54 protein-coding genes, 2 tRNA genes and 1 pseudogene (1 of these 57 cut by a window edge) are annotated in these 55,882 nt (G+C 71.1%); 17 read left to right on the plus strand and 40 right to left on the minus strand.

The annotated features are described in order from the left end of the window. Positions 1-634: 634 nt before the first annotated feature. Positions 635-1,327: a DUF6882 domain-containing protein gene (locus J4573_RS00005; protein ID WP_208253093.1), complete on the minus strand. Its 693-nt coding sequence runs from the start codon at positions 1,325-1,327 to the stop codon at positions 635-637. Positions 1,328-1,445: 118 nt separating this feature from the next. On the opposite strand from J4573_RS00005, the gene J4573_RS00010 reads away from it, so the two are divergent. Then, on the plus strand, positions 1,446-2,426 hold the full coding sequence (locus J4573_RS00010; RefSeq protein ID WP_208253094.1) for an ATP-binding cassette domain-containing protein: 981 nt from the start codon (positions 1,446-1,448) through the stop codon (positions 2,424-2,426). Beyond that, positions 2,423-3,250, plus strand: a complete 828-nt coding sequence (locus tag J4573_RS00015; RefSeq protein WP_243772261.1) for an ABC transporter permease — start codon at positions 2,423-2,425, stop codon at positions 3,248-3,250. Before J4573_RS00010 ends, J4573_RS00015 begins: the two co-directional genes overlap by 4 nt. An 81-nt stretch (positions 3,251-3,331) precedes the next feature. On the opposite strand, the gene J4573_RS00020 is transcribed toward J4573_RS00015, so the two are convergent. Both J4573_RS00020 and J4573_RS00025 read right to left on the minus strand, forming a co-directional pair. Next, the gene (locus J4573_RS00020; RefSeq protein ID WP_279575315.1) at positions 3,332-3,550 is read right to left on the minus strand and encodes a GntR family transcriptional regulator; all 219 of its coding nucleotides are present in this window, start codon (positions 3,548-3,550) and stop codon (positions 3,332-3,334) included. 110 nt (positions 3,551-3,660) lie between these two features. Further along, complete coding sequence (locus tag J4573_RS00025) at positions 3,661-6,918, minus strand: AfsR/SARP family transcriptional regulator (RefSeq protein WP_208253096.1); 3,258 nt, start codon at positions 6,916-6,918, stop codon at positions 3,661-3,663. Between the two features lie 67 nt (positions 6,919-6,985). Here J4573_RS00025 and J4573_RS00030 point away from each other — a divergent pair, with 67 nt between their 5' ends. Continuing rightward, complete coding sequence (locus J4573_RS00030) at positions 6,986-7,798, plus strand: MBL fold metallo-hydrolase (protein WP_243772263.1); 813 nt, start codon at positions 6,986-6,988, stop codon at positions 7,796-7,798. Positions 7,799-7,866: 68 nt separating this feature from the next. On the opposite strand, the gene J4573_RS53475 is transcribed toward J4573_RS00030, so the two are convergent. Next, a complete protein-coding gene (locus J4573_RS53475; RefSeq protein ID WP_243772264.1) occupies positions 7,867-8,277 on the minus strand; it encodes a hypothetical protein in 411 nt (136 codons plus the stop codon). On the opposite strand from J4573_RS53475, the pseudogene J4573_RS56555 reads away from it, so the two are divergent. Together J4573_RS56555 and J4573_RS53480 are read left to right on the plus strand one after the other, a co-directional pair. Beyond that, positions 8,209-8,475: pseudogene (locus J4573_RS56555) on the plus strand (baeRF2 domain-containing protein); the annotation flags it as partial. The gene J4573_RS53475 and the pseudogene J4573_RS56555 overlap by 69 nt on opposite strands. 272 nt (positions 8,476-8,747) lie before the next feature. Beyond that, complete coding sequence (locus J4573_RS53480; protein WP_243772265.1) at positions 8,748-8,894, plus strand: hypothetical protein; 147 nt, start codon at positions 8,748-8,750, stop codon at positions 8,892-8,894. Here J4573_RS53480 and J4573_RS53485 read toward each other — a convergent pair. Continuing rightward, positions 8,891-10,210, minus strand: a complete 1,320-nt coding sequence (locus tag J4573_RS53485) for a hypothetical protein (RefSeq protein ID WP_243772266.1) — start codon at positions 10,208-10,210, stop codon at positions 8,891-8,893. The genes J4573_RS53480 and J4573_RS53485 overlap by 4 nt on opposite strands. 47 nt (positions 10,211-10,257) lie before the next feature. Between J4573_RS53485 and J4573_RS00040 the strand changes: the two genes are divergently transcribed. Together J4573_RS00040 and J4573_RS00045 are read left to right on the plus strand one after the other, a co-directional pair. Further along, positions 10,258-10,629, plus strand: a complete 372-nt coding sequence (locus tag J4573_RS00040; protein WP_208253098.1) for a VOC family protein — start codon at positions 10,258-10,260, stop codon at positions 10,627-10,629. A 5-nt stretch (positions 10,630-10,634) separates the two neighbouring features. After that, positions 10,635-11,507, plus strand: coding sequence for an alpha/beta hydrolase (locus tag J4573_RS00045; protein WP_208253099.1), 873 nt, complete (start codon positions 10,635-10,637; stop codon positions 11,505-11,507). Here the strand turns inward: J4573_RS00045 and J4573_RS00050 are convergent. The 4 genes from J4573_RS00050 to J4573_RS00065 form a co-directional block, all read right to left on the minus strand. Next, on the minus strand, positions 11,453-12,055 hold the full coding sequence (locus J4573_RS00050; protein ID WP_208253779.1) for a formylglycine-generating enzyme family protein: 603 nt from the start codon (positions 12,053-12,055) through the stop codon (positions 11,453-11,455). The two genes, J4573_RS00045 and J4573_RS00050, sit on opposite strands and share 55 nt — an antisense overlap. A gap of 163 nt (positions 12,056-12,218) precedes the next feature. Beyond that, positions 12,219-12,291 (minus strand) — tRNA-Ala (locus J4573_RS00055). 47 nt (positions 12,292-12,338) lie between these two features. Further along, complete coding sequence (locus tag J4573_RS00060; protein WP_208253100.1) at positions 12,339-12,530, minus strand: hypothetical protein; 192 nt, start codon at positions 12,528-12,530, stop codon at positions 12,339-12,341. Between the two features lie 113 nt (positions 12,531-12,643). After that, the gene (locus tag J4573_RS00065; RefSeq protein WP_307796423.1) at positions 12,644-13,123 is read right to left on the minus strand and encodes a metallophosphoesterase family protein; all 480 of its coding nucleotides are present in this window, start codon (positions 13,121-13,123) and stop codon (positions 12,644-12,646) included. Positions 13,124-13,152: 29 nt separating this feature from the next. Here J4573_RS00065 and J4573_RS00070 point away from each other — a divergent pair, with 29 nt between their 5' ends. The 3 genes from J4573_RS00070 to J4573_RS00080 all read left to right on the plus strand — a co-directional run bounded on the left by J4573_RS00070 (position 13,153) and on the right by J4573_RS00080 (position 15,908). Beyond that, positions 13,153-13,839 (plus strand): M15 family metallopeptidase, encoded by a 687-nt coding sequence (locus J4573_RS00070; RefSeq protein WP_208253102.1) that lies wholly within the window; start codon positions 13,153-13,155, stop codon positions 13,837-13,839. A gap of 150 nt (positions 13,840-13,989) precedes the next feature. Continuing rightward, on the plus strand, positions 13,990-14,880 hold the full coding sequence (locus J4573_RS00075) for a DUF3455 domain-containing protein (RefSeq protein ID WP_208253103.1): 891 nt from the start codon (positions 13,990-13,992) through the stop codon (positions 14,878-14,880). 161 nt (positions 14,881-15,041) lie between these two features. After that, positions 15,042-15,908 (plus strand): LLM class flavin-dependent oxidoreductase, encoded by an 867-nt coding sequence (locus J4573_RS00080; RefSeq protein WP_208253104.1) that lies wholly within the window; start codon positions 15,042-15,044, stop codon positions 15,906-15,908. Here the strand turns inward: J4573_RS00080 and J4573_RS00085 are convergent. The 7 genes from J4573_RS00085 to J4573_RS00115 all read right to left on the minus strand — a co-directional run bounded on the left by J4573_RS00085 (position 15,905) and on the right by J4573_RS00115 (position 20,455). Further along, positions 15,905-16,477 carry a TetR/AcrR family transcriptional regulator gene (locus J4573_RS00085; RefSeq protein WP_208253105.1) on the minus strand — a complete coding sequence of 191 codons (573 nt, stop codon included), beginning with the start codon at positions 16,475-16,477 and terminating at the stop codon, positions 15,905-15,907. The genes J4573_RS00080 and J4573_RS00085 overlap by 4 nt on opposite strands. Beyond that, entirely contained in the window at positions 16,474-16,833 is a 360-nt protein-coding gene (locus J4573_RS00090) for a hypothetical protein (RefSeq protein ID WP_208253106.1), read from the minus strand. The genes J4573_RS00085 and J4573_RS00090 overlap by 4 nt, the downstream gene beginning before the upstream one ends. 144 nt (positions 16,834-16,977) lie before the next feature. Further along, a tRNA-Ala gene (locus tag J4573_RS00095) sits at positions 16,978-17,050 on the minus strand. Between the two features lie 177 nt (positions 17,051-17,227). Beyond that, positions 17,228-17,869, minus strand: coding sequence for a histidine phosphatase family protein (locus tag J4573_RS00100; RefSeq protein ID WP_208253107.1), 642 nt, complete (start codon positions 17,867-17,869; stop codon positions 17,228-17,230). Next, positions 17,862-18,275, minus strand: coding sequence for a ribosome silencing factor (rsfS, locus tag J4573_RS00105; RefSeq protein ID WP_208253108.1), 414 nt, complete (start codon positions 18,273-18,275; stop codon positions 17,862-17,864). The genes J4573_RS00100 and rsfS overlap by 8 nt, the downstream gene beginning before the upstream one ends. Before the next feature lie 176 nt (positions 18,276-18,451). Then, positions 18,452-19,054: a nicotinate-nucleotide adenylyltransferase gene (gene nadD, locus J4573_RS00110; RefSeq protein ID WP_208253109.1), complete on the minus strand. Its 603-nt coding sequence runs from the start codon at positions 19,052-19,054 to the stop codon at positions 18,452-18,454. Between the two features lie 96 nt (positions 19,055-19,150). Beyond that, positions 19,151-20,455 (minus strand): phenylacetate--CoA ligase family protein, encoded by a 1,305-nt coding sequence (locus J4573_RS00115; protein WP_208253110.1) that lies wholly within the window; start codon positions 20,453-20,455, stop codon positions 19,151-19,153. A gap of 395 nt (positions 20,456-20,850) precedes the next feature. Between J4573_RS00115 and J4573_RS00120 the strand changes: the two genes are divergently transcribed. Then, positions 20,851-21,930 (plus strand): M48 family metallopeptidase, encoded by a 1,080-nt coding sequence (locus tag J4573_RS00120; RefSeq protein WP_208253111.1) that lies wholly within the window; start codon positions 20,851-20,853, stop codon positions 21,928-21,930. A 90-nt stretch (positions 21,931-22,020) separates the two neighbouring features. Here J4573_RS00120 and J4573_RS00125 read toward each other — a convergent pair whose 3' ends face one another. From J4573_RS00125 to J4573_RS00165, 9 genes are all read right to left on the minus strand, one after another. Beyond that, complete coding sequence (locus tag J4573_RS00125) at positions 22,021-23,772, minus strand: TIGR03767 family metallophosphoesterase (RefSeq protein WP_208253112.1); 1,752 nt, start codon at positions 23,770-23,772, stop codon at positions 22,021-22,023. A gap of 74 nt (positions 23,773-23,846) precedes the next feature. After that, the gene (locus tag J4573_RS00130) at positions 23,847-25,157 is read right to left on the minus strand and encodes a glutamate-5-semialdehyde dehydrogenase (protein WP_208253113.1); all 1,311 of its coding nucleotides are present in this window, start codon (positions 25,155-25,157) and stop codon (positions 23,847-23,849) included. Continuing rightward, on the minus strand, positions 25,150-26,292 hold the full coding sequence (proB, locus tag J4573_RS00135) for a glutamate 5-kinase (RefSeq protein ID WP_208253114.1): 1,143 nt from the start codon (positions 26,290-26,292) through the stop codon (positions 25,150-25,152). The genes J4573_RS00130 and proB overlap by 8 nt, the downstream gene beginning before the upstream one ends. 27 nt (positions 26,293-26,319) lie before the next feature. Continuing rightward, positions 26,320-27,702 carry a GTPase ObgE gene (gene obgE, locus J4573_RS00140; protein WP_208253115.1) on the minus strand — a complete coding sequence of 461 codons (1,383 nt, stop codon included), beginning with the start codon at positions 27,700-27,702 and terminating at the stop codon, positions 26,320-26,322. Positions 27,703-27,779: 77 nt separating this feature from the next. Next, positions 27,780-28,037 (minus strand): 50S ribosomal protein L27, encoded by a 258-nt coding sequence (rpmA, locus tag J4573_RS00145; protein ID WP_208253116.1) that lies wholly within the window; start codon positions 28,035-28,037, stop codon positions 27,780-27,782. 15 nt (positions 28,038-28,052) lie between these two features. Continuing rightward, a complete protein-coding gene (rplU, locus tag J4573_RS00150) occupies positions 28,053-28,367 on the minus strand; it encodes a 50S ribosomal protein L21 (RefSeq protein WP_208253117.1) in 315 nt (104 codons plus the stop codon). Positions 28,368-28,615: 248 nt separating this feature from the next. Beyond that, positions 28,616-29,158 carry a chorismate mutase gene (locus J4573_RS00155; protein WP_208253118.1) on the minus strand — a complete coding sequence of 181 codons (543 nt, stop codon included), beginning with the start codon at positions 29,156-29,158 and terminating at the stop codon, positions 28,616-28,618. Between the two features lie 7 nt (positions 29,159-29,165). After that, entirely contained in the window at positions 29,166-29,990 is an 825-nt protein-coding gene (locus J4573_RS00160) for a class I SAM-dependent methyltransferase (protein WP_208253119.1), read from the minus strand. Between the two features lie 88 nt (positions 29,991-30,078). Next, complete coding sequence (locus tag J4573_RS00165) at positions 30,079-30,678, minus strand: TetR/AcrR family transcriptional regulator (RefSeq protein WP_208253120.1); 600 nt, start codon at positions 30,676-30,678, stop codon at positions 30,079-30,081. 75 nt (positions 30,679-30,753) lie between these two features. On the opposite strand from J4573_RS00165, the gene J4573_RS00170 reads away from it, so the two are divergent. The 3 genes from J4573_RS00170 to J4573_RS00180 are packed head-to-tail and all read left to right on the plus strand — an operon-like array spanning position 30,754 to position 33,200. Further along, positions 30,754-31,617, plus strand: a complete 864-nt coding sequence (locus tag J4573_RS00170) for an alpha/beta fold hydrolase (protein WP_208253121.1) — start codon at positions 30,754-30,756, stop codon at positions 31,615-31,617. Next, positions 31,614-32,585 (plus strand): alpha/beta fold hydrolase, encoded by a 972-nt coding sequence (locus J4573_RS00175; protein WP_208253122.1) that lies wholly within the window; start codon positions 31,614-31,616, stop codon positions 32,583-32,585. Before J4573_RS00170 ends, J4573_RS00175 begins: the two co-directional genes overlap by 4 nt. Positions 32,586-32,609: 24 nt before the next feature. After that, positions 32,610-33,200: a hypothetical protein gene (locus tag J4573_RS00180; protein ID WP_208253123.1), complete on the plus strand. Its 591-nt coding sequence runs from the start codon at positions 32,610-32,612 to the stop codon at positions 33,198-33,200. Positions 33,201-33,296: 96 nt separating this feature from the next. Here J4573_RS00180 and J4573_RS00185 read toward each other — a convergent pair whose 3' ends face one another. After that, entirely contained in the window at positions 33,297-34,109 is an 813-nt protein-coding gene (locus tag J4573_RS00185; RefSeq protein WP_208253124.1) for a thioesterase family protein, read from the minus strand. A 61-nt stretch (positions 34,110-34,170) separates the two neighbouring features. Continuing rightward, a complete protein-coding gene (locus J4573_RS00190; RefSeq protein WP_208253125.1) occupies positions 34,171-34,776 on the minus strand; it encodes a hypothetical protein in 606 nt (201 codons plus the stop codon). A gap of 64 nt (positions 34,777-34,840) precedes the next feature. Between J4573_RS00190 and J4573_RS00195 the strand changes: the two genes are divergently transcribed. After that, positions 34,841-35,419 carry a TetR/AcrR family transcriptional regulator gene (locus J4573_RS00195; protein ID WP_208253126.1) on the plus strand — a complete coding sequence of 193 codons (579 nt, stop codon included), beginning with the start codon at positions 34,841-34,843 and terminating at the stop codon, positions 35,417-35,419. A 47-nt stretch (positions 35,420-35,466) separates the two neighbouring features. On the opposite strand, the gene J4573_RS00200 is transcribed toward J4573_RS00195, so the two are convergent. Together J4573_RS00200 and J4573_RS00205 are read right to left on the minus strand one after the other, a co-directional pair. Next, positions 35,467-38,445, minus strand: coding sequence for an Rne/Rng family ribonuclease (locus J4573_RS00200; protein WP_208253127.1), 2,979 nt, complete (start codon positions 38,443-38,445; stop codon positions 35,467-35,469). 206 nt (positions 38,446-38,651) lie between these two features. Next, positions 38,652-39,530 carry a TIGR03936 family radical SAM-associated protein gene (locus J4573_RS00205; protein WP_208253128.1) on the minus strand — a complete coding sequence of 293 codons (879 nt, stop codon included), beginning with the start codon at positions 39,528-39,530 and terminating at the stop codon, positions 38,652-38,654. 451 nt (positions 39,531-39,981) lie between these two features. On the opposite strand from J4573_RS00205, the gene J4573_RS00210 reads away from it, so the two are divergent. Continuing rightward, positions 39,982-40,959, plus strand: coding sequence for a class I SAM-dependent methyltransferase (locus tag J4573_RS00210; protein ID WP_307796424.1), 978 nt, complete (start codon positions 39,982-39,984; stop codon positions 40,957-40,959). Between the two features lie 72 nt (positions 40,960-41,031). Here the strand turns inward: J4573_RS00210 and J4573_RS00215 are convergent, their stop codons facing one another. From J4573_RS00215 to J4573_RS00260, 10 genes are all read right to left on the minus strand, one after another. Next, positions 41,032-42,954 (minus strand): TIGR03960 family B12-binding radical SAM protein, encoded by a 1,923-nt coding sequence (locus J4573_RS00215; RefSeq protein WP_208253129.1) that lies wholly within the window; start codon positions 42,952-42,954, stop codon positions 41,032-41,034. A gap of 57 nt (positions 42,955-43,011) precedes the next feature. After that, the gene (gene rodA, locus J4573_RS00220; protein WP_208253130.1) at positions 43,012-44,202 is read right to left on the minus strand and encodes a rod shape-determining protein RodA; all 1,191 of its coding nucleotides are present in this window, start codon (positions 44,200-44,202) and stop codon (positions 43,012-43,014) included. Further along, positions 44,199-46,310 (minus strand): penicillin-binding protein 2, encoded by a 2,112-nt coding sequence (gene mrdA, locus J4573_RS00225; RefSeq protein WP_208253131.1) that lies wholly within the window; start codon positions 46,308-46,310, stop codon positions 44,199-44,201. Before mrdA ends, rodA begins: the two co-directional genes overlap by 4 nt. Continuing rightward, on the minus strand, positions 46,307-46,912 hold the full coding sequence (gene mreD, locus J4573_RS00230) for a rod shape-determining protein MreD (RefSeq protein WP_208253132.1): 606 nt from the start codon (positions 46,910-46,912) through the stop codon (positions 46,307-46,309). The genes mrdA and mreD overlap by 4 nt, the downstream gene beginning before the upstream one ends. A gap of 1 nt (position 46,913) precedes the next feature. Beyond that, positions 46,914-47,894 carry a rod shape-determining protein MreC gene (mreC, locus tag J4573_RS00235; RefSeq protein WP_208253133.1) on the minus strand — a complete coding sequence of 327 codons (981 nt, stop codon included), beginning with the start codon at positions 47,892-47,894 and terminating at the stop codon, positions 46,914-46,916. Between the two features lie 36 nt (positions 47,895-47,930). Further along, the gene (locus J4573_RS00240; protein ID WP_208253134.1) at positions 47,931-48,965 is read right to left on the minus strand and encodes a rod shape-determining protein; all 1,035 of its coding nucleotides are present in this window, start codon (positions 48,963-48,965) and stop codon (positions 47,931-47,933) included. Positions 48,966-49,161: 196 nt separating this feature from the next. After that, a complete protein-coding gene (gene ndk / locus J4573_RS00245; RefSeq protein ID WP_208253135.1) occupies positions 49,162-49,572 on the minus strand; it encodes a nucleoside-diphosphate kinase in 411 nt (136 codons plus the stop codon). 239 nt (positions 49,573-49,811) lie between these two features. Beyond that, a complete protein-coding gene (locus J4573_RS00250) occupies positions 49,812-51,398 on the minus strand; it encodes a hypothetical protein (protein ID WP_208253136.1) in 1,587 nt (528 codons plus the stop codon). Positions 51,399-51,527: 129 nt separating this feature from the next. Then, positions 51,528-51,836, minus strand: a complete 309-nt coding sequence (locus J4573_RS00255; RefSeq protein WP_208253781.1) for a DUF4233 domain-containing protein — start codon at positions 51,834-51,836, stop codon at positions 51,528-51,530. A 173-nt stretch (positions 51,837-52,009) separates the two neighbouring features. Further along, a complete protein-coding gene (locus J4573_RS00260) occupies positions 52,010-53,389 on the minus strand; it encodes a bifunctional folylpolyglutamate synthase/dihydrofolate synthase (RefSeq protein ID WP_243772334.1) in 1,380 nt (459 codons plus the stop codon). Positions 53,390-53,532: 143 nt separating this feature from the next. Between J4573_RS00260 and J4573_RS00265 the strand changes: the two genes are divergently transcribed. Further along, complete coding sequence (locus J4573_RS00265; RefSeq protein WP_372442751.1) at positions 53,533-54,705, plus strand: folylpolyglutamate synthase/dihydrofolate synthase family protein; 1,173 nt, start codon at positions 53,533-53,535, stop codon at positions 54,703-54,705. Here J4573_RS00265 and J4573_RS00270 read toward each other — a convergent pair. Next, on the minus strand, positions 54,671-55,882 hold the 3' portion of the coding sequence (locus J4573_RS00270) for an MFS transporter (RefSeq protein WP_208253138.1). It continues 153 nt past the right edge of the window; the window shows 1,212 of its 1,365 coding nt (coding positions 154-1,365); its start codon lies beyond the right edge, outside the window; its stop codon occupies positions 54,671-54,673. The genes J4573_RS00265 and J4573_RS00270 overlap by 35 nt on opposite strands.

Genomic DNA, 55,882 nt, shown 5'->3' on the forward strand with positions numbered 1-55,882 from the left:
ACCCTGATCCGAAGAACAGAGCCACGGGGAGACCAGGCACCATGGCCTGGCCTATAAAGGCACTGGCTTTTAACACGCTGTTGAGTTCTCAAGAAACGGACACCCACCGCGCCGAACTCCCACTTTCGCGAGACCCGGCTCCGGGGCAACCCTTCTAACTTACCAGGATCTTCGGCCCTGTCAAGTGATTCGGTCGAATCAATTGATCGGAACGCAGCCCAGCCCGCCGTACGGAATCGCAGGCGACGAAGATCGCCTGTGAAGGATCGTTCGGAGGTGTCCCTCGGGCCGGCCACCTTGCGGCGTCCTGCATCCCGTCTGGGCTGACCACTCCAGAGTACATTGGCTCGGAGCAAGCTTCGAACCGTTTTTTCCGGGTGGCTTCCCCTCGGGCCGTCCCGCCTCTCGGCGTCCCGCATCCCTTGGGGCATTGAGAAGATTAGGCAATCCAGCAGTGCTCGTCAAACCGAACGAGCAACCTGGCGTACGTCCTCAGGAAACCTGCTGGTCAGTCGCATGCGCCCACCCGTACACCGGAGTGTCGCGGGCGACGCTGAGCAAGCCTTGCCGCTTACACACTCTCCAACGAGGCGGCACCCGGGCTTGTTCCCGGCGCCCGGAAAGTCCGGAAAACTCATCGGGCCGTCGTGGAGATCCGGTCGAGCAGACCGTGTCCGGTGAAGCCGACGACCACCTGGGCGCCGCCGTCGGGGCCGCCCATGATGACGTCCTCGTCCTCCTTGTACGGCAGGTCGAGCCGCTCGAAGTACCCGCGTACCACCCGGCGATGGTCGGCCGGGAACACCTCGACCGCCGTCATCAGCAACCGGGGCGCCGCCAACGGCTCGAAACCGGCGACCGGCAGTCGCGGATCGTCCAGGTGCACGTACGTCGAGCCCTTGCCGTCGTTGATGCGGCATGACCAGACGCCGTTACCGCCCAGCACGTACGAGGCGGCGATGGCCATCGTCGACGCGGCCTGGTGCGGATCGGGGAAGTCGGCGAGGTCGATGTGCCCGGTCGTCAGCTCCGGGATGTCGTGGCGTTCACCGAACTTGACGATCGTCCGCAACGGCCGCACGGCCGGGTGGTCCCAGCCGAGATGTGGGTTATCCCACGACCACAGCCATGTCTGGCTGCAATGGGAGAAGCTCCCCAGACTTGTCAGTCCCCCGTAGACGCTCCCCTGGCCCGCGAGCGTGCGCGCGTTCAGGTCGATGGTGTGCGGCGCCGCGCCCAGGTGGTCGTTCAAGACGTCCTGCCGCTGGATCGCGGCGGCCGAACAGTCCGCCGCGAACGCCTGGAATACGGGGCTGAATGCTGACATGGGCCGAGAGGGTAGCCCGTGACCGTGTCAGCGGTACGTCAGTCGCCCGATCCTCGTATCGGCGCCGCGTCAGCGCCCTCCCCCACCGTGGTGAGCGAACCACTACGGGAGGAACGACATGAGCCATGTGATCCAGGCCGAGGGCCTGCGCAAGAGGTTCGGTGACACACAGGCGCTGGACGGCGTCGACATCGAGGTCGAGCGGGGCAGGGTCCTCGGGGTGCTCGGGCCGAACGGCGCGGGCAAGACGACGGCCGTACGGGTGCTGGCGACCTTGCTGAAGGCCGACGCGGGGCGCGCCGAGGTCTGCGGCTACGACGTGGTGAAGGACTCCGTCAAGGTCCGCGCCAAGATCGGGCTGACCGGCCAGTACGCCTCGGTCGACGAGGAGCTGACCGGGCACGAGAACCTGATGATGATCGGCCGGTTGCTCGACTTCAGCCGCAACGAGGCCCGTGCGAGGTCGCGCGAGCTGCTCCAGCGTTTCCGGCTGGACGACGCGGCGGGACGTGCCGCCAAGACGTACTCCGGTGGCATGCGGCGCCGGCTCGACCTTGCGGCGAGCCTGCTCAACCGGCCGGAGGTCATCTTCCTGGACGAGCCGACGACCGGCCTGGACCCGCGGGCCCGCAACGAGATCTGGGACACCGTCCAGGAGGCCACCAAGGACGGCGCGACCGTCCTGCTCACCACGCAGTACCTGGACGAGGCGGACGCGCTCGCCGACCAGATCGCGGTCTTCGACCACGGCCGCGTCGTGGCCGAGGGCACGCCGGACGCGCTGAAGGCGCAGATCGGCCGGCAGACCTTGGCGGTACGGGTCGTGGAGCGGTTCCGCACCGAGCAGCTCGCCGCGATCGTGGCGCAGGTCACCGGGGAGCACCCGGACGTCGACGAGGCCGCCGGCCTGGTCACCGCGCCGGTCCCCGACTCGGGCGTCCTGCCCACCATGATCAACCGCCTGGGCGAGGCGGGCATCGCGGTCAGCGAGCTGGCCCTGCGGATGCCGAGCCTCGACGAGGTGTTCCTGACCCTGACCGGGCACGCCGCCGAGCAGCGCGGCGAGTCCGTCCTCGAGACCGAAGGGAGCCTGGCATGACCACGGCGACGATGACCCCGGCGACGACGGCGACGGCCGTCGAGCCCCCCGCGCGGATCAGTCCGCGCCGTACGATGCGGCACGCGCTGACGCTGGCCTGGCGCAACATCGCCCAGCTCAAGCACTCCCCGGAAAAGCTGATCGACGTCACGCTGATGCCGATCATCTTCTTGCTGCTGTTCCTGTACGTGTTCGGCGGCGCGGTGGAGGGAAGCACCCACGCCTACCTGCAGCTGCTGCTGCCGGGCCTGGTGGCGCAGATGGCGATGTTCGCGACGATGGGCCTCGGCACGGCGCTGAACGAGGACATCCACAAGGGCGTCTTCGACCGGTTCCGCAGCCTGCCGATCGCGCGTTCCGCGCCGCTGATAGGAACGGTCCTCGGCGACACGGTGCGCTTCATCATCGTGATGGTGGTGCTGGTCGGCTTCGGCTCCGCGCTCGGGTTCCGGTTCCACACCGACCCGCTGTCGGTGCTGGGCGCGTTCGCGCTGGCGTACGTGTTCTACCTGGCCGTCTGCTGGATCTCGATGCTGATCGGCCTGGTCGCCCCCTCGCCGGAGACCGTGCAGGGGCTGGCGTTCATCTGGGTCATGCCGCTGACGTTCGGCAGCAGCATCCTGATGCCGAACACCTCCACGATGCCGGGCTGGCTGGAGGCGTGGGCCAAGGTGAATCCCGTCTCGCACCTGGCCGAGGCCGTGCGGGCGCTCACCGTGGGCGGCGACGTCGGCAACCATGTCTGGTACACCCTGGCCTGGGCGGCCGGGATCGTGGTCGTCACGTTCCCGCTGGCCATGTTCATGTACTCGCGCCGCAGCTGAGCTGCGCAGCCGCAACAAGTCGCTTGTCCTCCGGCCCCGGCCCGCTTCGGCGGGAACCGGGGCCTAAGCGCTACCGGGGGTCTAAGCGATGAGGCCTTCGGCCCTCAGGAGCGCCATGGCCTCTCGTACGGTCGAGCGCTTCACGGCGTAGGCGGTCATCAGGTCGGCTTCGGCGGGCAGGCGCCCGCCGGGGTAGGCGTCCCGCAGGACGTTCGATCGCAGCAAGTCGCGCAGTCGGCGCACATCCGCGTCAGCGAGTCGGGGCCGACGGCGCGTTTCGGGTACCCGAGTGGCCGTCATAAAGCGGGACTGTACGGACAGGCCGTTGCGCCAAGGTTTTCCGGTCGTTTCCTACGAGTTACACCATTGAGGCCGTGAGGTTCGGCCCAGGACGAAGAGTCGCTCATCGCTCAGGGGACGAGGTTGAGGACGTCCTCGCGCGTGCCGGAGCGGCCGCGCTCATAGGCGGCCGCGAAGCCTTCCTCACCGAGCGCGGCGGTCGCGGCGGCGGTGGTACGGGGAACCTCGTAGCTCATCGGGTCGGTGTAACCGTGCAGGTTGCGCGCGGTGCCGAGCAGTTCGGCGGCGCGCTCGTGATCGCCGCGCGCGGCGGCGAGCGCCGCGATCCCCTCGACGAGCGTGGCGATGGTCTGGTTGCCGATGAGACCGCCGTGGCTGATGTCCCGCAGGGCGCGCGCGTGCCAGCGGGCCGAGGCCTCCAGGTCGCCCTCCTGCTCGGTCAGGCAGCCGACCCTGCTGAACGTGGTGGCCGACACCTGGCGGAAGTCGGCGCGTTCGCTGCGCGGCTCGACCATCTCGAGGGCGCGTTCCATGAGCGCGCGGGCACCGGGAAGGTCGCCCTCGCGGCGGCGCATCTCGCCCTGCCAGAGCAGCCCGTACGCGGCGTCGGCGTACTCGCCGATCCGTTCGGCGTGCGCGGTGCCGCGCTCCAGGTCGCGGTGGGCGCCCTCCAGGTCGCCCGCCGCCGCGCGGACCACGCCCAGCTCGATGAGCATGCGCGAGCCCTGCTCGGGGCTCATGCCCTCGCCGACGTAGCCGTGCACCTCCTCGCCGAGCCGTACGGCCTGGTCGATCCGGCCGCGCGCGATCGCCACCTGCATCGTGCCGCCCAGCGCGGCGATCATCCCCCAGCGGTCGCCGATCTCGCGGAACAGCTCCAGCCCCTTGTTGAGCCCGGCCTCCGCGCCGTCGATGTCGCCGGCGTTCATCGCCAGGAAGCCGAGAGCTACGCGGCAGATCGCGCGCAGCCACGGGTCGTGGTGCTCGCCCAGCTCGCGGAATCCGATCTCGGCGTTGACGAAGTCACCGGTGAACAGGCTGGCCGCGGGCTTGGCGAGGATCAGCGCCGGGTGCTTGGGGTGCTCGGGAACGAGGGTCAGCATGTGCTGCAGCGCCGAGCCGAGCCGTTCGGGCGTGGGGCCCGGATCGGACACCATCTCGGCGATGAGCGACGCCGAGCACATGCAGATGGCGTACTGCTCCTCCAGGCCCGGCGGCGCCTGGTCACCGGCGATCTCGAAGACCGAGACCGACCAGGACCCCGCCTCGATCTCCATGTCGCGCATGACCCAGAACCAGACCAGCGACGCGACCAGCCGCAGCCCGGTCGGCACGTCGCGGGTGTCGATGACGTGCCGGAACGCGGCGCTGCAGTTGTCGCGCTCGGCTGCCAGCCGTTCCGACCAGACCATCTGGTTGGAACGGCGCAGTTCGGGCTCGGCGCGTTCGGCCAGCTCCACGAAGAAGGCGGCGTGCGCGGACCGGACCCGATCGCGCTCGCCCGCCTCTTCCAGGCGTTCGGCGCCGTACGCGCGCACGGTCTCCAGCAGCCGGTAGCGGACCTCGGCGTCGCCGTCGGCGATGACCAGCGACTTGTCGATGAGCGCGGCGACCACGTCGATGACCTCGTAGCGGTCGACCGCCCCTGCCGGGTCGTCGTCGGCGCAGATGCGGGTGGCGGCATCGGGGGTGGCGCCGCCCGCGAAGACCGACAGGCGGCGCAGCACGGCCCGTTCGGCGTCGTCGAGCAGCTCCCAGCTCCAGTCGACCACCGCGCGCAGCGTCCGGTGGCGCGGGAGTGCGGCGCGGCTGCCGCCGGTGAGCAGCCGGAACCGGTCGCCGAGCCGGTCGGCGACCTGCGCCGGGGTGAGCGAACGCAGGCGCGCGGCGGCCAGCTCGATGGCGAGCGGGATGCCGTCCAGCGCGCGGCAGATCGCGATCACCTGCGCCACGTTCTCGTCGTCGATCGCGAAGCCGGGACGGACGGCGGCGGCGCGGTCGGTGAGCAGCCGGACCGACGCGAAACCGAGGGCGTCGACCGGGTTCGCGCCCTCCGGCGGCAGCGGCAGGGACGGCACCGGGCACAGCGCTTCGCCGGTGATGCCGAGCGCCTCGCGGCTCGTCGCCAGGACCCGTACGCCGGGGGCGCCCGCGAGCGCGCGGTCGACCAGCCGAGCCGCGGCGTCGATCACGTGCTCGCAGTTGTCCAGGACGATGACCATCCGCTTGCCGGCCAGGAAGTCGGCCAGCCGGTCCTGCGGGCGGACGACCGCGCGGGACTCGGGGGTGAACACCATGTCGGGCGCGCCGAGCGCCGACAGCACGGCCTGCGCCAGGTCGTTCGGGTCGCTGACGGGCGCGAGCGGCACGAACCACGCGCCGTCGGGCTGGTCGTCCAGCAGCATCGCCGCCGCCTCGCAGGCCAGCCGCGTCTTGCCCGCGCCGCCGGGGCCGGTGAGGGTGACCAGGCGGTTCTCGCGCAGCAGCTTGCCGACGCGCTGCGACTCCTCCTCGCGTCCGACGAAGCTGGTGAGCTGGGCGGGCAGGTTGGTCGTACGAGGCCGCACGGAGGGGGTGAAGGCTTCGGGTACGGGCTCGGTGTCGTCCCTGATCAAGTCGGCAGGGGCGTCGCCGTTGGGGGTGCGGTCGTGGCGGAGGATCGCCAGGTGGGTCTCGGCCAGCTCCGGGGACGGGTCCACGCCGAGGCGGTCGGCCAGGGCGCTGCGGGTCTCCTCGAAGACCGCGAGCGCGTCCGCCTGCCGGCCCGACTCGTACAGCGCCCGCATGTACTGCCCGCGCAGCCGTTCCCGCAGCGGATGGGCCCCGGCGAGCGCTTCCAGCTCGGGGACCAGCGGCCCGGCCGGGCGGCCGAGGTCGAGCTCGGCGTCGACGCGATCCTCGAACGCGGCCAGGCGCAGCTCCTGCAGCCGGGCGATGGTCGCGGCGGCGAACTCGGCGTCGGCGACGTCCGCCAGCGCCGGGCCGCGCCACAGGTCCAGGGCCGCGCAGAGCCCGGCGGCGCGGCGTTCGGGCGTGCTCTCGGCGCGGGCGGCGGTGACGCGGCGTTCGAACGCGACGGCGTCGATCTCGCCGGGATCGAGCGCGAGCCGGTAGCCGGCCGGGCCGTATTCGACCAGGTCCTTGCCCGCGACCCCGCGCAGCCGCGAGACCAGCGCCTGCAGCGCGCCCGCTCCCCCGGTCGGCGGCGCGCCGTCCCACAGATCGTCCAGCAGGCGGTCGGCCGACACCGACCGGCCGGCCTCCAGCGCCAGCCGGATCAGCAGGGCGCGCAGCCGCCGACCGCTGACCTCGACGGGAGCGGCCGCGGTGTCCCGCACGTCCAGCGGGCCCAGAATGCCGATGCGCACGGACCCCATTGTCCCCGAATCACCGGCCGGGCGGCACGGGTCGCCCCAGGATTGGGATCATGGACGGATGAGCGAAGTCGCCGGCGAGGTCGCCGCGGGAGTCGAGATCGTTCCGCTGCTGGACGCGGTGGGCCCCATGGGCAGCGCGCTGCGGCGCCCGCCGGAGGAGCTCTTCCCGGGCGCCGGCCCCGGACTGTGGGAACGGATCCGCGCCGAGGAGCCGCGGGCGTTCGGGCCCGGGGGCGAGTGGGTGCTGCACTTCCACTGCTTCCTGCTGCGCGTGCCGGACGGCCCGACGATCGTGGTCGACGCCGGTCTCGGCCAGGTCGGCTCCCCCGCCGCGACCTGGGCACCCGTGCCCGGCGCGCTGCCCTCCGAGCTGGAGGCGGCGGGCGTGGCACCGGCCGAGGTCGACGCGGTCGTGATCACCCACCTGCACAGCGACCACGCGGCCGGGGCACTGTGGGACGGGAAGCCGCTGTTCCCGAACGCGCGGCATCTGGTGCAGAGCGACGAGCTCGCCTGGCTGGAGGCCGAGCGCCCGCCGCTGCTGACCGACGTCATCGAGCCGGTCCGCACGGCCGGGCTGCTGGACGCCCCGGTCGGCGAGGTCCGCCTCGCGCCCGCCGTACGCGTCGTGCCCACACCTGGCCACACCCCGGGACACCAGTCGGTGATCGTCGGGGACGACGAGGTGGTGATCGCGGGCGACGTCCTGCACCACCCGATCCAGCTCGCCGACCCGTCCATCCGGTACGCCTACGACGAGGACTCCGACGCGGCCCTGGCCACCCGGATCGCCCTGCTGGACCGGCTTCGCGAACGCGGCGGCAGGCTGGCCCTCCCCCATCTGCCCTCCCCGTTCGTCAGCGTCCCGTGACGGGTGGCCCACAGAACGTTTGAGGCGATGTGATCGGGTAGCCCTCCCGGATGGATCTGTCCTTTCTCTCATCTCTCTACACACGTAAAGGGCCATTCGCCTCGGTCTACGCAGATCTCACCCGTACCACGGAGGACGCATCCAAGGCCGCCGAGCTCCGCTGGAGAGCACTGCGCGAGCGCCTTGAGGAACAGGACTGCGACCCCGCCACGATGAGGGCGGTCGAGGACGCCGTCGACGAGGAACTCCGGGAACGCCGCTCGGAAGGCCTGGTGATCTTCGCGTCCGAGGGCGAGGTCACCCACCTGGACCGGCTGCCGTCCACGCCCGCCGAACACGCCGAGTTCGCGCCGCTCCCGCACGTGCTCCCGTACCTGGTCCAGCGCGGCGAACGGTTCGCCTACGTGTCCGTGACAGCCGACCGCCGGGGCGGCGAGGTCACCTGCGTCGCCGCCGACGGCGAGCGTTCCACGGTCCACGTCCAGGGCGACGAGGACTACCCGATCCGCAAGACCAAGGCCGGCGACTGGAACCAGTCCCGCTTCCAGCGCGCCGCCGAAGAGGCGTGGAAGGCCAACGCCAAGAAGGTCGCCCGCGCGGTCGACACGTGCGTCAAGCAGGCCGGCGCCGAGGCGATCATCGTCAACGGCGACCCGCAGGTCCGCGGCGCGATCCTCGAAGAGATCACCGACCTGGACAAGGTCGTCGAGACCGCCGACCCCGACGGCGTCCTGGAGCTCAAGACCGTCGAACGCGTCGCCGCCGTCACCGCGCGCTCGAGCACGAACTCGCCCACGGCCAGCGCGCCGTCACCGGCCTGCGCCCCACCGTCGAGGCCGTACGCCGCGGCCAGGTCGAGACCCTCCTGCTCTCAGAGGACTCGACCGACCGCCTCTGGATCGGCCCCGACCCGACCACCCTGTCCACCGGCCTGGGCGAACTGCGCGGCATGGGCATCACCGACCCCGCCCAGGAACGCGCCGACGCCGCCCTCATCCGCGCCGCCGCCGCGACCGACGCCGCCCTGGTCGTCCTCCCCAAGGACCCGCCGTTCGGCGCCGTCCTCCGCTACGCCGACGACGCCACCGCCCACTAGCGATAAACGACCGTCCGCTTCGAGCTCCCCGGGAACACCTCCACCAGATGCCGTTCCCGGGGCAGCTCGGCACCCTGCTGCGACAGGTCCCGCATATGAATCCGCACCCGGTAGGCCCCAGGCCGGAGCTTGACGGGGAACTCGGGCTCGTAGTCGCTGCTCCCCAGGGCCGGGCCCTTACCCGTGCTGTCGAACCCCACCTCGACGACCCGATCCCACCCGTTCGCCTCGACGCGAGGGTTCTTCTTCAGGATCCGCAGCGTGACGCAGAGGTCGTCTTCGCTGGTCGATACCTCGACGCCGTTCGGCCCCGCGGCGACCAGCCCATCCTTGATCGCCGCCATCCCGAGGTCGAAGTCCGAGACGCCGACGTGATAGCCGCCACCTTCCGGCGGCATGACGAGCTTGGTCATACGCCGGTCGGATCGCGGCATCTTGCTCGTGCAGTACGCCAGCTCCCGTGCCTGCGACCGGGCGAACTCCTCGTCCCGCTGCCGCGGAGTCACGAGCAGCTGGGGATCACGCGAGGCGGCGACCTCGGGACACAGGTAGGCGAGGGCCCCGGGCCAGAACAACGTCCCGCGTGCTTCGCACTCGCCCCGGCCCAGCCAAAGCAGTTCCCCGTCCGACCGCTTGTACCAGGGGCCACGTCCATGAACGGCGCACACGAACTGCCGTTCGCGTTCTCGCGGCGTCAAGCGGCTGATGGCGCGCGGCCACGTGTCATCGCGGCCCTGCACAGCCTGACGAGTGCTCGCACATTCGTGCTGTGTGACGACCGCGGCCGGAGCCGGCCGCCGGTCACCCGCGACGACGAGCAGGGGCGCCAACAGCGCGATCATGACCGGCACGCGCATCCACCACCGCCACCGCGGCCTGCGAACGACCGTCGCCGCGATCAGAACGGCGGGGAGCAAGGACCAGACGAGCGGCCCCCACATGAACTGCGCCGTGGGTTCCCACAGTCGCCGGCACTGTTCGCCCCACCGGGCCACGTCGTAGGCCATCATCGCGGGCTTGAGCAGGCCGCTGGCCGTCAACAGCAGGGCGGTGACCCAGGCGACCCACCGCCACCGAGTCCTCAGCCACACCGCGAAGGCGGGCCCGACGAGCAGGATCGGATACTCCCGGAGCCACCAGATGACCGGTTGCGTGTCCACCTCGAACTCGTGCTGCCACACCTGGCAGGCCCCGGCGGAAATGAAGACCATGGACCCCCGGGTCGAACCCATGGGAAGCAGCCTCAGCCCCAACGGCACCAGGGTCATCAGCAATGCCGCTGACCACAGCAGCACCTGGACCCTCAACCGCGACATTTCAGGCACCCTAGCGGTGCCGTCGGATGCGACGAACAATGGTGACCATGTCCGTAGAGCTGAATCACACGATCGTGCACTCCAGGGACAAGAAGGTCTCGGCCGACTTCGTCGGCCACATCCTCGGGCTCGAGGTGGGCGCCCAATGGGGTCCGTTCATCCCGATCGAGGCCGCCAACGGAGTGACCCTCGACTTCATGGACTCCACCGACATCAAGCCGCAGCACTACGCCTTCCTGGTCTCGGACGAGGAGTTCGACCAGATCTTCGCCCGCATCAAGGCGGCGGGCATCCCGTACTGGGCCGACCCCGGCCACAGCATCCCCTGCGAGATCAACCGCCACTACGGCGGCCGCGGCGTCTACTTCGACGACCCCGACGGCCACGCCTTCGAAGCCATCACCACCCCCTACGCCTGACGCGCATGCACCGACACGTCGCCCGCGTCCTGCACCGGTGGCACCGGGACCGCTTCTCCACGTGGGAGCCGACTCCCGACGCCCTCCGTCAGGCCGCCCACCTCGAACGTGTGATGGGCCTGATCCCGTCCGGCAATCGCCGAGTCCAGTTCGACGGGTTCCTCGGCGAGTGGACGGGCACGCCCGCAGACCGCGTGATCCTCTACTTTCACGGCGGCGGCTTCGTGGTCTCAGGCGTGGCCACCGAACGCCTCCTGGCGGCCCGGCTCGCCTCCGCCACCGGGATCCCGGTGCTGTCCGTCGGCTATCGCCAGTTGCCCGAGGCACAGGTCGCGGCTTCGGTGGCCGATGGCGTGACCGCGTACCGCCAACTGCTGGCGCACGGCCATGCGCCGGAACGTATCGTCATCGCGGGCATGTCGGCCGGCGGGTACATGGCGTTCGCCACCGCCTATCAAGCGGCCGTCCAGGGACTGCCCAAGCCCGCAGCGCTCGTCGGGCAGACCCCCTGGCTGGACCTCGACTGCGCGGAAACGCTGGCGCATGCGAACGCTCGGCTGGACGCGCTGATGCCCGCCCAGGTCCTGGACAGCATTTCCAAGGCTCTGGGCGAACCGCCGTTCAACCCCAAGACCGACGACCTGAGCAAGCTTCCGCCCGCCTACATCCAGGTCGGTTCTCTGGACGTGATGCGGCATATGGCCGAGCGGATGGCTGAACGTATGCCGCACTGCACGTTGGACGTGTGGGAGGGCCATTTCCATGGCTCGCTGCTCATCCCCGGGACTCGGGACTCGCGGGTGGCGTTGCGGCGGATTGGTGTTTACGTAGAGCGGGCCACGCGGAATCCGAGGTCGTCTATGCGGAGGGTGGGGTGACTCTTTCTGCGTGAGGAGGCGTGGCAGCCCCATTGGCGGTCGTAGGCGCCGCCGCTTCGGAAGACGCGGTACGGGCCGTAGACCTTGGGGTCGTAGAGGTCCCAGCACCATTCCCAGACGTTGCCGATCGTGTCGTAGAGGCCCCACGCGTTGGGGGCCTTGCCGCCTACCTCGTGGACGTGGTCGTCGGAGTTGGCGCGATACCAGGCGATGTCGGGGAGGTCGCCGTAGCGGGTGCCTGTGGTGCCCGCGCGGCAGGCGTACTCCCACTCGGCTTCGGTCGGGAGCCTGTAGCCGTCGGCGTCCCAGTCGCAGACCACGTCCAGGCCGTCGGGGTCTTCGCCGCCGGAGTAGGACGGTCTGAGGCCTTCGGTTTTTGAGAGGTCGTTGCAGTAGAGGATGGCGTCCAGCCACGAGACCTCGGTGAGGGGGAGCTGGTTTTCGTTCACCGGGACGGTGGCGATGGAGAAGGCGTCCACCTTGACGGCCCACTCGCGGGAGCTGCCCTCATCGCGGAGGACGATCTCGCCGGGCGCCAATGCGACCATCTCACCCGAGCTGCTGAACGTCATCTCTGTCCCAAGGTCTCCAGGCGAACAGTGGCGTGGGGCTGCGCCCCACACCGGGGGTCTGGGGGTCGTCCCCCAGGCAAAAATGACGAAGGAGTGGCAGTCCGCGCTTTCCGCGGACACACCACTCCCGACTCCGAAGTGGAGCTATGGGGATTCGAACCCCAGACCTCCTCCATGCCATGGAGGCGCGCTACCAACTGCGCCATAGCCCCGCGCCGGTGAAACCGACTCGTGAAAGCTTAGTGCACTCTGGACCCTGCTAGCGCCAGCCGAGCCGTTCGGCGACCTCGTCGGGCGCGTAGCCCTGCTGGCCGGCCTCGCCGATCCAGACGATGCCGTCGGCCTCGGCGATGGCGCCGACGGTGTGCTCCTGGGGCATGCGGGGCTGGATGGCGAGCCTCACCTCCATGTGCGGCTCGTATCGCCGCAGCTCATCGATGAGATCCGCCACCGTGATCTCCTTGCGCCCGCCTCTGCGATGTCTGCCCATGCCCCTGCCCGTTCTCGACCTTGACCGCAATGAAACCATCACGACGGTAGTGACCAGGACATACGCCCTGAAACTTAGGTCACGGGGATGATCTGGGCGTCGCTCAGGACGCCTTGCTCGATCGTGAGGAGGCCCACGGTTCCGTGGGGCTGGCGGCGGCGGTCGGTCGGGGAACCCGGGTTGAAGACGCGGAGCCCATCCTCGGCCAGGTCCATCGGGATGTGGGAGTGGCCGAAGATCACTAGCTGGGCGTTGGGGAAGGTCCGGCGCATGCGGGCGATCCGGCCCTTCGAGGGGCCGCTGTCGTGGATCATCGCGACGGACAGTCCTTCGAGGTCCAGCTCCAAGGCCTCCGGCGCGCCCCAGGCGGCGACGTCCTCGTTGTCGTTGTTGCCCAGGACGGCTCGTACGGGCGCGAAGGCGGAAAGCTCGTCGAGGACCGTCGGGACGCAGACGTCGCCCGCGTGCAGGATCAAGTCCACGCCCGCCAGGCACTCCGCCACGCGCGGCGGGCACGACTTCCACCGCCGCGGCGCGTGGGTATCTGAGATCACCCCAACCCTCACCCTGCGATTATCGCCTCATGAGCGAGATCATCTTGATGTCGGACCCGCGCGTCGCCGCCGTCCCCGTTCACGAGTGCGGCGAGCCGCTCCTGGATCTGCGGGCGGACAGCCCTTTCCTGGTGGACGGGCGGAAGCAGGACGACTCGGGCTCCTACTTCTTGCTCCGCAAGGGCGTGGTGGAGCGGTTGAAGCGAGCCGAGGAAGCGTTGCCGGCCGGGCTTCGGCTGATGATCGTCGAGGGGCATCGGTCGCCGGCCCTGCAGCGCCGCTATTTCGAGGGGTACGCGGCCGAACTGCGGGCGGGGCGGCCTGAGTGGTCTGAGGATGAGGTTCACAGCAAGGCGAGCCGGTACGTGTCGCCGCCGGACATCGCTCCGCACACGGCGGGCGCGGCCGTGGACCTCACGCTCGCGGGGCCGGACGGGCGAGAGCTTGATCTCGGTACGCCGATGAACGCCTCGCCTGAAGACAGCGCAGGCGCTTGTTACACCGGCGCGGAGAACATCAGCGACCTTGCCCGCGACCATCGGGAGACGCTGAAGGCCGCCTTGGTGGCCGCGGGGCTCGTCAACTACCCGACCGAGTGGTGGCACTGGTCGTTCGGTGACCGCTACTGGGCCTTGACCGTCGGCGCCGACTGCGCCTACTACGGCCCGTTGGACAAAGTCCCAGGTCAGAGCATTGGCCGGGCGAACGACGCTTGACGTAGTACGAGGAGCTCGCGCTCCGTCGTTCAAGCGAAACGGTGTGATTCAGGCCTCTTGCAGACGATTGAACAGGAGGTCTGGAAGACCCGTGAACGCCTCGACGGGCCAGGTGCAGGGGGCACCGGCCCACCGAGGAGAGGGTTCTCCATGAACCGCAGCATCGCCCTTACGGCCGTGGTGGCCGCCGGACTCGCCTTCATGGCGGTTCCGGCGTCAGCCGACGAAGACGCGTTCTTCGCCACGAGCCTGAACGGGGCCAACGTCACCCAGGGTGGCGACGACGACGGGGGCGCCGTCGCCTTCGTCGGTGTGAAGGGCGACCAGGTCTCGTTCGCCATCGAGTTCCATGACATCGCCATCCCCACCAGCGGCGACCTCCACAAGGGCGCGAAGGGCAGCGACGGCGACTCCAAGATCTCGTTCTTCACCACGCCGCTCCTGACCGGACGCGACTCGGTGAGCGGGACCGTGCGGGTCACCGACCAGAAGCTGCTGGACGACCTGCGCACCGCCCCTGGCGACTTCTACGTCGACCTGCACAACAGGCCGTTCCCCCAGGGCGCCGTCCGCGGCCAGGTCCACAAGACGACCAGCGCGATCGACATGAAGCGCGCCCTCAGCCAGAACTTCGCCGCGCCGGTCATCAAGGGCGTCCAGATCTACGCCTGTACCCAGCAGCCAGACGGGACCTTCGCGTTCACCCAGGACAACGTGCGCGCCTCGCTCCAGCGCGGCATCTCGCACTTCTTCGCCAACCCCGGCCCGGCCGGTCCGCCCGAGTGGAAGTCCGACGACGACGGCTCGGCCGTGACCGGCAAGCTGATCTCCAAGACGGCCAACGGGGACGGCGACATCGCCGAGCTCGACCTGGCCGCCACCCAGGTGGGCGCGGCCTCTGGCCTGCTCGCGCAGACCAACGAGATCATGCGGCTCAACACCGTCGGTGGCGTCGCCCCGGCGGGCCCCTGTGACCCGGCCGCCCAGCCCAAGGCCGAGGTCCCGTACCACGCCGACTACCTGTTCATCCACGCCGCCTGACGGCCGTGCGGGCGGTGCGCGCAGGGGCCGCACCGCCCACACTGGGCCGCACCGCCCACACTGGGCCGCACCGCCCGCACGGGGCGCGCCGCCCGCACGGGGCGCGCCGCCCGCACGGTTATTCGCTTGCCGTCCTGACCGGCACGACGGAGCATGCCGAGATGCGCTTCTCGATCAACATTCCGAACTTCGGGGACTTCGCCGACGCGCGCACCGTGGCCTCGGTGGCGGTCGCGGCCGAGCGGGCGGGCTGGGACGCACTGTTCCTCTGGGATCACCTCACGCACGACCGCAGGCACCGGCCGTTCGGCGATCCCTGGATGCTGCTGACGGCCGCCGCGCTGGCCACGACCACGATCAGGCTCGGGACGATGGTCACGCCGGTCGCGCGGCGGCGTCCCCAGCAGCTCGCCCGGCAGGTGGCCACGCTGGACGCCGTCAGCGGCGGGCGGGTGATCTTCGGCGCGGGGCTGGGCGATATGGACGACTTCACGGGCTTCGGTGAGCCGACCGACAAGCGGGTTCTCGCCGAACGGCTGGACGAGGGCCTGGGGCTGATGGAGCGCTACTGGACGGGCGAGCCGGTCACCCATCACGGCGTTCACTACACGGCCGAGGACGTCACGCTGCTGCCCGCTCCGGTCCAGCGGCCTCGGCCGCCGATCTGGATCGCCGGGTTCTGGCCGCGGCCCCGGCCGTTCCGGCGGGCGGCCCGGTTCGACGGCGCGGTGCCGCTCTTCGTGTCCGCCACGCACGGCAACAATCCGCCTGTGGACGAGGTGCGCGATCTGGCGGCGTTCATCCACGAGGAACGGCAGGGGCGGGAGGAGCGGGAGGCGGATCGGCCGTTCGAGATCGTCGTCGGCGGCATCAGCCCGGGCGATCCGGGTCAGGCGTCAGATCTGCTGGGGTCTCTGGTGGAGGCGGGTGCCACCTGGTGGGACGAACGCCAGCGGATGGACACCGATGATCTCGACCGGCTCGCGCCGACGCTGGCCCGGGTCGAGCAGGGGCCGCCGAGCCTCTAGGGCCTGGTCGCCCGGTCGAAGATCTGTACCAGCTCGTTCGCGCACTGCTCCGGGTCCATGCCCTCGGCCAGCGGGCCGTAGGCGCCGTCCATCGCGCCGCGCAGCGTCGTCGCCATGACGCGCGGGTCGAACGGGCGGAAGGCGCCGGTCCGCTGGCCGTGCGCGAACAGTTCGGTCAGCCGCTTCAGGGCGTCCAGGTGGTACGGGTCCCAGGCGCGGTCCCCGTTGATGATGATCTGTTCGAGCGCCCGGACCTGGTCGAGGTGCTCGGCGATGAACGCCGTGTTGGCCCGGATGAAGGCGAACAGCTCCTCCCGCGCGCCCTCGGCCGCCTCCAGAGAGGGTCGCAGGTACGCCTCGGCGTCCTCGACGACCTTGGCCGCCACCGCCGCGAACAACTCGCCCTTGCCGGAGAAGTGGTAGGTGATCAGGCGCTTGCTGCTGAGCCCGGCCAGCCGGCAGATGGCGTCGAACGTCGTCGCCTGGTAGCCCTGCTCGGCGAGCAGGGCTATGGCGGCCCGGAGGATCTGGTCCTTGCGGGCCGCCGTCGCCGCCGTACGTGTCGTCATTGAGTCGAGTATGCCCGCCGCAGCGTGAGCAGTACCGCCACGAACAGCAGGCCGACGACCGCCTGCTCGGCCTTCATCCACATCGGGAACCCGTCGTGCGGCAGGGCCACGATCACCAGGATCGCGACCGGCGCCGCGATCGACATGATCCGCATTCGCCGGAACGCGCCCCGGCTCCCCTGGAACGCGCGCCTGGCCAGCAGGATGAGCAGGGCCGCGATCACCGTGATGATGACCCCGCGCACCCACACGGCGCTGCTGCCCCCGACCACCCCCGCGGTGACGAGCGTCCCGAGCGACAGCACCAGGACCGCCGCGTACAACGCCCGAACCCGCACGTACGCTGTGTTATCCATGCGGATAAATTTATCCCCGTGGATAAAAATCCACAAGACCCGGATCAAGACCCGGATGTGGACCCATGAACAGGATGAACGCCGAAAATGAGAAAAGAGGTGCGACCACGGACCCTGTCCGCGATCACACCTCTTCGAGTGAGGTGGAGCTATGGGGATTCGAACCCCAGACCTCCTCCATGCCATGGAGGCGCGCTACCAACTGCGCCATAGCCCCGCAGCTGCGTGGACGTACATCCCGCAGCGCTTCGCCAGTGTATCGGAACGAGGGGCCTGAGCTCGAATCGATTGCCGAGCCGATCCCCCGCCCTGCCCGGCGGCCGTCCCCGCTCCGTCCCGGACCGGTCCCCCGCTCCGTCCGGCGGCCAGGCCCGGTACGTTCCGGGGCCGGCTTCTACTCGGCGCGGTCGTCGGAGAGGACGGGCTCGGGCAGGGTGCCGGCGTTGTGCTCGATGAGCCGCCAGCCGCCGTCGCGCATCTCGGCGAGCACGGACCAGCAGCAGTTGGACAGGCCGCCGAGGCGTTCCCAGACCTCCTCGGGCAGGCCGAGCAGGTTCGACATGCCGAGGCGGAGGGCGGCGCCGTGCGAGGCCACGACCAGCAGGCCGGTCGGCGACATCGTGTCGACGGCCCGGTTCAGGGCGGCGCCGACGCGTTCGGCGACCTGGGCGCTGGTCTCGCCGCCGGGCGGCTGCCAGCGGGCGTGCTCCTCGGGGTAGCGCTCGCGGATCTCGCCGCTGGTGAGGCCCTCCCACTCGCCGCCGTCGCGTTCGATCAGGTCCTTGTCGTGCGCGATCGGCAGGCCGGTCAGGTCGGCGAGGGCCTGGGCGGTGTCGGCGGCGCGCTGGAGCGGCGAGGCCAGGATGCCGGTGGGGCGCAGGGCCGCCAGCAGGGCGGCGGCGCGGCGGGCCTGCCCGAGGCCGACCTCGTCCAGCGGGATGTCGGTCTTGCCCTGGAAGCGGCGCTCGACGTTCCACGCGGTCTGGCCGTGGCGCCACAGGACCAGCCGGCGCTTGCCGGGTTCCCGGTCACTCACTGGCGCTCCCGACCCTGCGGGCGCGCTGGGCCGCGTGGGCGTTGACGCTGTCGGGGAGCTCGATGACGGGGCAGTCCTTCCACAGCCGCTCGAGGGCGTAGAAGAGCCGGTCCTCTTCGTGCTGGACGTGGACGATCACGTCGACGTAGTCCAGCAGGATCCAGCGGCCCTCCCGCTCGCCCTCGCGGCGCACGGGCTTGGCCTCGGCCTCCTCACGGAGGCGCTTTTCGATCTCGTCCACGATGGCGCGGACCTGCCGGTCGTTCGGCGCGGAGCAGAGCACGAACGCGTCGGTGATCACGAGCTGCTCGCTCACGTCATAGGCAAGAATGTCGTCGGCCAGCTTGTCGCTCGCCGCCTCCGCGGCGATCCGGACCAGCTGCGCGGCCCTGTCGGATGCGGTCACGATGCGCTCGCGATCCTCCCTGTAGGGGTTGTTTCCCGGATCCACCTTCTCACGGTCACCGGGCCCGGTCCTTTTCGCCGGAGTTTTGGCCACCTCACGCCGAATGGCACGCGAGCAGGCCCACGTTCCAGGATATGGGCCGGAACGCGGGCTCTGTCATGAATTATCGGTGCTGCTCAGGCTGCCTGCTCGTGATAAAGGCCGCGCTTGCCGATGTATTGGACGATCCCATCGGGGACCAGGTACCAGATCGGCTCGCCCGAACGGACGCGGTCCCGGCACTCGGTGGAGGAGATCGACAACGCCGGGACCTCCATGAGGCTGACCCGCCCGTTCGGCAGGCCAGGGTCGGTCAGCTGGTGACCGGGGCGGGTGACGCCGATGAAGTGCGACAGCTCGAACAGCTCGTCGGTGTCGTGCCAGGTCAGCATCTTCGACAGGGCGTCGGCCCCGGTGATGAAGAAGAACTCGGTGTCCTCGCCGTACAGGCGCCGCATGTCCCGCAGGGTGTCGACGGTGTAGGTCGGGCCCGGCCGGTCGATGTCGATGCGGCTGACCGAGAAGCGCGGGTTGGACGCGGTGGCGATCACGGCCATGAGGTAGCGGTCCTCGGCGGCGGCGATCTTCGCGCCCTCCTTGTGGGACGAGAGCCCCGTCGGCACGAACACCACCTCGTCGAGCGAGAAGAAGTGCGCGACCTCGCTGGCGGCCACCAGGTGGCCGTGGTGGATCGGGTCGAACGTTCCGCCCATGATCCCCAAGCGCCGCTTTTGCGTCATGGCGACGAGAATAGCCAGGGCGGCCCCGGCCATGCCCACGTGCCCCGCCGATAGGGCGTCGCTTGGCCCGCGCCCAGGTGAGGCCGGGGACGTCGCTTACGTGAGGCCGGGGATGGGCGGGGCGCCGGATTCCCAGGTCACGACCCGTACGGCCTTGCCCACCTCGACCCGCGGCACGCTGCCCTCCGGCAGCACCCGCACGTCGGCGGTCAGGCCGAGCGCCTCGTGCAGGGCCTGAACGAGCTGGGCGGCCGGATCGTCGAAGGCGGCGGCCGCGGCGGCCGGCTCGCAGGCGACGATCATGCGTACGGCGGCCTCCTCGCGGCGGTCCACGACCAGCTGGTAGTGCGGCGCGACCCGGCCGGAGCCGAGCAGGACCCGCTCCACCTCGCTCGGATAGACGTTCACGCCCTTGATCACCAGCATGTCGTCGGCCCGGCCGCGGATCTTGCTCATCCGGACCAGGGAACGGCCGCAGTTGCAGTCGCCGTGGGTCAGCGAGGCGATGTCGCCCGTCCGGTAGCGCAGCAGCGGCAGCGCCTGCTTGGTCGGGGTCGTGAAGACCAGCTCGCCCGGCTCGCCCTCGGCGACCGGCTCGCCGGTCTTGGGGTCGACGGCCTCGACGATGAAGTGGTCCTCGTTGACGTGCAGGCCGTTCTGCTCCAGGCATTCGGTGGCCACGCCCGGGCCGATGATCTCCGAGAGGCCGTAGATGTCCAGGGCCTTGATCGGCAGAACGTTCTCGATCGCGGTCCGCAGCTCCTCCGACCAGGGCTCGGCGCCGAAGACCCCGGCCTTGAGGTAGGGCAGCTCCACCCCGGCCTCGGCGGCGGCCTCGCCCAGGCGCAGCGCGTAGGCGGGCGTGCAGGTCAGGATGTCGGGCCGCAGGTCGGCCAGCATCCGCACCTGCCGGTCGGTCATCCCGCCCGACATCGGCACGACGGTCGCGCCGAGCGCCACGGCGCCCTGGTGGATGCCCTGCCCGCCGGTGAAAAGCCCGTACCCATAGGCGTTGTGGACGATGCTGTCGGCGGTCGCGCCCGCGCACTGCAGCGAACGGGCGCACATCGAGGCCCACAGGTCCAGGTCGGCGCGCGTGTAGGCGACCAGCGTGGGACGGCCGCGGGTGCCGCTGGAGCCGTGCACCGCGACGACCTGGTCGCGCGGTACGGCCAGCATGCCGAACGGGTAGTTGTCCCAGAGGTCCTGCTTGACGGTGAACGGGAGGCTGTGGAGATCGGCCAGATGCACGTCCGCGCCACCGGTGACGCCCGCCTCGCGAAGCCGCTCCCCCTGCACGCCCCCGACGGAGATCAGCCGGTCGATCAGGCCCCAGAGCCGGTGCCGCTGCAGCGCGGCCCGCTCGTCCCGTGACATCGCTTCGGCCTTCGGATCGAACATCGCGCCTCCTTGCGCCCGCACCCGCATCCCGCACCCGCATCCCGCACCCGCATCCCGCACCCGCACTGGCACCCACACCGGCACTCGCACCCACATCGGCACCCGCACCTGCGTCCGGATCCGTACATGAGCCCGGATCCGCACCCTGCATCCGCGTCCGCGCGGCGCTCTCACCTGGCGCCGCACGTCCGCTCTCACCCGGCGCGGCCCATGCCCCTCGTGGCCGTCGTACCCCGTCCCCACCGGCCCGGACGCCGGGTTGCCCGAAGTAGAACCCGTGTCACGGTCCGTCCGCAACCCCCGTGTCAGCCCAGTCGCGAGGTCCGCACCCTGACCCAAGCCTTCCGCCAGGGAACCCTGTGACGGGGTGGATCGTCGGAATTAGCATGTCGGACATGACGACGAACACACCGGATCGAGCACGCACGCGCTTCCCCGGGATCAGCTCCCGGGCCTACGAACACCCGGCGGACCGGAGTGCGCTCGTGGCGCTGCGCTCTCTGACCGGGTTCGATGTCGTACTCCGCAAGCTTTCGGGCCTGTTCAACGAGCGGGCCCTGCGGCTGATGTTCCTCGGCGGGACGGTACGGGTCGGTGAGAACCAGTTCCGCCAGCTGCACGACATGGTGCGGGACGCGGCCTACATCCTGGACATGCCCGAGGTCCCGGAGATGTACGTCCGCCAGGACCCGACGCCGAACGCGATGGCGATCGGCTCGGACCACCCGTTCATCGTGATCAACACCGGGCTGATCGACCTGCTGGACGAGGAGGAGCTGCGTTTCGTCGTGGCCCACGAGGTCGGGCACATCCTGTCCGGCCACGCGGTCTACCAGACGATGATGCAGATCCTCATCTCCCTCGGCACCCGGCTGGCCTGGCTCCCGCTCGGCAACATCGCGATCTCCGCGATCATCATCGGGCTGCGCGAGTGGTTCCGTAAGGCCGAGCTGTCCTCCGACCGCGCCGGGCTGCTCGGCGGCCAGGACCTGGACGCGGCCAAGCGCGTGATGATGAAGCTGGCGGGCGGCACCCGCCTCCAGGAGATGAGCCACGAGGCGTTCCTCGCCCAGGCCCAGGAGTACGACGCCGCCGGCGACGTGCGCGACGGCCTGCTGAAGTTCCTCAACCTGCTGCCGCAGTCGCACCCGTACGCGGTGATCCGCTTCGCCGAGATCGACCGCTGGGCGAACAGCGGCGAGTACGAGCGCATCCTGGCCGGCGACTACCCGCGCCGCGACGACGACGGCAGCGCCTCGGTCACCGACGAGATGAAGAACGCGGCCAACTCCTACCGCGAGTCGTGGGAGCGCTCGGCCGACCCGTTCATCGGCAAGGTCCGCGACGTCGCCGACGGCGTCGCCTCGGCCGCGGGCGGGCTGTTCGACCGCGTCGCCAACCGCGCGGGTGGTGGCGGCAACGGAGGCAACGGCGGCAATGGGGGCAACGGGCCCACCAGCGGCTCCTCCAGCTGACAGCAGCCGACCACACGAAAACGACATCGCGCCGTCCTGCCCCAGAGCCGGGGCAGGACGGCGCGCTCGTTTCGTCGCAGGACGCGAGGCCTACCTGCGGGCCTTCGGGTTCGGGAGGAGCAGCTCGACGTTGCGGTCCTTGGTCTCGCCGCGGCGGTGCTCCTCCTTGTCCTGCCAGTCGTTGGCGGCCAGCTCGCGCGACAGCGAGGCCAGGTGGACGGGGTCGCCGATCGTGCCGCCGTAGGAGGCGGGCCCGGCCGAGTCGATGATCGTTCCGAAGATCGAGAGGGTGCCGTCGAGGTTGTCGGCGATCTCGACGATGCGGGCCTGCTGCGGGAAGTCGATGTGGGCGGCCGTGTTGACCTCCCAGAACCCCCCGGAGTTGTCGGTCCGGGCGTGCGGGATGACCTCGTTGCGGTGGGTGTGGCCGTTCACCCAGAGGATCACGTTCGGGTACTTCAGGAGCAGCGCCTTGACCTCGTCGCCCATGACGCGGCCGCCGCCGAGCGGGTTGGTCAGGGACGCGATCGGGTGGTGGCTGAACAGCACGACGAAGCGGTCACCGGCGGCCTTGAGCCGGGCCTCCAGCCAGGCGAACTGGGCCTTGTCGAGCGAGCCCTCGGAGTAGCCGTTCGGGTTGACGGTGTCGAGCACGAGCCCGCGCACGCCGTCCTTGTCGAACGCGTAGTAGGCCGTGCCGTCGCGCAGGTTGGTCTGGGTGAAGCCGTGGCCGCCGCCGTTGCCCGCGAAGTGCTCCCGTACGACCTCGGCGCGCGACAGCATGCGGCGCCGCGCGTCCGGGGTGACCTGGCGGAACAGGCCGGTGTTCTGGGAGGCGAGCCTGACCAGCTCGCCTCCGTCGCCGTCGCGGAGCATGCGGGCCAGGCGTTCGGCCTGCGCGTCACTGCCGGGGGCGCCGATCTTGATGCCGCCGGTGGCGAGGGTCGACAGCAGCGGGTTGGCCGGCAGGTTGCCCTGCATGAGCCCGTCGTGGTTGCCGAAGACCGCCAGCCAGGGCGACGTCAGGCCGGTCGCCTTGAAGGGGCGGCGGGCGGCGTTCAGCAGGCCCTGCACGCGCGGGAATCCGTACTGGGTGAACGCGACGTCGGCCTTCGCGCCGGGCGGCGGGCCGGCCGGGTGCCAGAAGCGGGTGTCGTACGAGCGCCAGTCCATGACGCCCTCGTAGCGCGTCAGGTCGCCGGAGTCGGGCACGACGCGGCGGCCGTCGAGGATGTCGATGATCCAGCGCAGCTCGTTGTACTGCACGTTGTCGGCCGCGTCGCCGGTGTTGATGGTGAACGCCAGGCCGAGGCCGGTGGCGGGGCCGCGCCCGACGCGGTTGATCGCGCGGACCATCGACTCGGCGACCTGGGTGGTGAGGATCTCCTGCGGCCGCCACGCGCCCTCGACCGGCAGGACGCTCAGCAGGTCCTTGAAGCGGTCGAGGAACTCGACCCGCGCCGGTGACTGCGCGTCGATGATGTGCACGTCGGTGAGCTGGCCGAACGCGACGACGCCGCGGCGGCGGGCGGCGCGGGCCGGGTCGGCCGTGCCGCCGAGGTCCAGGCGCAGGAGATGAGGCTCCCCCGCCGCCGTGACGATCTTCCGGTAGCCGCCCTTGCCTGCGGGGCCGGGCACCAGGATGTGGTCGAGGGTCGTACCGGCGACGGGGCCGCGGAGACCCGTGGCCCCGGCCCCGGTACCCGGCGACTTGGACGGTGTGGTGGGGGCCTTGGTGGAGGCGGAGGCTCGGGAGGGGACGGCGGTCAGGCCGGCAGAGGCGATCCCCACGCCGAGGGCGGCGTTCTTCAGAACGCGGCGGCGGCTCATCTCGCTTGTCACGCCGCGATAAGACCACACTTACCAACGTGACATCAAGAGTCACTCTGTCACAGTTGCGCCTCCGTGATGCGCTCTCAGCCCCTGAGGTGCCCCTCACCTGTGACGACGTACTTGGTGGAGGTGAGCTCGGGCAGCCCCATCGGCCCGCGGGCGTGCAGCTTCTGCGTGGAGATGCCGATCTCGGCGCCGAACCCGAACTCCTCGCCGTCGGTGAAGCGCGTCGAGGCGTTCACCATCACCGCGGCCGAGTCGACCAGCGCCACGAACCGCTTGGCGGCCGGCTGCGAGCCGGTCACGATCGTCTCGGTGTGACCGGAGCCGTACGTCCGGATGTGGACGACCGCGTCGTGGAGGGTGTCGACGACGCGAGCGGCGATGTCGAGCGAGAGGTACTCGGCGTAGTAGTCGTCCTCGGTGGCCGCGACGACCTTCTCCGGGTCGTACGCGCGGACGCGGTCGTCGCCGTGGACGGTCACGCCCTTGGCACGCAGCGCGTCGAGAGCCTTCGGGATGAACGCGTCGGCGATGTCCTTGTGCACCAGGAACGTCTCGGCGGCGTTGCAGACCGAAGGGCGCTGGGTCTTGGCGTTGACCAGGATGTCCACGGCCATGTCGACGTCGGCGGCGGCGTCCACGTACACCGCGCAGTTGCCGACGCCCGTCTCGATCACCGGGACGGTCGACTCCTCGACCACCGAGTTGATGAGCGAGGCGCCGCCGCGCGGGATCAGCACGTCGACCAGGCCGCGGGCGCGCATCAGGTGCTTCACCGAGTCGCGGCTGGTGCCCGGCACGAGCTGCACCGCGTCCGCCGGCACCTCGGTGGAGCTCTGGGGTTCGGTGGGGCGGGATGAACGGAGCGCGTCCTGCATGATGCCGACGAGGGCGGTGTTGGAGTCGAACGCCGAGGACGAGCCGCGCAGCATCGCCACGTTCCCGCTCTTCAGGCAGAGCGCGGCGGCGTCGACGGTCACGTTCGGGCGGCCCTCGTAGATGATGCCGACGACGCCGAGCGGGACGCGGATCTGGCGCAGGTCCAGGCCGTTCGGCAGCACGTTGCCGCGCACGGTCTCGCCGACCGGGTCGGGCAGCGCGGCGACCTGGCGGACGGCGGCGGCGATCGCGGCGATCCGCTCGGTCGACAGGCTGAGCCGGTCGATCATGTACTCGGAGATGCCGTTCTCGCGGGCCCGGGCGACGTCGCCCTCGTTCGCCTTCACGATCTCGCCGGAACGGGCGACGAGCGCGTCGGCGATCGCGTGCAGCGCGGCGTCCTTGGCCGCGCGCGGCAGCGGGGCGAGGTCGGCGGCCGCCGCCCTGGCGCGCTCGGCGACCCGCAGGAACGCCTCGCGCTCCTCGACCTCTTCGGCTGTCGGCTCACTCATCCCGGGCTCCCATCTCGGCTCGAGCTTCTTGGTCGATCAGGACGACGAGGTCATCGCGGTGGATGATCTCGCGCTCGTACTCGGGCCCGAGCTCGCGGGCCAGCCACCGGGTGGACCGGCCCATCAGCTCGGGGATCTCCCCCGCGTCGTAGTTGACCAGGCCGCGCGCGACGACCCGGCCGTCGGTGCCGCACAGGTCGACGGGGTCGCCGGCGGCGAAGTCGCCCTCGACGCCGGTCACACCGGCCGGGAGCAGGGACTTGCGGCGCTGCACGACCGCCTCGACCGCGCCCGGGTCGAGCACGATCCGTCCCTGGCCGGTGGTCGCGTGCGCCAGCCACAGGTGCCGGGTGGAACGGCGGCGCGCGTCCGGGTGGAAGTAGGTGCCGACCGGCTCGCCCGCGATCGCGCGCGCCGCGGACGCCGCGTTCGTCAGGACGACCGGGATCCCGGCGATGCGGGCGGCCTCGACCTTGGTGATCATGCCGCCGGTGCCGACGCGTCCGGAGGCGCCCAGCTCGATGCCCTCCAGGTCGGCGGGCTCGCGCACCTCGTCGATGCGGCGGGCGCCGGGCTTGCGCGGGTCGCCGGTGTAGAGCGCGTCCACGTCCGACAGCAGGATCAGCGCGTCCGCCTGGGTGAGGTGGGCGACCAGGGCGGCCAGCCGGTCGTTGTCGCCGAAGCGGATCTCGTCGGTGGCGACCGCGTCGTTCTCGTTCACGATCGGCAGGAAGCCCATCGACAGCAGCTGCTGCATGCAGCGCTGGGCGTTGCGGTGGTGAACGCGGCGGATCATGTCGTCGGCGGTCAGCAGCACCTGGCCGACGCCCACCCCGTACCGCGCGAACGAGGAGGTGTAGCGCGCGACCAGCAGGCCCTGGCCGACCGTCGCCGCCGCCTGCTGCGTCGCCAGGTCGGGCGGGCGGCGGGTGAGGCCGAGCGGCCCGAGCCCCGCGGCGATCGCGCCGGACGACACGAAGACGATCTCGGTCCCGGCGGCCCGGCGCGCGGCCAGCACGTCCACGAGCGCGTCGATGCGGTCGGCGTCGATGGCGCCCTGGGGGGTGGTGAGCGAGGACGACCCCGCCTTCACCACGATCCGCCGGGCCTTCGCGATCGCCGTACGGGTGCTCATGATCTCCCTCGGGGGTAAGGGCGGGTGCTAGCGGTAACCGTCGAGCCTGCGGTCGGTGCCGCGCGGGCCGGGAGCGACCTCTCCGTCGAGCTCGGGCTCCCAGTCGAACACCACCGACTCGTCGCGCGTGCCGATCATCACGGTCGCGCCCTCGGCCGCGCCCGCCTTGGCGAGCGCCTCCTCGACACCGAGCCGCGCGAGACGGTCGGCGAGGTAGCCGACGGCCTCCTCGTTGGCGAAGTCGGTCTGCCGCAGCCAGCGGATCGGCTTCTCGCCCGTGATCAGGTAGGTGTTGTCGCCCAGGCTCTTGACCTCGAAGTCGGCGCCGCCGAGCTCCTTCGGCCGGATGACCAGGCGGGTCGGCTCGGGCGTCGGCAGCGAGGCGCGGTACCGCGTGACCATGTCGGCCATCGCGAACGACAGCTCGCGCAGCCCCTCGTGCGTCGCCGCGGAGACCTCGAAGACCCGCAGGCCGCGGCTCTCGAACTCGGGCCGCACCAGATCGGCCAGGTCCCGCGCGTCCGGCACGTCGATCTTGTTGAGCACCACGATGCGCGGCCGGTCCGACAGCGGCCGGTCGCCCAGCACCCGGTCGTAGGCCTGCAGCTCGCGCTCGATGACCTCGAAGTCGCTGATCGGGTCACGGCCCGGCTCGGGCGTCGCGCAGTCCAGCACGTGCGCGAGCGTCGAGGACCGTTCGATGTGGCGCAGGAACTCAAGGCCCAGGCCCTTGCCCTCGCTGGCGCCCTCGATCAGCCCGGGTACGTCGGCGACGGTGAACGTCGTTTCGCCCGCGCCGACCACGCCGAGGTTGGGGATCAGCGTGGTGAACGGGTAGTCGGCGATCTTGGGCTTGGCCGCCGAGAGCGCGGCGATCAGCGACGACTTGCCGGCGCTCGGGAAGCCCACCAGCGCGACGTCGGCGACGCTCTTCAGCTCCAGCACGACGTCGGTCTCGTCGCCGGGCTCGCCCAGCAGGGCGAAACCGGGCGCCTTGCGCTTGGCGGTCGCCAGGGCCGCGTTGCCGAGCCCGCCCGCGCCGCCCTGGGCCACCACGAACCGGGTGCCCTCGCCGACCAGGTCGGCGAGCTCCTCGCCCCGCGAGTCCTTGACCACGGTCCCGTCCGGCACCGGCAGCACGACGTCCTCGCCGTTCGCCCCGGTGCGGTGACCGCCCTGGCCGGGACGCCCGTTGGACGCCTTGCGGTGCGGCCGGCGGTGGTATTCGAGCAGGCTGGCGGCGTTGGAGTCGACCTCCAGGACCACGTCGCCGCCCCGGCCCCCGTTGGCGCCGTCGGGGCCGCCCAGGGGCTTGAACTTCTCCCTGTGAACGGAGGCGCAGCCGTTCCCCCCGTTGCCTGCGACGACGTGCAGCACTACTCGATCAACGAACTGCGCGCCTGCAGCCACGGTGATTCCTCCCTGAACAGAACAAAGGGGCGGACCGCGTCGGTCCGCCCCTTCGATAAACGTCTCTGAACGGCGGACTACTCCGCCGGCGGGACGATGCTCACGGCGTTACGGCCACGGTAGCGGCCGAATTCCACCTTGCCCGCGACCAGCGCGAACAGCGTGTCGTCCCCGCCCCGGCCCACGTTCAGGCCCGGGTGGAAGTGGGTGCCGCGCTGGCGCACGATGATCTCTCCGGCGTTGACGGCCTGGCCGCCGAACCGCTTCACACCGAGCCGCTGCGCGTTGGAGTCGCGGCCGTTACGGCTGGACGATGCGCCCTTCTTGTGTGCCATATCGACGCCTCCCCTTTACTTTCCGGCCTTGATACCGGTGATCTTGACCTCGGTGTAGGGCTGACGGTGACCCATCCGCCGCTTGTACCCGGTCTTGTTCCGGTAGTGCATGATGTTGATCTTCGGGCCCTTGACCGCGCCCAGGATCTCGGCGGTCACCTCGACCTTGGCCAGGTCGGCGGCCTTGCTCGTGACCTTGTCGCCGTCGACGACCAGGACGGCCGCGAACGTGACGGTCGAGCCGACGTCGCCGGCCAGCTTGTCGACGGTGAGCACGTCGTCGACGGCCACCTTTTCCTGCCTGCCGCCTGCGCGGACAATCGCGTACACCGCGAAACCCTTCGTTGGCGCGCGCTTCCGGTCCGACCGGTCCCGCGCGTGATCTTCCAGCCCCCGGATGAGGGCCTACCCCCGTCCGGCACCGGGAGCGGCACGCCGAAGGAGGATCCTCCGGCGCTCTCTGCTGTGGTCTCGCCTCGGGCAACGCCCGCCGGGGCCCCGATGGCAAGGTCAGAAGGCGCGTTCGCACGCGCCGAATGTCCAGGGTACCGGATGCCCGGCGGTGAAGGCGAACCCGCTCAAGAGCCGCAGACCGAGGACACGCCGCGGAGCAGGGCCGCTCCGTGCAGCGCGTCCAGCTGATCACGCTTGCTGATCTTGACGTACGCCACGGCCAGGCGAGGGCCGCACGAGGCCTGGCCACGCGTGCGCTGGGTGGCCTTGATCTGGGCCAGCAGCCGGTCGGTGATCCGATCGAGGATCGGCCGGACCTCCTTCTGCAGGTCGGGACGCTCCTTGGGCGCCTCGTCGGGGTGGGCGGTCCAGCGCGCGAAGAGGCCCCGCTGCACGACCTTGTTCGCCTCGATCTGGTCACGGAAGATTCGTACCGACGTCCGCGGCGGGATGCCGAGCGCGGCCGACTTGGCCGCGACGGTGTCGAGCAGCTGCTTCTCGCGGGCCGGGTCGTCGATGGGCAGCGTCGTGCCGAACTTGGCGGCGGCCACCTTGTCGGCGACCAGGACCCGTTCGGCGGAGACCTGCGTCAGCGGCCGCAGCGACACCGGGTGCGCCGGGGCCGCGGTGATCGCGACGGCCGCGGCGGCGGCCGGCAACGAATGCACAGTGATCTCACTTTCCGGGGCGCTGCCCTCTGGTGATGGTGAAGTCGTAGAACAGGGCGCGGAACCGCGGGTCGAGCATCAGGTCGCAGTAGCGGGCGAGCTCCTCGGCGGTCAGCTCGGTCCTCTCGATCAGCAGCGACCCGAGTTGCAGGATGTAGTTGCGGTTCAGCAGGCACCCGATTGTTCCACCGGCGGTCGTCTGCGACAGGCGTGAACTGTGCACGTTCACCAGACCGGCCGCGCCCATGTGACCATCGACCTCGTCCGCCCAGGTGTACGAGACGCCCATGCGCCCCGCCTCGGCGTGCGCGAGCTCCTGAACTCGCAGGAACAGCTCTTCGTCCGCCTTGGTGGGCGCTGCGAGCACCCACTGCCGGGGGCCGCCGAACTCCGCGACCACCAACCAGCCGCCCGGCGCCAGAGCTCCGGCGAGCTCGTGCAGGATCTCCTCGCGCCGGGCCAGGTGCAACAGCAGCAGTCGCGTATGGATCAGGTCGAACGGCCCACCCTCTGGGACGCCGTCGTTGATGTCATGGCGGAGGACTCGGATTCCGGGGCCTTCGCCGAGGTGCGCGACGTCCAGGTCGGCGGCGACCACGGTTCCGGCCCGTTCGGCCAGCCAGCGGGTGATCGAGCCACCGCCCGCGCCCAGGTCCAGGCAGCGCCGGCCGACGCCTACGTCCTCCAGGCCGACGCCTACGTCCTCCAGACAGGCCGTCGTGTGCCGGTCGAGCAGTGCCGCCAGAAGGCCCAGCTGCTCGGCGCTCAGGTCGGCCGCCGAGCCGAGCAGGTACTCACGGTCTCTTGTCGCGTTGTCTGCCACATCTTCCACGCGACCAGGCTGGGGACGGTCTTCCAGGATGCGCACCCCCCTTTCAGGTGTGCCTGAAAGGGGGCCGTATCCGGACCTCGAGCCGCGCCTAGGGGGCGGGGTCGGCGCGGAGGCCGTTGAGGATCGCCAGGACGGCGGGCTCGGCCTCCTTGCGCGCGGCGTCGGGGTCTTCGGCCTCGGCGATCAGCAGGCCCGCCTCGCCCAGGGCGGCCAGGATCATGTGCGAGAGCGGGCGAACGGGCAGGTCGGCGCGGAGCACGCCCGTCTGCCGTCCCAGCTCGAGACCCGCGGTGATCATGCCCAGGGCGTAGTGCTCGTCGAGCCTGCGCCACTCCTGCCAGCCCAGGACGGCGGGCGCCTCGATGAGGCCGATGCGCGCCTTGTCGGGCTCCACGCAGGTCAGCAGGAACGTGCGGAGGCCGGTCTCGAAGGCGGTCAGCGGATCGTCGACGCCGTCCATGGACTCGGCCACCCGGTTGATCAACTCCTCCTGGACCTGCTCGTACGCGGCGCGGAAGAGCTCCTGCTTGTCCTTGAAGTGGTGGTACATCGCGCCGCGCGAGCTGCCGGCGCGGTTCACGATCTCCATCGTGCCGACCGCCGCGTAGCCGCGTTCGGCGAAGAGCTCGCGCGCGGCGCTGGTCAGAGCCGTGCGGGTGGTCTCGGACTTCTCGGCTTGCCGACCCATCACCGTGTCCCTCTTTAAAACAGGCAGCCTGTTTGTTATTTTCCCGTCTACAGACATTCTTCCAAGGAGGACGACATGGACGCATGGTGGAGGGACCCGAGGCTCGGCGTGCCGCGGCGGATCGAGCTGCCGTACGGGCAGGTGGAGGTGTTCGAGGCGGGCGAGGGCGAGCCCGTGGTCTTCGTGCACGGCCTGCTGGTGAACGCGAACCTGTGGCGCGGCGTCGTGCCGCGGCTGGACGCGAAGTGCATCGTGATCGACATGCCGTTCGGCTCGCACAAGCTGTCGATGCCGGGCGTCGACCTCACGCCGCCGGGGCTCGCGAGGATCGTCGCCGACGTGATCGAGAAGCTCGGCGTCGGGCCGGTGACGCTGGTCGGGAACGACAGCGGCGGCGCGGTGAGCCAGCTCGTCGCGACGACCCGGCCCGACCTGGTCGCGCGGCTGGTCCTGACCTCGTGCGACGCCTACGACAACTTCCCGCCGAAGGCGTTCGGCTTCCTGAAGCTGGCCGCGCGGGTACCGGGAGCGCTGAGCGTCCTGCTGAACTCTCTGCGCCCGAACGCCTTCCGCCGCCTGCCGATCGCGTTCGGCTGGCTCGCGAAGAGGATCCCGGCGAAGGTGAGCGACACCTACGTCCTGCCCGCGATGCGGGGACGCGACGTTCGCGAGGACCTGCGGCGGGCGCTCGTCGACCTGCACCCCCGCCACACGCTGGCGGCGGCGAAGCGGTTCGCGGGCTTCGACCGCCCGGTGCTCATCGCGTGGTCGGACCGGGACCATTTCTTCCCCCTCGGCCACGCCGAACGGCTGGCCGCCGACTTCCCCGACGCACGCCTCAAGTGGATCAGCGGCGCGATGACGTTCTCCCCCGAGGACCAGCCCGAGCAGCTGGCCGCGGCGATCAGCGACTTCATGAGCCGCGTGGAAGCCCAGTGAAGCGCACCCTGCCCGAGGCGACGCGCACCCTGCCCCATGTGACGCGCACCCTGCCCGAGGTGACGCGCACCCTGCCCGAGGTGACGCGCGCGCTGCCCGACCTGCCCGGGGTCGAGCACCGGTTCGTCGACGTCGCCGGCCTGCGCACGCACGTGGCGCTGGCCGGCGACGGCGAACCGCTGGTCCTGCTGCACGGCTGGCCGCAGCACTGGTGGCAGTGGCGGCACGTGATCGCGCCGCTCGCCGAACGCCACCTGGTGATCTGCCCCGACCTGCGCGGCCTGGGCTGGACCGACGCGCCCCCGGACGGCTACCGCCCGGGCGTGATGGCCGATGACGTGCTCGGTTTGCTCGACCAGCTGGGCGTACAACGCTTCGGGCTGATCGGGCACGACTGGGGCGGCGTCGCGGGCTATCAGATCGCGCTCCGCCATCCCGAACGCGTGACCGGCTACATGGCCCTCAACACGGCCAACCCGTTCCTCCGCCCCACACCGCGAGTCCTGCGCGACGGCACCCGCCTGTGGCACGTCATCGCCAACTCCCTGGGCCGCCCCATGGCCGGCAGAACGATCCCCGAGTGGGCGCTGAACCACTGGATCTACCGTTCCTCCACGCTCAGCGCCGAGGACCGTGAGATCTTCCTGGCGCAGTTCCGCGAGCCCGACCGCGTCCGCGCCACGGTCACTTACTACCGGAACCTCGCGGGCAAGGAGATCCCCGCGATCCTGGCCGGGCACTACCGGCGCTACCGCCTGACCGTCCCCACCCTCGTTCTTGCGGGCGACCGGGACCCGCTCCTACCTCCCAGCCAGATGTCGGGCTTCGGCGCCCAGGCGACCGACCTGCGGTTCGAGCTCTTGCACGAGGTGGGCCACTTCCCCGCTACCGAAGTGCCGGAAACGGTCGCCGACAGGGCCCTGCGCCTCTTCGCCGGGGCGAACTGTGTCGCCGGACACGACATGTGATCGATTCCAGCGGACACTGGTGCCGTGGCAGACAAAACGCTGCGCGTTCTGGGGAACGGGGATCCCGCCAACCGGCGACCGGTGGAATGGACTCACCATGAGGTGGGCTTCATCGTCTTCCTGGTCCTGCTCCCCATCTTCGCCTTGGCGGCGACCGTCTCCCTTGAGTGGCACGCCCTGGTGTTCTGGGCCGTGTGGAGCCCGTTCCTGGTCAAAGCGCTGGGGTGGTGGCGCCGGCGGCGTCCACAGGAAGCGTGGCTGGAGGGGTCGGTCCTCTCGGTGCGGCGCGGCGGCACAGTCAAGCGCTGCGATCTGGCGACAGTGCAGCGCGCCGACCTGGTGACGAGCATGTTCGCCGAGCCGCAGCCGTCGTTCTCCGAGCTGAGAGTGGGACAGAAGAAGGTCGAGCTGCGGTACGTGCTGAAGACCGCAGAAGAGGAGGCGCTCTCGGCCGGGGAACTGCGGGCGCTGGCGGAGGCGCTTGAGAGCGGGGAGCGTCCGTCGGAGGCGGCACGCAGTGCGGCGGCGCGGCTGCGGGAGATCGCCCGGTACGGGCATGAGCGGTCGTGGTCGGAACGGGTGGACTGGAGCCACCGCGTCAGCCGACGCGACTAACGGCCGAGCCGGTCGGCGGGACTGGCCATCGAGCCGGGCGGCGGGGCTAGCGGTCGAGCCGGCGGGCGGGGCTAGCGGTCGAGCCGGCGGGCGGGGCTAGCGGTCGGCGATGGTGAAGTCGGCGGCCGTGTTGGCCAGGGCGATCACCGTGCAGGTGCCGATGGGGCCGCGGTGGTCGAAGAGGGTGGCCGAGCCGGTGGAGATGCCGTCGGCGCTCAGGTGCTTCAACGCCTGCATGGCGATGTCGGGGCCGTCGGGCAGGCGGCTGAGCGCGATCGTGTAGTCGGCGTTGATGAACTGCAGGCCCTCGCTCCCCCAGTTGGTGAGCGGGCTGATGATGTCGCCCGCCAGGGCCACGCGGATGAACGGGGTGAGCTCCTCGCCCTCGACGAGCGGGCGTACCTCCCTGAGCCAGGCGCTGTGGCGTTCGGCGCCCTCCCAGATCAGGTCGTGGCGTTTGGCGCCGTCCTCGTTCTCGCTGAACGCCACCATGAAGACCGAGCCGTCGTCGATCGAGTCCGTGGGGCTTGGGAGCGGTGCTTGGAGCGGGTCGTTCGGGGCCCATACGTCGCCCGGCGGTTCTGCGGAACGGCGCAGGAAGACGGTGGTGACGCGGGCGATGAGCTTGCCGTTCTGGTGCAACTCGGCGTCCGCGACCCGGATGCGCCTGCCCTCCCGTACGAGCGAGGTCGTCACGGTGAGCGGGGCCATCGCGGCGGGCCTGAGCAGGTCGACGGTCAGCCGGGCCGGAAGCAGAGCCGGATCGCCATGGTCGCGTTCGAGCGTCCGGGCCGCGATGGCTCCGACGACCCGGCCGTTCATCACCTCGGCGCCCCACGGGCCGAGCGCCTGACGCCCCGGGACGAACGCGTCGCCGTCGACCGTGAAGAACGCTTCGGGACTCCCCATGATCGAGAACCCTACGCACCGGCCCGATCGACGGGAAGGGCGTGACCGAATGAGATTCGACTCAGCGTTCCCGCGTGGAGGTCGGCTCGCCGCGCAGGCGCCGGACGGACTCGCCGAACGTGGGCGAGTGGTCGAGCGGGCGGCCGGGAGCACGCGCGGTCAGCGCGTCCAGGACCTGGTTCAGCGAGGACGGCGTCGGGCTCCCGTCCTTGGCCGGGGCGAACGAGTGGCCCGAGGCCAGCGCCCTGGCGCCGAGCGTGAGGGTCTCGCCGAGCATCCCCAGGCCGATGGAGAGCATGATCGGGCGGGTGTCCTCGTGCATGCCGAGCCCGTGACCGGTGAGCGTGATGACGCCGCCGGCCGCCAGCGAACCCGCCCAGATGAGCACGGTGCGGATCTTGTAGCGCTGGTAGAGGACGCCGTCGCGCGGCTCCAGGACCGTGCTCGTCCCGCGCCAGGCGCCGAACGCGACGCCGACCACGACGCCGATGGCGAGGATGCCGATGTCGACGGCGTTCCAGTGCGGGACCTTGGTCAGGTTGTAGACGGCGGCGCCGAGGATGACGAGCGGGATGACGAAGACGTCCTTGGCGACGAGGGGTTCGCCGAGGAAGCGGCGGCCGATGACGAAGACGACGCCCGCCGCCACGAGCAGTGCTGTGGTCATGACGCACTCCTTATTTAGCTCCCTGGTGCTAAATAAGATAGCACGGCGATGCTATAAAGGACACATGCCCAAGATCGTGGACCCCGTCGAGCGCCGCCGAGCCGTGGTGGACGCCGTCTTCCGGGTGGTCGCCCGCCGCGGCGTCGCCCAGGTCACGCTGCGCGATGTCGCCGCCGAGGCAGGCCTTGCCATCGGCTCGGTGAGGCACTACTTCGACAGTCACCACGAGCTGATCGTCGCCGCCGCGCGAGAGATGGTCGACCGGGTCGAGGCCCGAGTGCTCGCCCGTCGGGACCGCCTGAGCCCCGGCGACGACCCCATGCGCGTGGTCGAGGAGGTCCTCGATGAGTTCCTCCCGATGGACGCCGCCCGAGCCGACGAGATCGCCGTCTGGCTGGAGTTCGTCGTGGCCGCCCGGACCGACCCCGAGCTCCGCCCGATCTCCATCGAACTCCACCAGGGCCTGCGCACGGTCACCGGCCGCCTCCTGGCCCGACTAGGCGTAGACGACCCGATAGAGACCGAACGCCTAGCCGCCCTAGTAGACGGCCTCTCCCTAGCCGGCGCCCTCCACCCCACCCGCCTAGACCCCACGACCATCCGCACCGTGATCCGCCACCACCTAGCCGGCCTGAAGACATGAGAAAGGGGCCCCTCACCAGGTGAGAGGCCCCTTTTCAGTGTTCAGCGTCAGTCTTCGACGGTGGCGGGTTCGGGTGGGGCGCCGGCGGGCTTGGTGACGCGCGGGCGGCGGGTGCGGCGGCGGGGGCGGCCGTTGGCGCCTGAGGCGTCGTCGTCGGAGGACGGGGCGCTGCCGTTGAGGTCGGTGGCCTCGGCGGCGACGGGCTCCAGGGTGCCGGGGACGGTCTCGGCGGCGTCCTGGGCCGCCTCGGCGGCCTCGGTCGCCTCCTCCTCGGCGGCGGCCTCGGACTTGGCGAGCTTGTCCTCGACGGCCTTCTCGACGTCGCCCTTCCGCTTGCGGCGGCGGCCGCCGGACTCCTTGGCGGGCTTGTCGGCCTTGGGCTCCATCGGCGTCAGGTGAACGTGGATGCCGCGGCCGTTGCAGGACTCGCAGGTCTCCGAGAAGGCCTCGAGCAGGCCCTGGCCGACGCGCTTGCGGGTCATCTGGACCAGGCCCAGCGAGGTGACCTCGGCGACCTGGTGCTTGGTGCGGTCCCGCGACAGGCACTCGACCATGCGGCGCAGGACCAGGTCGCGGTTGCTCTCCAGGACCATGTCGATGAAGTCGATGACCACGATGCCGCCGATGTCGCGCAGGCGGAGCTGGCGGACGATCTCCTCGGCGGCCTCGAGGTTGTTGCGGGTGACCGTCTCCTCGAGGTTGCCGCCCTGGCCGGTGAACTTGCCGGTGTTGACGTCGATGACCGTCATGGCCTCGGTGCGGTCGATCACCAGCGAGCCGCCGGACGGGAGCCAGACCTTGCGGTCCAGCGCCTTGGCGATCTGCTCGTCGATGCGGAAGCCCGACAGGACGTCCTCGTCGCCTTCCCAGCGCACCAGGCGGTCGGCCAGGTGCGGCGCGACGTACTGGACGTAGTCGGCGACGGTCTCCCAGGCGTCCGGGCCGGCGACGACCAGCTTGTTGAAGTCCTCGTTGAAGATGTCGCGGACCACGCGGATCGTGAGGTCGGGCTCACCGTGCAGGAGCGACGGCGCGGACGCGGTCTTGACCTGCTTCTGGATGTGCTCCCACTGCGCGGCCAGGCGCGACACGTCCCGCGCGAGCTCTTCCTCGGTGGCGCCCTCGGCGGCGGTACGGACGATCACACCGGCGTTCTCCGGCATGACCTTCTTGAGGATGCTCTTGAGGCGGCTGCGCTCCTTGTCGGGGAGCTTGCGGCTGATGCCGGTCATCGAGCCGTCCGGCACGTACACCAGGTAGCGGCCGGGGAGCGAGACCTGGCTGGTCAGGCGGGCGCCCTTGTGGCCGATCGGGTCCTTGGTCACCTGGACGAGGACCGACTGGCCGGACTTCAGCGCGGACTCGATGCGGCGCGGCTGGCCCTCCAGGCCCGCGACGTCCCAGTTGACCTCGCCCGCGTACAGGACGGCGTTGCGGCCCTTACCGATGTCGACGAACGCGGCCTCCATGGAGGGCAGCACGTTCTGGACCTTGCCGAGGTAGACGTTGCCCACGTACGACTGGTGGGTGGCGCGGTTGACGTAGTGCTCGACCAGGACGTCGTCCTCGAGCACCGCGATCTGGGTGCGGTCGCCCTCCTGGCGGACCACCATCTCGCGCTTCACCGACTCGCGGCGGGCCAGGAACTCGGCCTCGGTGATCACCGGCGGGCGGCGGCGGCCCTGCTCGCGGCCCTCGCGGCGGCGCTGCTTCTTGGCCTCCAGGCGCGTCGAGCCGCGCACGGACTGGACCTCGTCCTCGACTGCGCGCGAGTCGCGGACGTGGACGACGGTGTTCGGCGGGTCGTCCTGCGTGCCGTTGCCTTCGCCGTCACCCGTGCTGCGGCGGCGACGGCGCCTGCGGCGGCGGCTGGAGCCGCTGCCGGAATCGGAGTCGTCGTCGTCCGAGTCGTCGTCGGAGTCGTCGGCCTTGTCGGCGGCACGGTCGGACTTGTCGGCCTTCTCGGCGCGGTCGGCCCGGCTCTTGCCCTTGGGCTTGGGCTCGTCCTTGACGGAGTCCTGCTCGGACTCGGCGTCCTGGCCGCCCTCGTCCTCGCCGGCCTCCTTGCCACCACGGCCGCGGCCACGGCCGCCCCGGCGGCGACGGCGGCGCGACGGGCGGTCGCCGTTCTCGTCGTCCTCGTCGTCGGCGGCGCCGTTCTCGTCGGCCTCGTCCTCGGGCCGCTCCTCCTCGGCGGGCGCCTCGGTGGTCTTCGGACCCTTCGGCTCGTCCTTCTTGACGTCCTTCTTGGCCTTGGCGGGCGCGGAAGAACCGGCCTCCGGCGGCTGGAAGACGACCATCGGCGGCTGGAAGGTCACCGACGGCACACCGCCCGCGGCCTCCTCGTCGTCCTCGGTCTCGGCCGAGGCGGCGGGCACGGCGGGCGTGCCGGGCGCGGCCGGAACCTCGGGAACGGCCGGGACCTCGGGCGGCGGGCCCGCGGCGGCGGTGGCGCGCTTGCGGCTGCGGGTCCGGGTCGTCTTCGGCGCGGGCTCCTCGGCGGCCTCCACGGCCTCGGCGCCCTCGGGCGCCTGAGTCGCGGGCTCGGCGGTCGCGCCCTCACCGGCAGACTCGGCGGTGGCGGCCTCGGCGGTCTTCTTGGTGGTCTTGCGGGTCGTACGCGACCGGGTGGCCTTCTTCGGCGGCGCGGCGTCCCCAGCGGCGGCCGGGGCCTCGGCGGCCTCAGGGCCGTCGGTGGCCTGGGCGTCCACCGGGGCGTCGGTCACCGCGGCCTTGGCCTTGCTCGCGGCGCGCGACCTGGACCTCGCCGGGGCCTTCGCCTCGGCGGGCTCGGCCGGCTCGGCGGACCCGGCCGGCTCGGCGGCCTCCCTGACCTGGTCCGCGGCCGGAGCGAGGGGCGCCGACGCCGGCGCGGCGTCGTCGATCTCCGGGGGCGGTCCGGCCGGGCGGCTCGCGGCGCGGCGGCGGGTGCGCGTCCGCTTGGCGGCGCTACCGGTCTCGCTGCCGGTCTCGTTATCGGTATCAGTGCGTTCGGCCGTGGCCGAATCGGCTTCGTTCTCTAGCATCCGGGCAATCTCCCGTCAGGTTCCCGGGCGCGACCGCACGCTCCGCCATCGGGCGGATCGGTGCGGTGCGCCGCACGGGAACTCTCCGTCAGTCGTTGGCGCCGTCGTCCCCGGCCCAGTCAGGACCGGCGGCGACGACAAAGTCGTCGGGGGTGCGCTCGTTCACCCCTGCGGACCGGTTCCGTGGAGCCACCACGGCTTCGGCCCTAAGAACGGGCGCTGACGGCATCCACGCTCGCGGCTTCACCGGACTGCGCGTGCGCAGGACCATGGGCCGCCTCGGCAACGTCGCCGGACGGCTCTGCGGTCTCCCGCCCGGGCCGAACCCGGTCGGGATGAAGCGGATCCGCGAGCTCACCGGTGACCGCGTCGAGGGGCCCCTGCGCCAGCCTGGTCACCAGTGGCGGTGACGGCGGCGCGAGGTCGGCGACCTGGCGCAGTCCGGTGAGGATGTCGTCGGGTCGTACGGCAGGTGTGGTATGCCGAACAACCATTCGAAGTATCGCACAAGGGGCATCCACCGCCTCGGCGGCACGCCGGTCCAGCTCGCACGCGGACACGGCGGCGCGCACGTCGAACCGGCGCCGTCCCTTCTTGGTGAGGCGTTCCACCTCGATCTCGTCGGCGGCCAAGAAGGCGGCCACGGCCGCGGCCGCGTCGCCATCGGCGACGCCGTCGAGCCTGATCCGCCATTCGGACGCCTCGAGCCGTTCGGCGAACGCGCTCGGCTTGCTCTGCGCGCCGCCGGGCACCGCGGCGACGGGCACGACGTCAAGAATGTCGATGCCGTCGGGCAGTGCCGCGTCGAGGTCGGTCCGCACCCGCTCAGGGTCGCGGGTCTCGGTCAACCCGATCTCGAGGTATTCGGCCTCACTGGCCACCCCGGTCGCCGCCGCACCCGTGTACGAGATCTTCGGGTGCGGAGTGAATCCCGCACTGAACGCGACAGGCACCCCGGCGCGCCGAACGGCGCGTTCCACGGCCCGGGATATGTCGCGGTGGCTTGTGAACCGCAGCCTGCCGCGCTTGGCATAGCGCACCCGCAGGCGCTGGATCACAGGGGCCGGTGCAGGGCCCTCCGGCATGGGAGCCAGGGCTTTAGTCCTTCCTACTCGTGTCGAGTCGAAAACGTCTCCCTATAGAGTACGGCCCCCTGGCACACCCGGCGCCGACCACACCGCGCTCTGTTCCAGGCTTCTGCGGTCTCGGCCCGCTCGCCTGGCGGCCCGCGAGCCGTACCGCACAAGCGGCGAGCGCGACATCGCTTCGCGATCTGGCCTGCGGGCCCTCGCCTCCGGCTTCGGGCCCGCAGGCCAGGTAGCGCGCTCGCGTGCGTGGCTGAGACCCACTTTGAACAGGCCTGAAGCCCACCACCGCCCGCCCTTGCCCGGTCGGGCTTACCAGCCCTCAAGTGTGACGGACATCACTCGCTGCAGTTGTTCAGGCAATGGCCACCCGAGAGTCACCCGGGATCATTCCCCGCTACGCCATAGTGACCCGTTCTTTCTCGCCGCTTCCTCGCAGGAGGTCGTGCCCGTGCGCGTCCCCACCTTCCGGCAACTGGGCCTGATCTGCCTTGCCGGAGTCCTCGTCACGCTCGTCGTGGCGGTCGTTCTGTCCGCCTCCGGAACGGTTCCGGCGGGCCCCGCCACGGCGGCCGTCCTCGGCGCCGTCGTGCTGGCCGGGATCGCCCTGGTGTCGGGGATGGTGCGGCGCCTCGACGACAAGGTTCAGCGTCTCACGGCGAGACACGGCCGCGCCGAGGAGGCGATGGAGCGGTCCGAACTCGAGAACGGGCGGCGCCACGACGACCTCGTGAAGCGCCTGGGCGACCTCGACGAGCACGTCTCCAAGGCCCGCGAGTGGGTGAGCCGGGACGTCTTCACCGCCTACCAGCAGGTCGAGGCCATGATCGACCTGCGCGCGCTGGTCACCCCGCGGGCGCCGATGCCGGCGCTGCGGCACTGGGCGCTGTCGCCGGACGCGCTGCGGCTCATCGTCCGCGAGGCCCACACCCGCCGCCCCGGGCTGATCGTCGAGTGCGGCAGCGGCGCGTCCAGCGTGTGGCTCGGGTACGTCGTCCAGTCGCTCGGGACCGGCCGGATCGTGTCCCTGGAGCACGACGAGCGGTTCGCCAACGCCACGCAGGACCTCGTCCGGGCCCATGACCTGCAGGACGTCGTCGAGGTCCGCTACGCGCCGCTCACGGCCTGGCAGGGCGAGAACGGCCCCAAGGAGTGGTACGACACGAGCGTGATCGGCGACCTGGAGGGCATCGGGCTGCTGGTCGTGGACGGCCCGCCCGGCACCGGCGGCCCCGCCGCGCGCTACCCGGCGGGCCCTGAGCTCCTACCGCGCTGCGCCCCCGACGCGCTGATCCTGCTGGACGACGCGCACCGGGCCGACGAGCGCGCGGTCAGCGACCGCTGGCTGAAGGAGAACGAGGGGCTCGTCCGTACGGAGTACACCTTCGACAAGCATCTGCACGCGTTCCACCGCCCCCACCCCGCCTAGAACACGCCGATCTTGCTCTCAGCGCCCTTTCAAGGCTGAAATGAGGGCGATGAGAGCAAGATCGGCGAATTCTCAGACGACGCTGAGCGGGAGCAGCTTCTTTCCGGTCGGGCCGATCTGGATCTCGGTGCCCATGGTCGGGCACACGCCGCAGTCGTAGCACGGGGTCCAGCGGCAGTCCTCGACCTCGGTCTCGTCGACGGCGTCCTGCCAGTCCTGCCAGAGCCACTCGCGGTCGAGCCCGGCGTCCAGGTGGTCCCAGGGCAGGACCTCGACCTCTTCGCGCTCCCGAACGGTGTACCAGTCCAGGTCCACGCCGTACCCGCCCAGGACCTTGTCGGCCGCGGCGGTCCAGCGCTCGTAGGAGAAGTGCTCGGTCCAGCCGTCGAAGCGGCCGCCGTCCTCCCAGACCGCCCGCACGACCGCGCCGACGCGCCGGTCGCCGCGCGACAGCAGGCCCTCGACGATCGAGGGCTGGCCGTCGTGGTAGCGCAGGCCGATGGCCTTGCCGTACTCCCGGTCGCCGCGCAGCGCGTCCTTCAGCGCCTTCAGGCGCCGATCCACGGTCTCGTGGTCGCACTGCGCGGCCCACTGGAACGGGGTGTGGGGCTTCGGCACGAACCCGCCGATGGAGACCGTGCAGCGGATGTCGCGGCGGCCGGTGGCGTCCCGGCCGGCCTTGATGACCCGCTTGGCCATGTCGGCGATCGCGAGGACGTCCTCGTCCTCCTCGGTCGGCAGCCCGCACATGAAGTACAGCTTGACCTGCCGCCAGCCGTTCTCGTAGGCGGTGGTCACGGTGCGGATGAGGTCGTCCTCGCTGACCATCTTGTTGATCACCTTGCGCATCCGCTCGGACCCGCCCTCGGGGGCGAACGTGAGGCCCGAGCGCCGCCCGCCGCGCGAGAACTCGTTCGCGAGCGTGATGTTGAAGGCGTCCACGCGGGTGGACGGCAGCGACAGCGAGGTGTTGGTGCCCTCGTAGCGGTCGGCCAGGCCCTTGGCCACGTCGCCGATCTCGCTGTGGTCGGCGCTGGACAGGCTGAGCAGGCCGACCTCCTGGAACCCCGACTCCTTCAGGCCCGTCTCGACCATGTCGCCGATCGTGGTGATCGACCGTTCCCGCACCGGGCGGGTGATCATGCCCGCCTGGCAGAACCGGCAGCCGCGCGTGCAGCCGCGGAAGATCTCCACGCTGAACCGCTCGTGCACGGTCTCGGCCAGCGGGACCAGCGGCTTCTTCGGGTACGGCCAGGCGTCCAGGTCCATGACCGTGTGCTTGTCGACCCGCCACGGCACGCCCGGCCGGTTCGGGGCGACGCGCTGGATCCGGCCGTCGTCCAGGTAGGTCACGTCGTAGAACTTCGGCACGTACACGCCGCCCGAGGCCGCCAGCCGCATCAGCAGCTCGTCGCGGCCGCCCGGGGAGCCCTCGGCCTTCCACTCGCGCACGACCTCGGTGATCGCCAGCGCGATCTCCTCGCCGTCGCCGAGCACGGCGGCGTCCAGGAAGCCCGCGATCGGCTCGGGGTTGAACGCGGCGTGCCCGCCCGCCAGCACGATCGGGTGCTCGTCCCCGCGGTCGGCGGCCTCCAGCGGGATTCCCGCGAGGTCCAGCGCCGTCAGCAGGTTGGTGTAGCCGAGCTCGGTGGAGAACGAGACGCCGAACACGTCGAACGCGCCGACCGGCCGGTGCCCGTCCACGGTGAACTGCGGGATCTGGTTGTCCCGCATGATCTGTTCCATGTCGGGCCAGACCGAGTAGGTGCGCTCGGCCAGCGTCCCCTCGCGCTCGTTGAGGATCTCGTAGAGGATCTGGACGCCCTGGTTGGGCAGCCCGACCTCGTAGGCGTCGGGATACATCAGCGCCCACCGCACGTCGGCCTCGTCCCAGTCCTTGACCTGGGAGTTCAGCTCGCCGCCGACGTACTGAATCGGCTTCTGCACGCGCGGAAGCAGCGGCTCCAGGCGCGGGAAGATCGACTCAACGGGCATGGGTGTCCTCCAGCGGACGGGATCGCAAGGTCAACCACCCAGGATAGTGCCGCGCGCCTAATCGAAAGGCCGTCGGCGGACATGAACGGCCTGCAGCAACCCCAGGGCGATCATGTTGGCGAACGTCGCCGACCCCCCGTACGACACGAACGGCAGCGGCAGGCCGGTGATCGGCATGATCCCCAGCGTCATCCCGATGTTCTCGAACGCCTGGAACGCCAGCCAGCAGACCACGCCCGTCGCGACCAGCGTGCCGAACAGGTCGGCGGCCTGGGTGGCGATCCGCAGCCCGCGCCACAGCACGACCCCGAGCAGGATCACGATCAGCGCGGCGCCGAGGAACCCCAGTTCCTCCCCCGCGACCGTGAAGATGAAGTCGGTCTGCTGCTCGGGCACGAAGTGGCCGCCGGTCTGCTCGCCGTTGAACAGCCCCTTGCCGTGCACGCCGCCCGAGCCGATCGCGATCCGCGCCTGCTGGGCGTTGTAGCCCGCGCCGCGCGGGTCGGCCGACGGGTCGAGGAACGCGGTGAAACGGTCGAGCTGGTAGGGCTTCAGCAGCCCGAAGAACCAGACGGCGAACCCGGTGAGGACGGCGCCGCCGACCAGGCCCGCCAGCCAGCGCTTCTGCGCGCCCGACACCGCGAGCATGCCGAGCACCACGGCCGCGAAGACCAGCGTGGTCCCCAGGTCGGGCTGCAGCATGATCAGCGCCGCCGGGACGCCGGTGAGGCCCAGCGCGAGCAGCACGTCCTTGCGGCCCGGCCCGATCTCGCCGTCGCGCGGTTCACCCAGGATCATGGCCAGCAGCACGACGAGGCCGACCTTGGCGAACTCCGACGGCTGCACCTGGAAGCCGCCGCCGATCACGATCCACGAGTGCGAGCCGTTGATCGTCGAGCCGAGCGGGGTCAGCACCAGCGCCAGCCCCACGCAGGCCAGCCCGTACAGGATCGGCACGTAGGCGCGCAGCAGCCGGTAGTCGAGCACGGTCACCAGGGCGCAGAGCACGATGCCGATGACCAGGTTGAGGATGTGCCGCTTGAGGAAGCCCTCGGGGTCCTGCCCCTTCTCGGTGAGCAGCTGGAACGTGGCGGAGCGGACCAGCAGCGCGCCGAGCACCGACAGCGCCGCCACGGCCCCGAGCAGCGTCCAGTCGAGCCCGCGCAGGCCCGACAGGCGGCGCTGCCATACGCCGCGGTCGCGGTAGCCGCCGACCGTGCCGGCGCTCGGCCCCAGGTTGCCGATCATGACGGCTTCCCCGAGGTCGTGGGCGTCGGGCCCGTCGTCGGCGTGGTGCTGTCATAGCGGAGCTTGGGCAGCCCGGTCGGCAGCTTGCCGTCCTTGAGCGCGGCGGGCTTGCCGTTCAGCCCGTACATCGCCTCGTAGATCTCGCGCACGGCGGGCGCGGCGGCCATGGCGCCCTGCCCGCCCTGGGAGATCATCGCGACCACCGCGTACTTCGGCTTCTTGACCGGCGCGAACGAGGCGAACCACGAGGTGTCGTCCTTGCCGTAGACCTCGGCGGTGCCGGTCTTGCCGGCCACGTCCACGGTCTTGAAGTCGAAGCCGTTGAACGCCCCGGCCGCCGTGCCGGACTTGGTGACCCCGGCGAGGCCGCCGCGGATGTAAGACAGGATCTTCGGGTCGACGGGCAGCCGGCCCGGCTTCGGGTCGTCGATCTGGCGGGCCACGCTGCCGTCCGGCCGCACCACGGCGGTCCCGACGCGCGGGGTGAGCAGCTTGCCGCCGTTGGCCAGCGCCGCGTACGCCCTGGTCAGCTGGAGCGGGGTGACCAGCACGTCGCCCTGCCCGACCGAGAGGTTGGCCGCGTCACCGGCGCGCCACACGTAGCCCTCGGCGCAGTTCTCGGCGGCGACGGCCTTCAGGTAGGCGGCCCGCGACGGGTCGGTCTTCTCTACGTCGGGGTAGCCGTCCTTGGCGCCCTTGCAGTCGGCCTTCTTGGTCGCGTTCCAGTAGTCGCGCTTCCAGCCGCGGTTCGGGATGCGGCCGATGCTCTCGCCGGGCAGGTCGATGCCGGTGCGGGCGCCGAAGCCCCAGTTGCGGGCCATGCCGACCATCGGGTCGGCGGGGTTCTTCTTCGGCTTGGTGGCGCCGTCGCGCAGCCACTCCTCGTAGGCGAACTTGTAGAAGATCGTGTCGCAGGAGACGACGAGCGCCTGGTGCAGGCTCATGTCGCCGTGGCTCTCTCCCTCGAAGTTGCGGAACGCGCGGTTGCCGACGTCGTAGGAACCCGGGCAGGAGTAGGTGCCGTGCAGGTCGTAGCCGTCCTTCACGGCCGCCGACACCGAGGAGACCTTGAACGTCGACCCGGGCGCGAACTGCCCCTGGGTGACGCGGGAGATGAGCGGCTCGCCCTTCTTCTTGCCGAGCAGCGCGTCGTAGTCGTCCTGGGAGATGCCGCCGGTCCAGATGCTCGGGTCGTACGTCGGGTAGCTGGCCATCGCGACCAGCCGCCCGGTCTGCACGTCCATCACGACCGCCGCGGCGGCGTCGGCCTTGTGACCCTGCGTGTGCGCGCTCTTGACCGCGTTCTCCAGCGCCTTCTCCGCGGCCTCCTGGACCTTGGCGTCGATGCTGGTGACGAGCGTGCCGCCCTGCGTCGGCGCCTGCTCCTGGGCGGTGCCGGTGACCCGGCCCTGGCTGTCGACCAGGACCTTGCGGTAGCCGGGCACACCGCGCAGGTCGGCGTCGTACTCGGCCTCCAGCCCGTCGCGGCCGATGAGGTCGACGCCGCTGTAGCCGGTCACCTTCAGGCCCTTGCGCCGGTCGAGCTCGTCCTGCGTGATCGGCTGGAGGTAGCCGAGGGCCTGGGCGGCGCTCGCGCCCTCCGGCTCCGGGTACTCCCGTACGGCCTGGACCTGCGCGGTCACGCCGGGGAACTCCTCCTGCCGCTCCATGATCTGCAGGGCGCGTTTGGGGTCGACCCGGTCGTCCACGGGGATCGGCTGGTACGGCGAGCCCGGCCAGCAAGGCCGCTTGATGCCGGGGCCGCAGAGCCTGATCTGCTTCTGCAGGTCGTCGTAGGTGGTGCCGAGCGTCTTGGCGAGCCTGGTGAGGACGGCCTTGCCGCCGTCCTTCTGCCGGGAGATGACCGTGCGGTCCACCGACACCACCAGCGCGGTGCGGTTGCGGACCAGCGGACGGCCCATGTCGTCCAGGATCATGCCGCGCACCGCGGGCACCACGATGTCGCGGGTGCGGTTCTGCGCGGCGACGCTGCGGTAGTGGGCGCCGTCCAGGACCTGCATGGTCCACAGGCGGCCCATCAGCACCAGCAGCAGTGCCCCGACGAGCACGTAGAGCACGACGATACGGAAATGGGTCCGAGGGTTCACAGGCGGACCCCCGGGCGCGAGCCGGAACCGGACCGGTAGCGGGCCGCGGGCACCGAGAAGCGGTCGCGTGAGGGCCGCTCACCCCGTTCGAAGCGGCGGGTGACGCGCAGGATCGCCCACACCACGAACGGGCTGGCGATCACGTCGTACAGCACCTGCAGCGGCACCATCCGCGCCACGATCGTCCAGCTGGCGCGCGGGTCGCCGAGCATCATGCCGGTCCCCGCGTACAGCACCGTGCCGACCAGCGCGCCCGCCGCGACGGCGAAGAACGGCACCATCGACTGGCGGTCCATGTCGTCGGAGGCCATGCCGCAGATGTAGCCGATCAGGCAGTAGACCAGCGCGTAGCGGCCGATGGTGTGGTCGGCGGGCGGGATGATGTCGGCCGCCAGGCCCGCGGCGAAGCCGGCGACCAGGCCGGTCAGCGACCCGTTCACCAGGGCCAGCGCGACGACGGCCAGCAGCACGAGGTCGGGCGTGACGCCGCCGGGCAGCGGCAGCCGGTTGGCGACCGACACCTGCAGGATCAGTGCGGCGACGATCACCACCCCGGCCATGATCGTGCGGCCGGTCTGCGAGCCCTCCGGTGCGTTCAGCACATCAACCCCCCGTGCTCGGCTTGTCCGACGGCGTGCCCTTCTTGTCTCCCTTGCCGTCCTTCGGCGTGGCCGAGGACGACGGTGTCGGCGTCGGGGAGGGGCTCGGTTTGGGCGGCAGGACCGAGTCGCGCGGGTCGGTCTTCGGCGGCGCGACCACGACCGCGACCACGTCCAGGGTCGTGAACTTCACGAACGGCCGGACGTAGGCGGTGCGGGTGAGGCCCCCGGCGGGCGCGTCGATCCGCTCGATGGTGCCGATGGGCACACCCGGGACGTACGGCCGCTCCCCCTGCGAGCCGAGCGTGACCAGGCGCTGCCCGATGCGCATCGCGGCGTTGGCGTTCAGCAGCTGGAACCGCATCGGGGTCTGGCCGCCGTCGCCGAGGCCGCGGCGCCCGCGGCCCTGCACGATGCCGATCTCCTTGGAGTCTTCAAGCCGGCTGCCGACCGACGAGGTCACGTCGGTGGCCAGCAGCACGGTCGCGGTGGTCGGGCCGACGCGGGTGACCCGGCCGACCAGGCCCTCCGCGCTCATCACGGTCATGTCGGGCCGTACCCCGCTGCTGGAGCCGACGTCGATCGTGACCGTGTCCTCGAAGCCCTGGCCCGCGGAGATCACCTTCGCCGCCGCGATCTTGTAGCCGCCCAGGCCCGCCGAGCCGAGGAGCCTCTGCAGCTGCGCCGAGTGGTCCTGGTCGAGGTGGGCCGCGCGCAGCTGGTCACGCAGCTGCTGGTTCTCGCGTTCGAGCCGGTCCGCGCGGCGCCGCTCCCCCGGGGCGCCGGTGAGCGAGTCGAAGGTGTTCCCGATCGGCCGCACCACCGACGCCGACGCCCGTTCGACCGGGCCGAAGACCGCCGACCCGACCCCGCGCAGTCCGCGCAGGGGCGAGTTGTCACCGCCCCGGTAGTCGATCGTGATGAGCGCTAGCGCGGCGATGAGCAGCACGCCGAGGACCATCCGGGTCCGCCGGGTGTCCTTCACCCACTGACCTCCCGAGTCTGCAGAAGTGGTGGGGGATCAGTGCCGCGGCTCCGGTACGAGTACCTGCCGGAGCGACTCGAAGTCCTCGACGCACTTGCCGGTGCCGAGCACGACCGAGTCCAGGGGGTTGTCGACGAGATGGATCGGCATCCCCGTCTCCTCGCGGAGCCGCTCGTCGAGGTTCTTCAGCAGGGCGCCGCCGCCGGTGAGCGCGATGCCCCGGTCCATGATGTCGCCGGACAGCTCCGGCGGGCACTTGTCGAGGGTGGTCTTCACGGCGTCGACGATGGCGTTGACCGGCTCCTCGATCGCGCGGCGGACCTCCTCGGCGGAGATCACCACGGTCTTGGGCAGCCCGCTCACCAGGTCGCGGCCGCGGATCTCGGCGTGCGGTTCCTCGTCGGCGGCCGGGTAGGCCGAGCCGATCGCCATCTTGATCTCCTCCGCGGTGCGCTCCCCGAGCATCAGGGAGTACTCCTTCTTGGAGAACGAGATCACGGCCTGGTCCAGCTCGTCGCCACCGACACGCACGGACTGGCTGGTCACGATGCCGCCGAGCGAGATGATGGCGACCTCGGTCGTGCCGCCGCCGATGTCGACGACCATGTTGCCGGTCGGCTCGTACACCGGGAGCCCGGCGCCGATCGCGGCGGCCATCGGCTCCTCGATGATGTAGACCCGGCGGGCGCCGGCCTGGTAGCCGGCCTCCTTCACCGCGCGCTGCTCGACGCCGGTGATGCCGCTCGGCACCGCGACGACGATGCGCGGCTTGGCGAAGTGCCGCCGCTTGTGGACCTTCTGGATGAAGTAGCGCAGCATGCGTTCGGTCACGTCGAAGTCGGCGATGACGCCGTCCTTCAGCGGACGTACGGCGACGATGTTGCCCGGGGTGCGGCCGATCATGCGCTTGGCCTCGATCCCCACCGCGACGATCTTGCCGGTGTTGGTGTTGATCGCTACCACGGAAGGTTCGTTCAGAACGATGCCGCGCCCGCGTACGTACACCAGAGTGTTCGCGGTTCCAAGATCGACCGCCATGTCACGGCCAAGAAAAGACAGCTTGTTACCCATGAAGAAAGGGAGCCCTTCATGTTGGCGAGCGTGCAGAGCGGCGTCCCCATCGTAACGCGATGAAGAGGGGCGAGACAGGCACCCCTCCGATGCGCGTCACTCAAAAATCACGCGTCTACCAGGTCAGTTTTGCCTAAAAGACACGCGGGCCGGGAGATACCGGCCCGCGTGTTGAAGGTGCGGCAAGGCTGTCGGGTCAGCCGAGCTCGGGGAAGAAGAGCTTGATCTCGCGCGCGGCGGACTCGGGCGAGTCGGAGCCGTGCACGATGTTCTCGCCGATCTCCAGGGCGTGGTCGCCGCGGATCGTGCCGGGGCCGGCCTTGACCGGGTCGGTGGCGCCGGCCAGGGCGCGGAACGCCTCGATGGCGCGCGGGCCCTCGACGACCATGGCGACCAGCGGGCCGCCGGTGATGAACTCCACCAGCTCGCCGAAGAACGGGCGCTCGCGGTGCTCGCCGTAGTGGTCCTCGGCGGTGTCGCGGGACAGCGTGCGCAGCTCCAGCGCGACGACCTTCAGGCCCTTGCGCTCGATCCGGGAGATGACCTCACCGATCACGGCGCGGCGGACGCCGTCGGGCTTGACCAGGACAAGAGTGCGCTCGGACACGGAATGTTCTCCTTGAGGAAGATGGGTGACGGTGTGCGGCGGCTCTCGCCGGGCCCGCCGTGACTTTCGCCCGGCTCGGCCGCAGCGCACGCCTGCGGGCGCATCCTACCGGCCGCACCCACCCCGCCGCCCACCCGCGACCCCCCACCCCCGCCGATCTTGCTCTCAGCGCCCTCTCACGCCACCCGAAAGGGCGCTGAGAGCAAGATCGGCGGGGTGTTCGGGGTGGGGTGAGTGAGTTAGGGGGTGGGAGCGGAGGTGGGGGTGCCGGTACGGCGGGGTCTGGTGTCTCGGCTGGCCCGGGCGGGGGTCGCGGTGACGCGCAGGCAGGCGGCGGCCAGCAGAACGGTGATCACCCCGGCGACGATCAGCCAGAGGCGGTAGCCGGCGGTCAGCCCGTACAGCTGCTGCTGGGCGCTGGTGATCGGCTGCATCCGCTGGAGGCGTCCGGCCTGGAGCGACAGGACCAGGAGCTGGCCGGTCAGGACGGCGGGCAGGCAGAGCGCCAGGCCGAACAGGGCCGCGCCGACGCCCGCGCCGCGCAGCGAGGCGGCGAGCGCCATGCCCGCACCCGCGCCGAGCGGGATCAGCGGCGCCATCAGCAGCCAGCCGCCCGAGGCGACGTCGGTGGCCAGGGACAGCAGCAGCGCCACGATGATCAGGCCGTGCCCGCCCAGGACGGCGCCGCGCGCGGCGTCGCGGGGCATCCGCGCGGCGAGCAGCGCGCCGAGCATTGCGGCGGCCCCGGCGGCGGCGAACGGGATCAGCGGGAACGCGGCGCCGTTCGCCACGGCGGTCGCGCTCGCCAGGCCCGCGAGCGGACCGGCCACCGGGTAGGTGAGCAGGCCGACGGTGACCATCACGACCGCGCAGCCGAGCGGGCTGCCGGTGGTGGCGTCGCGGCTGCCGACGATGGCGAGGCCGAGCAGGGCGACCAGGGCGATGCAGCCGACGACGAGCTGGGCGCCCGGCGACCAGCCGTAGGTGGTGACGACCGAGAGGAACGCGAACCCCGCGGCGGGAACGGCCGGGAGCAGCAGCTGGCCGCGTTCGGTGTGGCGCGGGACCGGCAGGGAGTCGCGGTTGCGCAGGACCATGCAGGCGAGCGCCGCGATCAGGGCGGCGGCCGCGGTCTCGGGGTACGGGCCGAACGCCACGCGCCAGTCGCCGGGCGGGGTGACCCCGTCGGGCAGCGGCGTCGCGTACAGGGCGGCGGGCATGGCCACCAGCAGGACGGCGGTGAACGTTCCGGCCCAGACGGCCGGGAGCATGCGTCCGCGCCGTTCCCACACCAGGACGATGAGGGCGGACAGGATGACGCCCGCGCCCAGCCCCTGGGCGACGCGTCCACCGGCGAGGATCGGCACCGAGCCGGCCAGCCGCGCGGCGGCGAGTCCGCCTCCGAGGAGCAGCAGGCCGGTCAGGAAGACCAGGCGGGCAGAGAAGCGGCGGGCGGCGACGGCGGCGACCGGGACGGCGAGCAGCGCCGCGGGGAGCGTGAGACCGGCCGCGCGGACCAGGTCGGGCAGGCCGTCGTTGGTGATGCCGAGCGCGTCGCGGGCGGGTTCGAGGACGTTCAGGCTGGTGTTCGGGAGCGTCACCGCGACGGCCGGGAGCGCGGCGAGCGTCGCCAGCAGGACCGCGGCGCTGGTCAGCGCCTCGCGCACCCGCGGCGACCGTTCGGTGGTCTCGGCGGAGGCGTCGGCGGAGGTCTCGGCGGAGGCGTCGGCGGAGGTCTCGGCGGGGATCTCTGTGGTGGTCGCGGGGGTGGGAGCTTCGGTGAAGTCCGCGGTGAAGTCCGCGGTGGAATCTGTGTGAGGGGGCACGGCCCTTCTCCTTAACGAGGGCGTCGTCCACCGATGTGCAATTTCCCAATAGAGTGGGATGTCGGATTTGCGCGATAAATTGAGATCGCGAATATCGGCGGACGCTGTGAAAACGCCGTGCCGGTGAATTTAGCGCGCTTCGGCGTTTTCCGCCTTGCGTCCGAGCCAAATGGCCGTGACCCAGAGCAGGCCGAAAAGGACGCCGAGGAAGAACATGGTCTTCACCATGAACCCGGTCGCGATGATGAGCACCTGGAAAGCGCTGCCCACCGCGACCGCCCACGGGAAGCGCAGCAGCCCGGCCAGCAGCAGGCACAGCACCGCCAGGCCGCCGCACACCGTGCCGGCGAGCGCGCCGCTCACGTGCTGCACCGAGATCGCCACCGGAATCGCCAGCGCGATCACGATCGCCTCGCAGGTCAGCACGGTCGCCAGCAGCCGCCGCGCCGGGTTGGCGGACGGCTTGGCGGCCCGCGCCGGGGCGGCGGGTTCGGCCGAGGTCGTAGAGCCCCCCGGGCTCGCCGGAGGCGTCGAGCCCGCTGGCGGCGTGGGGCTCGCTGGCGGCGTGGGGCTCGCCGGGGGTGTGGGGCTCGCCGGGGGCGTTCCGTCGCTCACTTGTCTCCCACCCGCAGCAGGGTCCGCGCGTCGCCGACGGTGGCGGCGGAACCGGTGATCAGCACGCCCGCGCCCTGGTACTCGCCGGTCTCCTCGGCCAGGCCGATGGCCTCGTCGATCGCGTCGTCCAGGCGTTCGGACAGGTGCACGCGCTCGGGACCGAAGATGCCTTCGGCGATCTCCGCCAGCTCCTCCGGCGGCATCGAGCGGGGCGAGGAGTTGCGCGTCACGACCACCTCGGCCAGCACCGGTTCGAGCTGCTCCAGGATCCCCGCGACGTCCTTGTCGGCGAACGCGGCGACCACGCCGATCAGCCGGGTGAAATCGAACGCCTCGGTGATCGTCTGCACGCTCGCGGCCATGCCGGCCGGATTGTGCGCCGCGTCCACCAGCACGGTCGGCCCGGTCCGTACGACCTCCAGCCGCCCCGGCGAGGCGGACTTGGCGAAGCCGCTGCGCACCAGGGCAGGGTCCAGCTGGCCCTCGTCGCCGCCGATATAGGTCTCGCCCGGCGCGATCCGCGTGGTGGACTCCAGGTTGGACTCGCCCCTGGTCGCGGTACCGCTGGCGAACGCCTCGACGGCGGCCAGCGCGCAGGCCGCGTTGCTGGCCTGGTGGTCGCCGAACAGCGGCAGGAAGATCTCGTCGTACCGGCCGTGCAGGCCCTGGATCGCGATCTGCTGGCCGCCGAAGGCGACGTCGCGGCTCGTCACGCCGAACTCGATGCCCTCGCGGGCCGCGACGGCGCCGACCTCGGCGACCCGGCGCAGCAGCACCTCGGCCGCGGCGACCGGCTGCTGGGCCAGCACCGCGATCGAGCCCTCCTTGATGACCCCGGCCTTCTCGCCGGCGATCTCCTCGATGGTGTCGCCCAGGTAGCGGGTGTGGTCGAGCCCGATCGGGGTGACGACGGCGACCGTGCCGTCGGCGACGTTGGTCGCGTCCCAGGTCCCGCCCATGCCGACCTCGACGACGGCCACGTCGACGGGCGCGTCCGCGAACGCGGCGAACGCCATCGCGGTCAGCACCTCGAAGAACGACAGCTTGACGCCGTGCTTGTCGTCGATGAGCTCGACGAGGGGCAGCACGTCGTTCAGCGTCTCGGTGAACTTCTCCTCCGACAGCGCCTCGCCGTCGATGGCGATGCGGTCCCGCAGGGTGGTCAGCTCCGGGCTGGTGTACAGGCCCGTTCGCAGGCCGCGTTCGCGCAGCAGGGCCTCGATCAGCCGGGCCGTGCTGGACTTGCCGTTGGTGCCCGCCACGTGGATGACCGGATAGGCCGCCTGCGGCGATCCCAGCAGGTCGACCAGATCGCGGATCCGGTCGAGGGTGGGATCGATCTCCCACTCGACGCCCCGGCTCATGATGGCGCCCATGGCGCCGCGGTAGTCGGTTACCTGGCTCACTCGGTTACCTGGCTCGTCTCTCATGCCCGCGGAAACTGACCTTTGCAGCCTACTTGCAGTGGGTGCGCGGGCCTGCCGCGACGCCCGGGAAGCGTCCTGGGAGCATGGTCGCCGTGGTGTTCTTCCGTGAGTGGCAGGATCGCGTCCCCGGTGAGTCCCGGAGCCTCGCGCGCGCCCGCGACCTGGCGAACGAGCTGGGTCTGCTGGATGTGGATCTGCCCTTGATCGTCGTTGTCGGGTCCAAGGGGAAGGGCACGTGCGCGACGTACGCGTCCGCGACGCTGGCCGCCGCCGGGCTGCGCGTCTGTACGGTCACCAGCCCCGGCCTGCGCGGCGATCGCGACCGCATCCGGCTGAACGGGAGGTCGGTGAGCGAGTCCGAGCTGGCCTCCCTGGCCGAACGCCTGGACAAGGCGATCGGCGTCCTGCCGCCTCGCAGCGACGGATATCTGGCCCCCACCGGGCTCTTCACGCTCGCCGGAGTGCTGCACGCCCGTACGGAAGGGGCCGACGCGCTGGTCCTGGAGGCGGGCATGGGCGGCCGGGGCGACGAGGTCTCGCTCTTCTCCCCCGCCACCGTTGCCATCACGCCGATCTTCGGCGAGCACCTGGGCAAGCTCGGCGACACCCCCGCCGAGATCGCGACCGAGAAGTCCGGCGTGATCAAGCCGTCCACGCGTGCGGTCGTGTCGGCGGCCCAGACGCCGGACGTCGCCGAGGCGCTGGACCGCGCGTACGACGGGATCGAGTACGCGCCGTCCACCGGGCTGGGCGACGATCTGCTGCCCGCGGGCCTCGGGCGGGCGAACGCCGAGGTCGGCTGCGCGGCGGCGCTCGCGTTGCTGGGTGAACGACCTGCGGCGCTGGAGGCGATGCTGAGGACGGTCCGGCTGCCCGGACGCCTGTCGTGGCACCGCATTCCGGGCGCGCAGGTGCTGGCCGACTGCGCGATCAACCGTGCGGGGGTCGCGGTGGCGCTGGAGACCGCGCGGGAACGCTGGGGCGGCATCGACCACGCGTTCGTCTGCCTGCCCGACCACAAGGACCTGGACGGCGCGATCGCCGAGCTGGGCGATCTGCCGGTCACGTTCGTGCGGCTGCCGTTCGAGCGGCTGAGCTTCGAGCACCCGCTGCCGCCCGCCTGGAAGGTGCTGGACGCGGTGGACCTCACGCCGGGGCTGATCGCCGGGCAGGGCCGTCACGTGGTCGCGCTCGGCACCGTCTACTTCATCTCGGCGGTGCTCAACGCGATCAACGCCGATACGGAGCGGCTTTTCGTGCTGTAGGCGCGTCCCGTTCCGCCGCCGTGTCCCGGCGACCGGCGCGCGGCAGGGCCACCAGCGCGACGGCCAGTCCGAGCAAGGCGATCGCGGCGAAGGCCACGAACCCGCCGGTGAACGCCATGGGCGCCGCCGCCTGGGCGCCCGCCGCCGCGGTGACCGTGCGGACGATGGTGTTCACGCCGGATGCCGCGCCGGTCTGGTGCGGGGCGACGGCGCCGACCACGAGCGTGCCGATGGCGGCGAACGCCAGGCCGTACCCGGCGCCGATGAAGACCCCGGCCGCGTACAACTCGGCCATGTGCCCGTGCGCCACGGCCAGGAACAGGAAGGCGACAGCGGCGAGCACTCCCCCGGCGGCGAGCGAGAAGCGCGCTCCGAGGCGCGGCGCGAGCGGGCTCACCGCGAGCGTGAGGACGGCGACCGGCAACATCACCAGACCCGCGTCGGTGGCCGATCCGCCCAAGTGAGGCGCCTGAACGAGGCGCGGGACCATCGTCGTCCCGCCGAACAGCGCGACCGCGATCAGGCCGGTGAACAGGTTCGTGGTGCCGAGCGGCGGGCGGACGACGAGCGCGAGGTCGACCAGCGGATCGCGGACGCGGCGCTCGGTCAGGGCGAACGCGGCCAGGAGCGCGACGGCCGAGGCCGCCAGCGCGAGGGCCCAGGCCCATCCCCAGGTCCGGGCCTGGCTGATCGCCAGGAGCAGGCAGATCAGGGCGCCCGACAGGAGGGCGGCTCCGGCCAGGTCGACGCGGCCGGGCCGCAGGTCGTGCGCGGCGGGCACCGAGGGAGCGAGGGCGAGGGAGACCAGGCCCAGCCCGAGCGTCAACCAGAAGAGCGAGGACGTGCCGAAGGCGTCCACGAGCGGCCCGGACACGACCATGCCGAGCGAGCCGCCGATGCCGAACATGCCGCTGAGGAGCGCGGCGAGTTTGGGGACGTGTGCGGGCGCCGCACTCGTCCGCACGATCCCGAAGGCCAGCGGGAACACGCCGCCCGCCGTTCCTTGGAGAGCGCGGCCCGCGACCAGCCAGCCGAGCGAGCCCGCCAGCGCGCAGACCAGGCTGCCCGCCGCGAAGAGGGCCAGGCAGGCCAGCAGCGCGCGGCGGTGCCCGAACATGTCGCCGAGCCGCCCGGCGATCGGCGTGGTCACCGCACTGGCCAGCATGAACGCCGTGAG

The organism is Actinomadura barringtoniae, from assembly GCF_017573505.1.
Classification (GTDB): domain Bacteria; phylum Actinomycetota; class Actinomycetes; order Streptosporangiales; family Streptosporangiaceae; genus Spirillospora; species Spirillospora barringtoniae.

Excerpts from the sequence above, each read along its gene's own strand:
- J4573_RS00260 (WP_243772334.1), bottom strand. The coding sequence starts at position 53,389 with ATGGGCGCCATCATGAGCCGGGGCGTCGAGTGGGAGATCGATCCCACC.
- J4573_RS53485 (WP_243772266.1), bottom strand. The coding sequence starts at position 10,210 with ATGTCGCGGTTGAGGGTCCAGGTGCTGCTGTGGTCAGCGGCATTGCTG.
- J4573_RS00030 (WP_243772263.1), top strand. The coding sequence starts at position 6,986 with ATGAGCGAAGTCGCCGGCGAGGTCGCCGCGGGAGTCGAGATCGTTCCG.
- J4573_RS00040 (WP_208253098.1), top strand. The coding sequence starts at position 10,258 with ATGTCCGTAGAGCTGAATCACACGATCGTGCACTCCAGGGACAAGAAG.
- J4573_RS00090 (WP_208253106.1), bottom strand. The coding sequence starts at position 16,833 with ATGGATAACACAGCGTACGTGCGGGTTCGGGCGTTGTACGCGGCGGTC.
- J4573_RS00200 (WP_208253127.1), bottom strand. The coding sequence starts at position 38,445 with ATGCTAGAGAACGAAGCCGATTCGGCCACGGCCGAACGCACTGATACC.
- J4573_RS00170 (WP_208253121.1), top strand. The coding sequence starts at position 30,754 with ATGGACGCATGGTGGAGGGACCCGAGGCTCGGCGTGCCGCGGCGGATC.
- J4573_RS00020 (WP_279575315.1), bottom strand. The coding sequence starts at position 3,550 with ATGACGGCCACTCGGGTACCCGAAACGCGCCGTCGGCCCCGACTCGCT.
- J4573_RS00050 (WP_208253779.1), bottom strand. The coding sequence starts at position 12,055 with ATGGTCGCATTGGCGCCCGGCGAGATCGTCCTCCGCGATGAGGGCAGC.
- J4573_RS00240 (WP_208253134.1), bottom strand. The coding sequence starts at position 48,965 with ATGGGTAACAAGCTGTCTTTTCTTGGCCGTGACATGGCGGTCGATCTT.
- J4573_RS00130 (WP_208253113.1), bottom strand. The coding sequence starts at position 25,157 with ATGAGTGAGCCGACAGCCGAAGAGGTCGAGGAGCGCGAGGCGTTCCTG.
- J4573_RS00075 (WP_208253103.1), top strand. The coding sequence starts at position 13,990 with ATGAACCGCAGCATCGCCCTTACGGCCGTGGTGGCCGCCGGACTCGCC.
- proB (WP_208253114.1), bottom strand. The coding sequence starts at position 26,292 with ATGAGCACCCGTACGGCGATCGCGAAGGCCCGGCGGATCGTGGTGAAG.
- rpmA (WP_208253116.1), bottom strand. The coding sequence starts at position 28,037 with ATGGCACACAAGAAGGGCGCATCGTCCAGCCGTAACGGCCGCGACTCC.
- J4573_RS53480 (WP_243772265.1), top strand. The coding sequence starts at position 8,748 with ATGGGCATCACCGACCCCGCCCAGGAACGCGCCGACGCCGCCCTCATC.
- J4573_RS00120 (WP_208253111.1), top strand. The coding sequence starts at position 20,851 with ATGACGACGAACACACCGGATCGAGCACGCACGCGCTTCCCCGGGATC.
- J4573_RS00190 (WP_208253125.1), bottom strand. The coding sequence starts at position 34,776 with ATGACCACAGCACTGCTCGTGGCGGCGGGCGTCGTCTTCGTCATCGGC.
- J4573_RS00045 (WP_208253099.1), top strand. The coding sequence starts at position 10,635 with ATGCACCGACACGTCGCCCGCGTCCTGCACCGGTGGCACCGGGACCGC.
- J4573_RS00015 (WP_243772261.1), top strand. The coding sequence starts at position 2,423 with ATGACCACGGCGACGATGACCCCGGCGACGACGGCGACGGCCGTCGAG.
- J4573_RS00195 (WP_208253126.1), top strand. The coding sequence starts at position 34,841 with ATGCCCAAGATCGTGGACCCCGTCGAGCGCCGCCGAGCCGTGGTGGAC.
- J4573_RS00080 (WP_208253104.1), top strand. The coding sequence starts at position 15,042 with ATGCGCTTCTCGATCAACATTCCGAACTTCGGGGACTTCGCCGACGCG.
- J4573_RS00205 (WP_208253128.1), bottom strand. The coding sequence starts at position 39,530 with ATGCCGGAGGGCCCTGCACCGGCCCCTGTGATCCAGCGCCTGCGGGTG.
- J4573_RS00010 (WP_208253094.1), top strand. The coding sequence starts at position 1,446 with ATGAGCCATGTGATCCAGGCCGAGGGCCTGCGCAAGAGGTTCGGTGAC.
- J4573_RS00215 (WP_208253129.1), bottom strand. The coding sequence starts at position 42,954 with ATGCCCGTTGAGTCGATCTTCCCGCGCCTGGAGCCGCTGCTTCCGCGC.
- J4573_RS00070 (WP_208253102.1), top strand. The coding sequence starts at position 13,153 with ATGAGCGAGATCATCTTGATGTCGGACCCGCGCGTCGCCGCCGTCCCC.
- nadD (WP_208253109.1), bottom strand. The coding sequence starts at position 19,054 with ATGACGCAAAAGCGGCGCTTGGGGATCATGGGCGGAACGTTCGACCCG.
- J4573_RS00005 (WP_208253093.1), bottom strand. The coding sequence starts at position 1,327 with ATGTCAGCATTCAGCCCCGTATTCCAGGCGTTCGCGGCGGACTGTTCG.
- J4573_RS00115 (WP_208253110.1), bottom strand. The coding sequence starts at position 20,455 with ATGTTCGATCCGAAGGCCGAAGCGATGTCACGGGACGAGCGGGCCGCG.
- J4573_RS00165 (WP_208253120.1), bottom strand. The coding sequence starts at position 30,678 with ATGGGTCGGCAAGCCGAGAAGTCCGAGACCACCCGCACGGCTCTGACC.
- J4573_RS00185 (WP_208253124.1), bottom strand. The coding sequence starts at position 34,109 with ATGGGGAGTCCCGAAGCGTTCTTCACGGTCGACGGCGACGCGTTCGTC.
- J4573_RS00085 (WP_208253105.1), bottom strand. The coding sequence starts at position 16,477 with ATGACGACACGTACGGCGGCGACGGCGGCCCGCAAGGACCAGATCCTC.
- rodA (WP_208253130.1), bottom strand. The coding sequence starts at position 44,202 with ATGATCGGCAACCTGGGGCCGAGCGCCGGCACGGTCGGCGGCTACCGC.